At 39.6% G+C, this 57,671-nt stretch carries 52 protein-coding genes (1 of these 52 running past the window's edge); 35 read left to right on the forward strand and 17 right to left on the reverse strand.

From position 1 onward, the window contains the following. Positions 1–243: 243 nt before the first annotated feature. On the reverse strand, positions 244–1,257 hold the full coding sequence (locus C7972_RS18480; RefSeq protein ID WP_110357656.1) for a glutamine synthetase beta-grasp domain-containing protein: 1,014 nt from the start codon (positions 1,255–1,257) through the stop codon (positions 244–246). A 197-nt stretch (positions 1,258–1,454) separates the two neighbouring features. Between C7972_RS18480 and C7972_RS18485 the strand changes: the two genes are divergently transcribed. From C7972_RS18485 to C7972_RS18505, 4 genes are all read left to right on the forward strand, one after another. Further along, positions 1,455–3,641 carry a glutamine synthetase III gene (locus C7972_RS18485; protein WP_110357779.1) on the forward strand — a complete coding sequence of 729 codons (2,187 nt, stop codon included), beginning with the start codon at positions 1,455–1,457 and terminating at the stop codon, positions 3,639–3,641. 89 nt (positions 3,642–3,730) lie between these two features. Next, the gene (locus C7972_RS18490) at positions 3,731–4,909 is read left to right on the forward strand and encodes an AIR synthase related protein (protein WP_110357657.1); all 1,179 of its coding nucleotides are present in this window, start codon (positions 3,731–3,733) and stop codon (positions 4,907–4,909) included. Positions 4,910–4,959: 50 nt separating this feature from the next. Then, positions 4,960–5,400 carry a ubiquinol-cytochrome c reductase iron-sulfur subunit gene (locus C7972_RS18495; protein WP_110357658.1) on the forward strand — a complete coding sequence of 147 codons (441 nt, stop codon included), beginning with the start codon at positions 4,960–4,962 and terminating at the stop codon, positions 5,398–5,400. Between the two features lie 350 nt (positions 5,401–5,750). Then, positions 5,751–6,641, forward strand: coding sequence for an FAD:protein FMN transferase (locus C7972_RS18505; RefSeq protein ID WP_110357780.1), 891 nt, complete (start codon positions 5,751–5,753; stop codon positions 6,639–6,641). On the opposite strand, the gene C7972_RS18510 is transcribed toward C7972_RS18505, so the two are convergent. After that, positions 6,630–7,292, reverse strand: a complete 663-nt coding sequence (locus C7972_RS18510) for an ATP-binding cassette domain-containing protein (protein ID WP_110357660.1) — start codon at positions 7,290–7,292, stop codon at positions 6,630–6,632. The two genes, C7972_RS18505 and C7972_RS18510, sit on opposite strands and share 12 nt — an antisense overlap. A gap of 387 nt (positions 7,293–7,679) precedes the next feature. Here C7972_RS18510 and prfA point away from each other — a divergent pair, with 387 nt between their 5' ends. The 3 genes from prfA (at position 7,680) to C7972_RS18530 (ending at position 10,750) form a co-directional block, all read left to right on the forward strand. Further along, positions 7,680–8,756: a peptide chain release factor 1 gene (gene prfA, locus C7972_RS18515; RefSeq protein WP_110357661.1), complete on the forward strand. Its 1,077-nt coding sequence runs from the start codon at positions 7,680–7,682 to the stop codon at positions 8,754–8,756. Positions 8,757–8,761: 5 nt separating this feature from the next. Continuing rightward, entirely contained in the window at positions 8,762–9,589 is an 828-nt protein-coding gene (gene pyrF, locus C7972_RS18520) for an orotidine-5'-phosphate decarboxylase (protein WP_110357662.1), read from the forward strand. 381 nt (positions 9,590–9,970) lie between these two features. Then, positions 9,971–10,750 carry an alpha/beta fold hydrolase gene (locus tag C7972_RS18530; RefSeq protein WP_110357664.1) on the forward strand — a complete coding sequence of 260 codons (780 nt, stop codon included), beginning with the start codon at positions 9,971–9,973 and terminating at the stop codon, positions 10,748–10,750. A 477-nt stretch (positions 10,751–11,227) separates the two neighbouring features. Here C7972_RS18530 and C7972_RS18535 read toward each other — a convergent pair whose 3' ends face one another. Both C7972_RS18535 and purU read right to left on the reverse strand, forming a co-directional pair. After that, a complete protein-coding gene (locus C7972_RS18535; protein ID WP_110357665.1) occupies positions 11,228–11,929 on the reverse strand; it encodes a DUF4197 domain-containing protein in 702 nt (233 codons plus the stop codon). 56 nt (positions 11,930–11,985) lie between these two features. Next, positions 11,986–12,837 (reverse strand): formyltetrahydrofolate deformylase, encoded by an 852-nt coding sequence (gene purU / locus C7972_RS18540; RefSeq protein WP_110357666.1) that lies wholly within the window; start codon positions 12,835–12,837, stop codon positions 11,986–11,988. 244 nt (positions 12,838–13,081) lie between these two features. Here purU and C7972_RS18545 point away from each other — a divergent pair, with 244 nt between their 5' ends. Continuing rightward, positions 13,082–16,537: a methylmalonyl-CoA mutase family protein gene (locus C7972_RS18545; protein WP_110357667.1), complete on the forward strand. Its 3,456-nt coding sequence runs from the start codon at positions 13,082–13,084 to the stop codon at positions 16,535–16,537. A gap of 89 nt (positions 16,538–16,626) precedes the next feature. Here C7972_RS18545 and C7972_RS18550 read toward each other — a convergent pair whose 3' ends face one another. Further along, positions 16,627–16,959, reverse strand: a complete 333-nt coding sequence (locus tag C7972_RS18550) for a hypothetical protein (RefSeq protein WP_258364893.1) — start codon at positions 16,957–16,959, stop codon at positions 16,627–16,629. A gap of 178 nt (positions 16,960–17,137) precedes the next feature. On the opposite strand from C7972_RS18550, the gene C7972_RS18555 reads away from it, so the two are divergent. The 3 genes from C7972_RS18555 (at position 17,138) to C7972_RS18565 (ending at position 20,178) form a co-directional block, all read left to right on the forward strand. Next, positions 17,138–17,590 carry an Lrp/AsnC family transcriptional regulator gene (locus C7972_RS18555; protein ID WP_110357669.1) on the forward strand — a complete coding sequence of 151 codons (453 nt, stop codon included), beginning with the start codon at positions 17,138–17,140 and terminating at the stop codon, positions 17,588–17,590. 208 nt (positions 17,591–17,798) lie between these two features. Beyond that, positions 17,799–19,211, forward strand: coding sequence for an alpha/beta hydrolase (locus tag C7972_RS18560; RefSeq protein WP_110357670.1), 1,413 nt, complete (start codon positions 17,799–17,801; stop codon positions 19,209–19,211). A 325-nt stretch (positions 19,212–19,536) separates the two neighbouring features. Beyond that, entirely contained in the window at positions 19,537–20,178 is a 642-nt protein-coding gene (locus C7972_RS18565) for a DUF1684 domain-containing protein (protein WP_110357781.1), read from the forward strand. Positions 20,179–20,231: 53 nt separating this feature from the next. Here C7972_RS18565 and C7972_RS18570 read toward each other — a convergent pair whose 3' ends face one another. From C7972_RS18570 to crcB, 4 genes are all read right to left on the reverse strand, one after another. Next, positions 20,232–21,299 carry an outer membrane beta-barrel protein gene (locus C7972_RS18570; RefSeq protein WP_110357671.1) on the reverse strand — a complete coding sequence of 356 codons (1,068 nt, stop codon included), beginning with the start codon at positions 21,297–21,299 and terminating at the stop codon, positions 20,232–20,234. A 117-nt stretch (positions 21,300–21,416) separates the two neighbouring features. Further along, positions 21,417–22,667: an ammonium transporter gene (locus C7972_RS18575; protein WP_110357672.1), complete on the reverse strand. Its 1,251-nt coding sequence runs from the start codon at positions 22,665–22,667 to the stop codon at positions 21,417–21,419. Positions 22,668–22,698: 31 nt separating this feature from the next. After that, a complete protein-coding gene (locus C7972_RS18580) occupies positions 22,699–23,037 on the reverse strand; it encodes a P-II family nitrogen regulator (protein ID WP_110357673.1) in 339 nt (112 codons plus the stop codon). A gap of 295 nt (positions 23,038–23,332) precedes the next feature. Beyond that, a complete protein-coding gene (gene crcB, locus C7972_RS18585) occupies positions 23,333–23,701 on the reverse strand; it encodes a fluoride efflux transporter CrcB (RefSeq protein WP_110357674.1) in 369 nt (122 codons plus the stop codon). Between the two features lie 662 nt (positions 23,702–24,363). Between crcB and C7972_RS18595 the strand changes: the two genes are divergently transcribed. Then, positions 24,364–24,753, forward strand: a complete 390-nt coding sequence (locus tag C7972_RS18595) for a nucleoside triphosphate pyrophosphohydrolase family protein (protein ID WP_110357676.1) — start codon at positions 24,364–24,366, stop codon at positions 24,751–24,753. Between the two features lie 87 nt (positions 24,754–24,840). Here C7972_RS18595 and C7972_RS18600 read toward each other — a convergent pair whose 3' ends face one another. Next, positions 24,841–25,914 carry a branched-chain amino acid aminotransferase gene (locus C7972_RS18600; RefSeq protein WP_110357677.1) on the reverse strand — a complete coding sequence of 358 codons (1,074 nt, stop codon included), beginning with the start codon at positions 25,912–25,914 and terminating at the stop codon, positions 24,841–24,843. Positions 25,915–26,487: 573 nt separating this feature from the next. Between C7972_RS18600 and mnmD the strand changes: the two genes are divergently transcribed. The 9 genes from mnmD to C7972_RS18645 all read left to right on the forward strand — a co-directional run bounded on the left by mnmD (position 26,488) and on the right by C7972_RS18645 (position 36,389). Beyond that, positions 26,488–27,153, forward strand: a complete 666-nt coding sequence (mnmD, locus tag C7972_RS18605; RefSeq protein WP_110357678.1) for a tRNA (5-methylaminomethyl-2-thiouridine)(34)-methyltransferase MnmD — start codon at positions 26,488–26,490, stop codon at positions 27,151–27,153. Between the two features lie 129 nt (positions 27,154–27,282). Next, complete coding sequence (locus C7972_RS18610) at positions 27,283–28,245, forward strand: TIGR01777 family oxidoreductase (RefSeq protein WP_110357679.1); 963 nt, start codon at positions 27,283–27,285, stop codon at positions 28,243–28,245. A 137-nt stretch (positions 28,246–28,382) separates the two neighbouring features. After that, positions 28,383–28,955, forward strand: a complete 573-nt coding sequence (locus C7972_RS18615; protein WP_110357680.1) for a nucleotide exchange factor GrpE — start codon at positions 28,383–28,385, stop codon at positions 28,953–28,955. A gap of 9 nt (positions 28,956–28,964) precedes the next feature. Beyond that, complete coding sequence (gene dnaJ / locus C7972_RS18620; RefSeq protein WP_110357681.1) at positions 28,965–30,089, forward strand: molecular chaperone DnaJ; 1,125 nt, start codon at positions 28,965–28,967, stop codon at positions 30,087–30,089. 1,092 nt (positions 30,090–31,181) lie between these two features. Further along, the gene (locus C7972_RS18625; protein ID WP_110357682.1) at positions 31,182–32,105 is read left to right on the forward strand and encodes an ABC transporter ATP-binding protein; all 924 of its coding nucleotides are present in this window, start codon (positions 31,182–31,184) and stop codon (positions 32,103–32,105) included. Positions 32,106–32,110: 5 nt separating this feature from the next. After that, positions 32,111–33,448: an ABC transporter permease gene (locus C7972_RS18630; RefSeq protein ID WP_110357683.1), complete on the forward strand. Its 1,338-nt coding sequence runs from the start codon at positions 32,111–32,113 to the stop codon at positions 33,446–33,448. 1 nt (position 33,449) lies between these two features. Further along, positions 33,450–34,346 (forward strand): mechanosensitive ion channel family protein, encoded by an 897-nt coding sequence (locus tag C7972_RS18635; RefSeq protein ID WP_110357684.1) that lies wholly within the window; start codon positions 33,450–33,452, stop codon positions 34,344–34,346. Then, entirely contained in the window at positions 34,336–35,214 is an 879-nt protein-coding gene (locus C7972_RS18640) for a DUF6268 family outer membrane beta-barrel protein (protein ID WP_110357685.1), read from the forward strand. The genes C7972_RS18635 and C7972_RS18640 overlap by 11 nt, the downstream gene beginning before the upstream one ends. An 11-nt stretch (positions 35,215–35,225) precedes the next feature. After that, positions 35,226–36,389, forward strand: a complete 1,164-nt coding sequence (locus C7972_RS18645) for a sigma-54 dependent transcriptional regulator (protein ID WP_110357686.1) — start codon at positions 35,226–35,228, stop codon at positions 36,387–36,389. A gap of 150 nt (positions 36,390–36,539) precedes the next feature. Here the strand turns inward: C7972_RS18645 and C7972_RS18650 are convergent, their stop codons facing one another. Continuing rightward, on the reverse strand, positions 36,540–37,229 hold the full coding sequence (locus C7972_RS18650; protein WP_110357687.1) for a hypothetical protein: 690 nt from the start codon (positions 37,227–37,229) through the stop codon (positions 36,540–36,542). Between the two features lie 399 nt (positions 37,230–37,628). Between C7972_RS18650 and C7972_RS18655 the strand changes: the two genes are divergently transcribed. From C7972_RS18655 to C7972_RS18665, 3 genes are all read left to right on the forward strand, one after another. Continuing rightward, a complete protein-coding gene (locus C7972_RS18655) occupies positions 37,629–38,507 on the forward strand; it encodes a PPK2 family polyphosphate kinase (protein WP_110357688.1) in 879 nt (292 codons plus the stop codon). Next, positions 38,504–39,877 carry a M28 family peptidase gene (locus C7972_RS18660; protein ID WP_110357689.1) on the forward strand — a complete coding sequence of 458 codons (1,374 nt, stop codon included), beginning with the start codon at positions 38,504–38,506 and terminating at the stop codon, positions 39,875–39,877. Before C7972_RS18655 ends, C7972_RS18660 begins: the two co-directional genes overlap by 4 nt. A 154-nt stretch (positions 39,878–40,031) precedes the next feature. Next, positions 40,032–40,964: a peptidylprolyl isomerase gene (locus C7972_RS18665; RefSeq protein ID WP_110357690.1), complete on the forward strand. Its 933-nt coding sequence runs from the start codon at positions 40,032–40,034 to the stop codon at positions 40,962–40,964. A gap of 471 nt (positions 40,965–41,435) precedes the next feature. Here the strand turns inward: C7972_RS18665 and C7972_RS18670 are convergent, their stop codons facing one another. Beyond that, positions 41,436–41,627 (reverse strand): cold-shock protein, encoded by a 192-nt coding sequence (locus tag C7972_RS18670; RefSeq protein WP_026812084.1) that lies wholly within the window; start codon positions 41,625–41,627, stop codon positions 41,436–41,438. 542 nt (positions 41,628–42,169) lie between these two features. Beyond that, positions 42,170–42,808, reverse strand: coding sequence for a peroxiredoxin (locus C7972_RS18675; RefSeq protein WP_110357691.1), 639 nt, complete (start codon positions 42,806–42,808; stop codon positions 42,170–42,172). A gap of 356 nt (positions 42,809–43,164) precedes the next feature. On the opposite strand from C7972_RS18675, the gene C7972_RS18685 reads away from it, so the two are divergent. Continuing rightward, positions 43,165–43,716, forward strand: a complete 552-nt coding sequence (locus tag C7972_RS18685; protein WP_110357693.1) for a YfiT family bacillithiol transferase — start codon at positions 43,165–43,167, stop codon at positions 43,714–43,716. 60 nt (positions 43,717–43,776) lie between these two features. On the opposite strand, the gene C7972_RS18690 is transcribed toward C7972_RS18685, so the two are convergent. Further along, on the reverse strand, positions 43,777–44,337 hold the full coding sequence (locus C7972_RS18690) for a thioredoxin family protein (protein ID WP_110357694.1): 561 nt from the start codon (positions 44,335–44,337) through the stop codon (positions 43,777–43,779). Positions 44,338–44,525: 188 nt separating this feature from the next. Between C7972_RS18690 and C7972_RS18695 the strand changes: the two genes are divergently transcribed. From C7972_RS18695 to C7972_RS18705, 3 genes are read left to right on the forward strand one after another with little or no spacing between them, the layout of a single operon-like run. Next, complete coding sequence (locus C7972_RS18695) at positions 44,526–44,864, forward strand: tRNA-binding protein (RefSeq protein ID WP_110357695.1); 339 nt, start codon at positions 44,526–44,528, stop codon at positions 44,862–44,864. 3 nt (positions 44,865–44,867) lie between these two features. After that, entirely contained in the window at positions 44,868–45,788 is a 921-nt protein-coding gene (locus C7972_RS18700; protein WP_110357696.1) for a bile acid:sodium symporter family protein, read from the forward strand. A 38-nt stretch (positions 45,789–45,826) separates the two neighbouring features. Continuing rightward, complete coding sequence (locus tag C7972_RS18705) at positions 45,827–46,831, forward strand: lysophospholipid acyltransferase family protein (protein WP_258364894.1); 1,005 nt, start codon at positions 45,827–45,829, stop codon at positions 46,829–46,831. A 65-nt stretch (positions 46,832–46,896) separates the two neighbouring features. Here the strand turns inward: C7972_RS18705 and C7972_RS18710 are convergent, their stop codons facing one another. Continuing rightward, positions 46,897–47,268 carry a PUR family DNA/RNA-binding protein gene (locus C7972_RS18710; RefSeq protein ID WP_110357698.1) on the reverse strand — a complete coding sequence of 124 codons (372 nt, stop codon included), beginning with the start codon at positions 47,266–47,268 and terminating at the stop codon, positions 46,897–46,899. Positions 47,269–47,348: 80 nt separating this feature from the next. Then, positions 47,349–49,103: an ABC transporter ATP-binding protein gene (locus C7972_RS18715; protein WP_110357699.1), complete on the reverse strand. Its 1,755-nt coding sequence runs from the start codon at positions 49,101–49,103 to the stop codon at positions 47,349–47,351. 180 nt (positions 49,104–49,283) lie between these two features. Here C7972_RS18715 and nusB point away from each other — a divergent pair, with 180 nt between their 5' ends. From nusB to C7972_RS18755, 7 genes are all read left to right on the forward strand, one after another. Next, positions 49,284–50,231, forward strand: coding sequence for a transcription antitermination factor NusB (gene nusB, locus C7972_RS18720; RefSeq protein WP_110357700.1), 948 nt, complete (start codon positions 49,284–49,286; stop codon positions 50,229–50,231). A 133-nt stretch (positions 50,232–50,364) separates the two neighbouring features. Then, on the forward strand, positions 50,365–50,838 hold the full coding sequence (locus tag C7972_RS18725) for a DUF1573 domain-containing protein (RefSeq protein ID WP_110357701.1): 474 nt from the start codon (positions 50,365–50,367) through the stop codon (positions 50,836–50,838). 12 nt (positions 50,839–50,850) lie between these two features. Continuing rightward, a complete protein-coding gene (gene yajC / locus C7972_RS18730; protein WP_110357702.1) occupies positions 50,851–51,138 on the forward strand; it encodes a preprotein translocase subunit YajC in 288 nt (95 codons plus the stop codon). A 96-nt stretch (positions 51,139–51,234) separates the two neighbouring features. Continuing rightward, entirely contained in the window at positions 51,235–52,554 is a 1,320-nt protein-coding gene (locus C7972_RS18735; RefSeq protein WP_110357703.1) for a Gfo/Idh/MocA family protein, read from the forward strand. Positions 52,555–52,867: 313 nt separating this feature from the next. Continuing rightward, positions 52,868–54,655, forward strand: coding sequence for an FAD-dependent oxidoreductase (locus tag C7972_RS18745; RefSeq protein WP_110357705.1), 1,788 nt, complete (start codon positions 52,868–52,870; stop codon positions 54,653–54,655). Between the two features lie 64 nt (positions 54,656–54,719). Then, positions 54,720–55,835 (forward strand): hypothetical protein, encoded by a 1,116-nt coding sequence (locus C7972_RS18750; protein ID WP_110357706.1) that lies wholly within the window; start codon positions 54,720–54,722, stop codon positions 55,833–55,835. Positions 55,836–55,895: 60 nt separating this feature from the next. Continuing rightward, complete coding sequence (locus C7972_RS18755; protein ID WP_110357707.1) at positions 55,896–57,335, forward strand: carbon starvation protein A; 1,440 nt, start codon at positions 55,896–55,898, stop codon at positions 57,333–57,335. A 47-nt stretch (positions 57,336–57,382) separates the two neighbouring features. Here the strand turns inward: C7972_RS18755 and C7972_RS18760 are convergent, their stop codons facing one another. Then, positions 57,383–57,671, reverse strand: the 3' portion of a protein-coding gene (locus tag C7972_RS18760; protein ID WP_110357782.1) for a DUF1624 domain-containing protein. 893 nt of this gene lie beyond the right edge of the window; only the last 289 of its 1,182 coding nucleotides appear in the window; its start codon lies beyond the right edge, outside the window; the stop codon is at positions 57,383–57,385.

The following is a 57,671-nucleotide window of genomic DNA, read 5'->3' on the forward strand; positions in this document are numbered from 1 at the left end:
CTAAATTGCTCCTATTAATTAAAACTGTTGCTCAAAAAAACACGACTGATCAAATTAATCCCTTTTTTCATAAACACAACAATTGTTCCTGATCCTGGTTGAACCCCATGGTTACTGTGATTATGGGTTGGAAAATGCGCAGTGTAGCCCAGGGATGACACAAAATAGAACACATAAAAAAACCGCCCCTCTTTTTCAAAAGGAACGGTCGGTAAAAATAATCAACAATTATTTTTATACTCTTTATATTTTGGCGGATTTAACCGTTTTAACGATTCTACCTGCTATTTTGTACGGATCACCGTTGGATGCCGGTCTTCTGTCTTCCAGCCAACCTTTCCAGCCTTTTTGAACTGTAATGATCGGAATTCTGATAGAGGCGCCCCTATCGGAAATACCATAGCTAAAGTCGTGGATAGAAGCTGTTTCGTGTTTTCCAGTCAAACGCTGATCGTTGAACTCACCGTAAACGGCAATGTGTTCTTTGACAACCGGACGGAAGGCTTCACATATTTTTTCGTAAACTTCCCTGGAACCACAAGTTCTCAAGGTAGTGTTGGAGAAATTTGCATGCATACCTGATCCGTTCCAATCGGTATCTCCAAGAGGTTTAGGATGGTATTCAATATAGTAACCGTGTTTCTCGGTTAATCTGTCAAGTAGATATCTTGCAATCCAAATTTCGTCACCTGCTTTTTTGGCACCTTTGGCAAATAATTGAAATTCCCATTGTCCGCATGCAACTTCTTGATTGATGCCTTCAAAGTTTAGACCGGCTGCTATACATGCGTCTGCATGTTCCTCAACCAAATCACGCCCATGGGTATTTAGACCACCAACGGAACAGTAGTACATACCCTGTGGTTTAGGGTATCCGCCTCTAGGGAATCCTAAAGGAAGTTCTGTTTTGGTGTCCATTATAAAATATTCTTGCTCAAATCCAAACCAGAAATCATTGTCTTCGTCCTCAATAGTGGCCCTAGCGTTGGATACGTGTGGGGTACCGTCCGCATTCATGACCTCGGTCATAACCAAGTAGCCATTAATACGATGTGGATCAGGATAAATTGCTACGGGCTTTAGCACACAGTCTGAAGATCCTCCTTCGGCCTGGCGGGTTGAACTTCCATCAAAAGACCAGATTGGGCAATCTTCCAGTTTGCCACTGAAATCTTCCTCAACCTTGGTTTTGCTCCTCATGTTTTGAGTGGGCTCGTACCCATCCAACCAAATGTATTCTAATTTAGACTTGCTCATAATATGTATTGTTGATTTTTATTATTAACGCAGACAAAAATAATAATTTCCATCATATATGCCATTTTTTAGTGGGTTAAATGACAATAATGTTTATATTTTTCTTGAGACCCCTATTTTTTTAGGGGTAAATTATTAAATATGTATTTTATGTGAATTATTTTAATGAATTGTTATTTTTGTCAAAAAATCAATTTATGTCAAATCAAAGATTTAAGGCCATAGCAAGCAGTCATACCAGGATTGAAATGGATGTGGAGGAAACCGGTAGACGTTCGGAATATTTTGGGATAAATGTGTTTAATGAGGAGCGTATGCTACAATACCTGACCAAGGATGCCTATGACAGGGTGAAGGCAGCTGTGGTGTCCGGAGCTAAAATAGACAGAAAAGTTGCGGACCAGGTGGCGGAAGGGATGAAGACCTGGGCAATTTCCATGGGGGCAACACATTACACCCATTGGTTTCAACCACTTACAGGAACCACAGCAGAGAAGCACGATGCTTTTTTTGATTTTTCGCCGGAGGGAAGGGTAATGGAAAAGTTTGGTGGCAGCCAGTTGGTTCAACAAGAGTCGGATGCGTCCAGTTTTCCCAATGGAGGAATAAGGAATACTTTTGAGGCAAGGGGCTACACTGCTTGGGATCCCACCTCACCGGCATTCCTGTACGGCACCACTCTTTGTATACCTACGGTGTTCGTGGCCTATACAGGCGAGGCTTTGGATAATAAAGCCCCGCTATTAAGGGCATTGAACGCCATGGACGAGGCCGCGACCTCAGTGGCAAAATTCTTTGATAAAAATGTAAGCAAGGTATATGCCACTTTGGGCTGGGAGCAGGAGTATTTCTTAATAGACAAGTCTTTGGCCTATTCACGGCCCGATATAAGTTTGGCGGGCCGTACATTAATAGGACAATCCGCGGCCAAAGGCCAACAATTGGATGATCATTATTTTGGGGTTATTCCAAATCGGGTGTTGAACTTCATGAAAGATTTGGAAATGGAGTGCACCAAATTGGGGATTCCGGTAAAGACCAGGCACAATGAAGTTGCCCCTAATCAATTTGAGTTGGCCCCTATCTTCGAAGAAACAAACCTGGCCGTAGATCACAATCTGTTGCTGATGGATGTCATGGAAAAGATTGCGGACAAACACCATTTTAAAGTGCTTTTCCATGAAAAGCCGTTCAAGGATATAAACGGATCAGGGAAACATAATAATTGGTCGTTGTGCACGGATACTGGGGTAAATTTACTCAGCCCGGGATCCACCCCCATGAAAAACCTACAGTTTTTAACTTTTTTCGTGAATACCATAAAGGCAGTGGATAATTATGAGGAATTATTGCGTTCGTCCATTGCTTCTGCCGGAAATGACCATAGGTTGGGTGCCAATGAAGCGCCTCCGGCTATCTTGTCCATCTTTATAGGGGAACAATTGAATGAGGTTTTAAATGAATTGGAAGGGGTTACCAAAGGGAAATTGTCACCAGAGGAAAAGACGGAACTAAAATTGAATGTGGTAGGTAAGATTCCTGAAATTTTATTGGATAATACGGATCGCAACCGCACCTCGCCTTTTGCATTTACTGGCAATAAGTTTGAAATGAGAGGCGTAGGTTCCAAGACGAATTGTGCCAAACCAATGACGGTACTAAATACCATTGTGGCCAAGCAACTTATGGCCTTCAAAAAGGAGGTAGATCAATTGGTCGATAAGAAAGGGCTTAAAAAGGATGAAGCTATTTTTAATGTCCTTCGTGAATACATCAAAACCTCCAAAAGAATTAGGTTCGAGGGAGATGGCTATAGTGAAGCTTGGGAAAATGAGGCCAAATTACGTGGCTTGAGCAATAACAAGAACACACCCAAGGCGCTACAGGTGCTTACCTCCGAAGAAAGTTTGGCATTGTTCAAGTCTATGAACGTTATGAGCGAAACCGAGGTAAGGGTTCGGCAAGAGGTGGAATTGGAAGAATATATCCTACATATTCAAATAGAGGGGCGGGTCTTTAATGAGTTGGCTTATGGCTATATTATACCTGCCGCCGTGGAATACCAGAATAAATTGATAAAAAACGTGGTGGGCTTAAAGGAAATTTATGGAGCCGCTTACAAAAAAATGTCTGAAAGCCAGTTGGATATTGTAGAAAGGATCTCCGAGCATATTCAGGCTATAAAAATGAAGACCGATGCTATGGTAGACGAAAGAAAGTTAGCCAACAATATGACCGATATAAACAAAAAGGCCATTGCTTATTGTGATAGTGTACGGCCCTATTTTGATGAAATACGTTACCATTGTGATAAATTGGAGCAATTGGTAGGCGATCAACAGTGGCCTCTGACCAAGTACAGGGAACTTTTGTTTATTAAATAATTGGACATTTGGAAATTATTGAATTAAAAGCCCACAATTAGTGGGCTTTTTTTTATGGATTCTCCTATTTTTGTCGCAAACTTTTATTCATGAGCTCATCCAACAGCAAAAGATACGATCAAAGAGGGGTTTCTGCTTCCAAGGAAGACGTGCACAAAGCCATAAAAAACATTGATAAGGGATTGTTTCCCATGGCTTTTTGCAAAATTGTCCCTGATTACCTTACCAATGATGATGAGTACTGTTTGGTGATGCACGCCGATGGTGCCGGAACCAAATCCTCCTTGGCCTATATGTATTGGAAAGAGACCGGCGATGTTTCGGTCTGGAAGGGAATTGCCCAAGATGCCTTGATCATGAATGTGGATGATCTAATTTGCGTGGGGGCTACGGATAATATTATGTTGTCCTCTACCATAGGGAGAAACAAGAACTTAATTCCGGGCGAGGTCATCTCAGCTATTATCAACGGGACGGAAGAGTTGATAGAGGATCTGGAAAAACACGGAATTACAATAAGATCTACTGGTGGGGAAACGGCAGATGTAGGGGATTTGGTGCGTACCATTATCGTTGATTCCACAGTGACAGCAAGATTAAAAAGAAATAAGGTTATAAATAATGCCAATATTGAAGCAGGCGATGTAATAATTGGACTATCCTCTGCTGGGCAGGCGAGCTACGAAAAGGAATATAACGGGGGCATGGGGAGTAATGGGCTTACCTCTGCCAGACATGATGTTTTTGCAAAATACTTGGCGCAAAAATATCCGGAAAGCTACGATGCGGCCGTGCCCGAGGATTTGGTTTATTCCGGGAATGTGCGGTTGACCGATGAGGTCCCGGATTCCCCCTTGGATGCAGGAAAATTAGTGTTGTCCCCGACCCGGACCTATGCTCCAATTGTAAAAAAAATTCTAGGTAAATACACCGCTAAGGATATTCATGGAATGGTACACTGTAGCGGAGGTGCGCAGACCAAAATTCTTCATTTTGTAGATAAGCTCCATATTATTAAGGATAATCTATTCCCTGTTCCACCATTGTTCAAATTAATTCAAGAACAATCGGGCACCGATTGGAAGGAGATGTATCAGGTTTTTAATTGTGGGCATAGGTTGGAATTGTATGTTGATCCCTCCATCGCCGAGGACCTCATTGGAATTTCGGAAAGCTTTGGGGTTTCAGCCCAAATTGTGGGGAAAGTGGAAGCAAATTCTGTTAAAAAGCTCACAATTAAAAGTGAGTACGGTACCTTTGTGTATTAAGGTATACGAATACCCTTTTTCCTACGTTGTTTTTATAAAGAAATTATGATATGGAAAGAAAGCAGTTTTTGAGGACTTTAGGCACAGGTGCGGCATTTGCACTTACTTTTCCCTGCTTGCATGGTTGTTCCAAAGATAATGACAATGGCGATATTGTGGAAGTCCCTGACAGCGTAGACTTCACCATTGATTTGAATTCTTCCGAGGGAGCAAAATTGGCAAATAACGGTAGCTTTATTTTAAAAAAATTGGTAGTGGTCGTTAAAGATCTGGATGGTAACTTTGTGGCCGCTAGCCAGGTTTGTAGTCATGAGTCCTATGATCAAGTTCGTTTTACGACAAGTAATGGCGGTATTTTCCACTGCGATGTACACGGATCGCGATTTGAATTGGATGGCACACCATTGAATCAAGTAGACAGTGTTCCGGCCAAGCCCCTAAAAATATTCAAAACAGAGTTAAACGGGCAGATTCTTCGTGTTTTTGAATAACCAAATCCGATTTTTAACCTACTTGCATGTATGGGATTTTACTTAAAATCGTTCTTCGGACCCTTATTTTCTGTTTTCGGAACTTGTCCTGTTTTATTTGTTCGCATTGGGAGGTGGCTTGGAATTCCGGTGCCAAGCAATACCGCAATGGTCAGTGTATTTTATTGTACAATAAGTAGAACTTGGGCCTATGATGGCCATATATTTACTTTAGGCAATAAGGGAAAAAGTTTAATATCTAATGTTGTTCCAGGGTGAGGATTATATTTTTCCTTTTAGTTTGTTGCAAGTTGCTTGTGGGCCATGCCCAGGAGCCTAAGTACGTTACCGTACAACGATCGGTGCACTTAATGGGCGATAAATTTGATATTACCGTCGTGGCAGACAATGAGGAAATAGGCTATATAAATATAGAGGAGGCCGTATCGGAAATTAAAAGGATAGAAAAAATGATATCTTCCTGGGACGAGGAATCAGAAACTTCATTGATCAATAAAAATGCAGGAATTAAGCCGGTAAAGGTAAGTGTTGAGTTATATAAGCTAATAGAAAGAGCCAATCAGATTTCTGAAATAACCAACGGGGCTTTCGATATTACCTTTGCGGGAATGGATAATATCTGGAAGTTTGATGGTTCCATGAAATTCAAGCCTACAAAGGACGAAATTATACATTCGGTAAGCAAGGTGGGGTATAAAAAGATTATCCTGAACGAGGTGGATCACACCGTCTTCCTACGCTTGAAAGGCATGAAGATAGGTTTCGGAGGTATAGCAAAGGGCTACGCTGCAGATATGGCCAAAGAACTGTTGGTAGGGAAGCAGGTACGCGCAGGTGTCATCAACGCTTCCGGTGATCTAACCACATGGGGTACCAAGGCTACAGGGGAAAAGTGGTTGATCGGGATTGCAAATCCCTTGAGCAAGGATAAAATATTTTCGTGGCTGCCCGTTCTGGAATCTTCCGTAGCTACTTCCGAGAGTTATGATAAATATATCACTTTTGATGGCAGGAAATATTCCCATATTCTTGATCCCAGAACAGGAAACCCAATTTCAGGGATAAATAGTGTGTCGGTGTTTTCAAAAACCGCAGAATTTTCCGATGCCCTGGCTACGGCTATATTTGTACTTGGGGTAGATTCTGGAATGTCATTGATAAATCAATTAAAGGGGACCGAGGCAATTATAGTGGACGGTAATAACAAAATGCACAAAAGCAGCGGTATCCTATTCAATTGAGCCTTGGTTAACATAGCCTTCCCTTTTAAGTTCTTCCATGTCTTCTATGTTTTTGGAACAACCATTTTTAAGAAGATAGACCGTATCACTTACAGCCAAAATGTCATTGTAAAAATGATCGGTCAGGATAATAATACTCCTTTTCTTTACTTGGTTGATCAGGGCTGTGAATTTCTCCACATATATTGGTGCAATAAATGAAAAGGGTTCGTCCAGAAGTATAATTTCCTTGTTGGACATAAGTACTAAGTAAGTTTCAACAACTCTAATTTCCCCACTGGATAAATCCTTTATCCTTTTCTTTTTATATTCTTTAAAACTTTGGAAAAGGTTCATGAACTGCTCCCATGAAACATTGAATAGCTCAAATGCCCGGTGAATGCTTAAATGCTTAGGTAAAAGTGGATGTTGGGGCAAGTAAGCTATTCTCCCTGTTCTGTACAAAGGTCTGGGCAGGCACTTTCCATTGCAACGGATGTTCTTGTATTTAGGTTTTAGATCCCCAAATAAAATTCTCAGCAAGGAAGTTTTGCCACTGCCATTTCTTCCGAGGATCCCGGTAACTTTTCCGTGTTCGGATTTTATATAAATGCCGTACAGGACTTTTTTGCCATCAAACTCCAAATCAACGCTGTCTATTTCCAAGGTCAAAATAAACGGACGATGTTGATGAATAATAGGGTTATGAAGCTGTCCAAGAGAAATGAAATTAAGATAAGGACTGTTTTGGACAGGCCAAAATTGTGATAAAACGTTAAACGTCTTCGCAATCCTATGTCAAAAAACGTCATGAAGACCCCTATATGGAATATTATCTTGGAAATCAGGATCATGGTATTTAAGTGGGAAATCTTAAAAAATATACTCCCGCTAAAAAGCATAAAAACCGTAATTAAAAAGGATATCCAAAGGTATGGCTTGGCAAAGAGGAAACTCAATTGAAAGGTTCTAAAATTGAATATTGAATTCATCTATTAAATAGGATATGCTTAAATGTACAAAATTATCGTAAATTCGCAGTCCAAGTGTAGTTTGTATATGATAGATAAATTAAACATAGTAAAGCAGCGTTTTGATGAGGTTTCGGACCTTATAATCCAGCCTGGTATTATCGCCGATCAGAAGCGTTATGTGGCGCTAAATAAGGAGTATAAAGATTTAAAACAACTAGTGGACAAGAGGGATCTTTATTTGGAGTATACCAATAATATATCCGAGGCAGAGGAAATTCTAGCCGATGGCAGTGATGCTGAAATGGTAGATATGGCCAGAATGCAGTTGGAGGAGGCCAAGGAAAAATTGCCAAAATTGGAGGAGGAGATTAAATTGATGCTGATTCCTAAAGATCCGGAAGATTCCAAAAACGTGGTGGTAGAGGTAAGAGCGGGTACTGGAGGGGATGAAGCCAGTATTTTTGCTGGAGACCTTTTTAGAATGTACACCAAATATTGCGAGTCCAAAGGGTGGAAAACGAACGTAATAGACCTAAGTGAAGGTACTAGTGGCGGATACAAGGAAATTCAGTTCGAGGTAACGGGCGAGGATGTTTATGGGACCCTTAAATTTGAAGCTGGGGTTCATAGGGTACAACGAGTTCCACAGACCGAAACCCAAGGAAGGGTACATACCAGTGCCGCTACGGTAATGGTGCTACCGGAGGCAGAGGATTTTGATGTGCAGATAGACCCTAAGGAGGTACGAATAGATTTTTTCTGTTCTTCAGGTCCAGGTGGTCAATCCGTTAACACAACCTATTCCGCAGTACGTTTAACCCACCTTCCAACAGGTTTGGTGGCACAGTGCCAGGACCAGAAATCCCAGCATAAAAACAAGGAAAAAGCATTTAAGGTTCTGCGGTCGCGTTTATATGATATGGAATTGGCAAAGAAACAGGAGGAAGATGCCGCCAAGAGAAATTCGCAAGTAAGTAGTGGGGATCGTTCTGCTAAAATTAGAACCTATAATTACCCACAGGGTAGGGTAACGGATCATAGGATCGGATTAACGCTTTACGACTTGCAAAATATTATTAATGGCGATATTCAACGTATTATAGACGAATTAAGTTTGGTTGAGAATACAGAGAAATTAAAGGAAGCCTCTGAGATATTTTAATTTCTATGACCACTGAATTTCTAGTTGAGCAGATTCGAAAAAAAGAATCCTTTCTTTGTATTGGATTGGACACAGATTTGGATAAGGTGCCAAAGCACTTATTAGGGGAGGAAGATCCTATATTTGCCTTTAACAAGGCAATAATTGATGCTACACACCATTTATGTGTTGCTTACAAGCCCAACATCGCATTTTATGAGGCTTATGGGATAAAGGGATGGCAGGCTTTGGAAAAAACCATTCACTATTTAAATGTCAATTACCCTGAAATATTCACTATTGCAGATGCCAAACGTGGCGATATAGGTAATACCTCCACCCGTTACGCCAAAGCCTTTTTTGAAGATTTGGGGTTCCATTCGGTAACCATAGCCCCCTATATGGGAAGGGATTCCGTGGAGCCATTTTTAGCTTTTAAGGATAGGCATACCATTTTACTGGCATTAACTTCCAATGTGGGTGCATTTGATTTTCAAACAAAAATGGTGGAAGGAAAGGAGCTGTACAAACAGGTGCTGGAGATTTCAAAAACCTATGAAAATTCGGAAAACTTAATGTACGTGGTTGGAGCAACAAAGGCTACTTTTCTAACGGAAATAAGAAATATAGTTCCAAACAGTTTTCTTCTTGTACCGGGAGTAGGGGCACAAGGAGGTAGTTTGGCCGAAGTTTGTAAATATGGAATGAGCGATAACATAGGTCTTTTGGTAAATTCATCCAGGGGAATTATTTATGCATCGGACCAAGAAAATTTTGCACAGGCTTCTGCCGATAAAGCAAAGGAATTACAGCAGGAAATGAGTCTGGAGCTTAAGGACCGCCAGATTATCTAATGTGCCAGGGTTTGAATGATTTTTTGGATTTTTGTAGCTTTCAATTCAAAAAATTCGGCAAGTTTTGAATCGGAATACTTTGTGCTGCTAGCCTTGTCCATAAAGTTTTGGTATTGGGATTCCAAAAGGCTAATTTCATTTGAACCGTTGTTCATTGGGGAGACAGAGCCAACTTTGCAATATTGATTTTCCATATATTTTTTTTTCTTACAAATATAACTAGAAACAAGGTTTACGGAGGGTTGGCCGAAAGGGCATTTGACTAATAATCAGGTAATTTGTCTAATTTTTCAGATGGGTGCCATGTTGGAAAGTGTTTATTGATTTAATTAACCCTATCAAGTGTATTGGAATTAACACTACATTTATAAAAAACGAAAATTGATCAGTTATAATATACATAGCCATAAAACCTCTACCAAATGGGTGACTTTTGTGCATGGTGCCGGAGGTAGCTCCACTATATGGTATAAACAGCTTAGGGAATTTAAAAAGCATTTTAATGTGCTTCTGTTGGATCTAAGGGGACATGGAAATTCTAAGGTACATCTAAAGGATGCGTTCAAGAATAAATATACATTTGACAATATAACCGAGGATATTCTGGAGGTTATCAATTTTGAAAAGATTGAAAAATCTCATTTTATTGGAATTTCCCTTGGCACAATTTTAATTCGAAACTTAGCGGAGAAACATCCCCATCGGGTGGAGAGCATGATCATGGGAGGGGCCATCATGAAATTGAACCTGAGGTCGCAAATACTGATGAGACTTGGGGTTATTTTAAAATCCATAGTCCCTTATTTATGGTTGTACAAATTTTTTGCCTTTGTAATTATGCCCAATAAGAACCACAAGGAATCGCGTTTACTTTTTGTTCGCGAGGCGAAAAAATTGTACCAAAAAGAATTTATTCGTTGGTTTAAATTGACCTCGGAGATTAATCCCTTGCTTCAATTCTTTAGAACGGTGGATATAAAAATCCCTACACTTTACGTCATGGGAGCAGAGGACTATTTGTTCTTGCCTACTATTAAGCAAATTGTGTTGGATCATAAAAGTGCAGAACTAATAGTGGTACAAAACTGTGGACATGTAGTGAACGTGGAGCAGCCCCGGTTTTTTAATGATACCGTCATAAAATATCTTTTGGTAAAATAATTTAAGTATTTTCTAGAGGAGAATAACTGCGATTGGGTATAACATTATCACTGGATCCAATTAAAAGTTTAATTCAGTGGAACATGGGGTAAAAAGTAACAAATGTCTTGTCCGGGGATAAGCCGTAGATAAGCCATAGATAAGCCGTATATGAAAATAGGGAAAAACAGGCTGGATCCACCCCTTTTTGGTGCGCTAAAATACCTTTTATTAAGCTATTTTTTCCATAACAATATTTGCATAAACACAACAATTGTTCCTGATCCGTAAACAGCTTACATCGTAAACAAAAAAAACCGGTGCTCCCACCGGTTTTAAACTAACTAACTCAAAAAAATACTAACTCAAATTCTTTATGTATAACGGATAACTGTATTGTGTTATTATAGGTAAATTAAAGGTTGTAATATGTACTTGTTTAAATACAACGCTAGCTAATTGGATATATTGTGTAAAATGTCCATAATTTCTTCATTTTTAATCCTGTAGGGCAAATACTTTTTTCAGCACATCCGTAGTTCTTGAGGAAACCTTGTTTCTAATTTCTTTTTCTTCAACTGCAATCATCGTAAATACGCCGTTCAGGGCTTCCTGCGTAACATAATCCGTAAGGTCCGGATTTACATTGTTCGTAAGGGGAATGTTGTTGTACCTGGTAATTAGATTGCTCCAGATCTTATCTGCCCCCACTTTTTCAAAGGAGTTTTTAATCACAGGGTTAAATTTATTGTAGAGTTCTGTCTGGGTAGCATTGGTCAGGTAGGTGGTTGCAGCATTGTCCGATCCCAAAAGTATGTTTTTGGCATCGTTAAAGGTCATTCCCTTTATCGCATTCACAAAAATGGGTGTCGCTTCCCCTACGGCATCCTCTGCCGCCCTGTTCAGTATTTTCAAGCCTTCATCAGCTAGGCTGGAAAGGCCTATATCCCTTAGGGTTTTATCTACTTTCTGTAATTCCTCTGGGAGCATAATTTTCACCAGTTCATTTCTGAAAAAACCATCGGTCTGGGTAAGCTTACTTACTTGTTTGTCGATTCCCATATTAAGGGCTTCCTTTAGTCCATTTGCAATTTCGTCATTGCCAATGGAAGTTCCTTGGGGTAATTGATTTACCACTTGTTGTAATTCCGCACATCCAATAAATTGGAAAAGGATTACGGCTAATAAGATTTTTTTCATTTTAAAATTTTAGAGTTATATCTATAACTAATGATGTAGGGATTTAGTGCCTATGGTTAGGAGAAAATTACGGTTTTGTTGTTGTAGACCATTGTCTTCCTTCTAATATGAAGTTTAACGGCCCTTGATAGTACAATTTTTTCCAAATCCCTTCCCTTGGTTATAAAGTCCTTGATGCTATGCGCATGGGTCACAGTGGTAACATCCTGTTCTATAATAGGCCCGGCATCGAGTTCTTCGGTTACGTAATGACTGGTGGCACCAATAATTTTAACCCCCCTCTCAAAGGCAGCATGATATGGCTTTGCACCTGCAAAGGCAGGAAGAAAGGAATGGTGTATGTTGATAATCTTATTGGGATAGTTATCTATAACCTTGCTGGTTACAATTTGCATATACCTTGCCAGTACAATAAAATCTATTTGATATTCTTTCAAAAGTGCCAATTGCCTATTTTCGGCCTCGCTTTTGGTGCTTTTTGTTACAGGGACATGAAAAAAGGGAATGTCGAATTGTTTGGCCACATATTCCAAATCACTGTGGTTGCTTAGGATGAAGGGTATCTCAACTTCCAGTTCACCAGAATTGTACCTGCTTAATAAATCGTATAAACAATGATTGTATTTGGAAACAAAAAGGGCCATTTTAGGTTTTACGGATCCCAAATACAAACTCCATTCCATTTGGTGTGGCAGGGCCAGTTCTTTTTCAAATTCTTCTTTCAAATTTTTCACGGCAGGAATGTTTTTTTCAAAATCGCTTTCCAATCTCATAAAAAACACACCGGCTTCCTTGTCCACATGCTGATCAATATAGATAATATTGCCCCCTTTTCTATGGATAAATCCCGTTACCGAACTGATAATCCCTGACTGATCGGGACAATTAATGAGGATAGTTGTCTTCAAAGTTTAACTGTTTTAGGTCGCAAAATTAGGATTTTAGGAATGAAGTACTCTTGTTGAGCCTTATTTTTATAAAATTCTAATTTTTAGGCTATATTTTTTATCATTTTGTTAAATTGCACCTGTATAATGGTCCTTTTTTTGGTTATTAAAAAGTGAGCGCCTAGCTAATTCAATTTCCTCCATAACGGTTTTAGGAGCGATTGTGAATTTAGTTGTTTTATAACCGGAAATTAATATTGTTGCTATGATTCACAAATCGCCATATAATCCTAAAAATAAAGTTCGTATAGTGACGGCTGCCGCCCTATTTGATGGTCACGATGCGGCCATTAATATGATGCGTCGCATTATTCAGGCCACAGGTGTGGAAGTAATTCATTTGGGCCATGACAGGAGTGTATCCGAAGTAGTGGATTGTGCCATACAGGAGGATGCAAATGCCATTGCCATAACTTCATACCAGGGAGGGCATATGGAGTACTTCAAATACATGCAAGATCTTTTACGGGAAAAGGGAGCGGACCACATTAAGATTTTTGGCGGTGGTGGTGGGGTGATTCTTCCAGCTGAGATTAAAGAATTAATGGATTATGGCATAACCAGAATATACTCCCCGGATGATGGTAGGACGATGGGGTTACAGGGAATGATAAACGATTTGGTTAGACAAAGTGATTTTCCCGTTCCTTGCTTCGCAATTCCAGAGGGCAGGTCAATGGCTCAATTGATAAAGGAAAGGAATGTAAATGCCATAGCCAGGCTTATTACCTGGGCCGAAAATGGGCATGAGGATTTTCCGAAGGATTTTTCAGGTTGGGCAGTATCTGAAACTACTGTGCCCGTACTTGGTGTTACTGGGACCGGCGGTGCTGGAAAATCAAGCTTACTGGATGAGCTGGTAAGAAGGTTTCTGTTGGATTTTCCAGATAAAACCATCGGAATAATTTCTGTTGATCCGTCCAAAAAGAAAACCGGTGGCGCCTTGCTGGGAGATCGAATTCGCATGAACGCCATTAATGATTCCAGGGTCTATATGAGATCACTAGCTACCCGGCAGTCTAATTTGGCATTGTCCAAACACGTGGATGAGGTGGTTCAAATCCTTAAGGTGGCAGGCTTCAGTTTAATTATTTTGGAGACTTCGGGTATAGGACAATCGGATACGGAGATTATTGAACACAGCGACGTTTCCTTATATGTTATGACCCCCGAATATGGGGCCGCCACCCAGTTGGAGAAAATAGATATGTTGGATTTTGCCGATATCGTAGCAATTAATAAGTTCGATAAAAGAGGGGCTCTGGACGCCTTAAGGGATGTGAAAAAGCAATATGTCCGCAATCATGGACTTTGGGAGGTTGATCATGACGAGTTACCTATTTTTGGGACAATAGCCTCACAATTTAATGAGCCCGGGATGAATCGCTTGTATATATCAGTAATGGGTAAATTGGCTTTGACAACCGGAACAAACCTGAATTCCCAAACCCAATTGGGAAAGGATGATGAAGGGAAAGTTTATATAATTCCCCCTTCGCGCATACGTTATTTGTCCGAAATAGCCGAAAACAATAGGGGCTATGATAAAAAGGTGCTTCATCAAGCCGAGTTGGCCCAAAAGTTATTTGGTATTTTTAAGACCGTAGAGGCCATTTCCAGAGTGGATAAGATAGATTTCAAAACATTTCTCGTAAAAGAAGGGTTAAATAAAGAAGCAATTTTGGATTTGTCCCTTCCGGAGGATAAAAAGCAATTATTGATGCTTTTGTTCAAAGAGTTTGATGTAATTAAAATGGATTTGGAATCCCAGAATTGGGATTTGATCCTAAATTGGGAAAAAAAGGTGGAACAGTATAAAGCCCCGGCCTTTATCTTTAAAGTGAGGGGGAAAGAGGTAAAAGTGGAAACCCATACGAAATCTCTGGCCCAAACCAATATTCCAAAGGTGGCACTTCCAAAATACAAGGCATGGGGCGATATTCTGGGTTGGATTCTCCAGGAAAATGTACCAGGTGAATTTCCTTATACGGCCGGACTCTATCCTTTTAAACGGACAGAGGAAGATCCTGCAAGAATGTTTGCCGGGGAAGGAGGTCCCGAACGCACCAACAGGCGTTTTCATTATGTTAGTTTGGGATTGCCGGCCAAGCGATTGTCCACAGCATTTGATTCGGTAACCCTGTATGGTCAAGATCCCGATCTTAGACCTGATATATATGGTAAAATTGGCAACGCAGGGGTTTCAATCTGCTGTTTGGACGATGCTAAAAAGCTGTATTCCGGATTTGATCTATGCAGTCCCACTACCTCGGTTAGTATGACCATCAACGGTCCTGCGCCCATGTTGTTGGGTTATTTTTTGAATGCCGCCATAGATCAGAACTGTGAGAAGTATATTTTGGAAAACGGGCTCGAAAAGGAGGTGGCTTCCAAAATCACTGTTTTATACGAGGAGAAGGGTATTGCTAGGCCTATATACAGCGGGGAATTACCTGAGGGACATAGCGGTTTGGGATTAATGCTATTGGGTATTACGGGAGACCAGGTCTTGCCCAAGAATATATATTCCGATATTAAAAGGAAGACCCTTAACACGGTAAGAGGCACGGTGCAAGCCGATATTTTAAAGGAGGATCAGGCACAAAATACCTGTATTTTTTCAACGGAATTTGCCTTGAAATTAATGGGGGATGTTCAGGAATACTTTATTCGGCACTCAGTCCGTAATTTTTATTCTGTATCCATTTCAGGGTATCATATTGCCGAGGCGGGGGCCAACCCAATTACCCAATTGGCCTTTACACTGTCTAACGGTTTTACTTATGTGGAGTATTATTTAAGTAGGGGGATGGATATCAATAAATTTGGTCCCAACCTGTCCTTCTTCTTTTCAAATGGCATAGACCCGGAATATGCCGTGATAGGAAGGGTGGCCCGCAGGATATGGTCCAAGGCAATGAGCTTAAAGTATGGAGCTGGACCCCGGGCACAGATGTTAAAGTACCATATCCAAACTTCTGGACGTAGCCTACATGCCCAAGAAATAGATTTTAATGATATCCGCACTACGTTGCAGGCGCTCTATGCTATCTATGACAATTGTAATTCCTTACATACCAATGCCTATGATGAGGCAATAACCACCCCAACGGAGGAGTCCGTACGCAGGGCCATGGCCATTCAGCTGATCATTAACAAGGAATTGGGTTTAACGAAGAACGAAAATCCTATGCAGGGTTCCTTTATCATTGAAGAATTAACGGATTTGGTGGAAGAGGCCGTGCTTTTGGAGTTCGATCGTATTACGGAAAGGGGAGGGGTACTGGGGGCCATGGAAACAATGTATCAAAGATCCAAAATTCAGGAGGAGAGTTTACATTACGAAACGCTAAAGCACAGCGGGGAATTTCCTATTATTGGAGTAAACACCTTTCTTAGTTCCAAAGGGTCACCAACAATATCGCCAGCGGAAGTTATCCGTGCTACAGAGTCTGAAAAACAGGCCCAAATTGGCACCTTGAAAAATTTACGTGTCATGATGGGGGCAACTGCGGAGACCCAGTTAAGGGAATTACAGGAAATAGCGGTTGGAAACGGTAATATTTTCGAGAAGTTAATAGAGGTCACCAAGTACTGTTCCTTGGGGCAGATTACGGAAGCTTTGTTTGCTGTTGGGGGGCGGTATAGGCGGAATATGTAATTGCAAGCATTGACCTTAAAATTTTTAAGGTTGGTCGCAAATATCAATGCGGGTGGATATAAGGTTCTAATGAATTGAAAATACAGGGATTAGCTGCGAATGGAACGTCTCCACACTTTGTACAACCTTCGGAAGCTTTTAATTTCGCTCCTCAAAAGATTTAAGTACTCCTTTTCCTTTACCCCGTCTTTTTCCAAACCGGTGCAATAAGAACTTATATTTCTTATGATAACGTTGATAAAGGTCGCACTTCTCATTCGGGCCGCATAACATTCCGAGCGTTCGGCAGCTTCAATTTGTTGCGGGATTAAGATGGAATCCGTCAAGAGGGAATCGACCATAATGTCCCTATGGCTGTTGGATTGGTATAACTTAAGCAAATCTTTGTTGTAAGATAGGTACGAAGCAATTTCCCTGCTCATCTTTAAAAGATCCAAGGATTTGCGATAAATCGGAATCGTACTTAAGTTTTTGTAAGGCATTTTTCTATAGCAACTTCTGTTATATAAAATTACGTCGAAATTAGCAAATTAGAGTTTATATAACAAAGTAAAATTGTATTTTAGCTATTGAAAGTTAATATTTTTAAACCATTTTACTTTGAATACAAAGATTGATGCCCTTAATTGGAAGATACTAAAATTGCTTCAGGAAAATGCCAGGGAATCTTTTGCCAATATTGGCAGGAAAGTAGGTCTAACACCACCTGCAGTTGCGGAGAGGGTGAAGAAAATGGAAGATATTGGGGTCATATCCGGTTACAAAGCTGTGGTGTCCCATTCACATACAGGATATCAATTAAAGGCTATTATTACCCTGCGTGCCTTTATGGGAAAGTTAAGGCCTTTTTTGGATATTGTAAACACCTATGAAGAAGTGGTTAATTGTTATCGGATTACAGGTAATGAAAATATTATAATGTTGGTGGTCCTAAAGGATCAATTTCATTTGGAAAAGTTTATAGACAAGCTTATACAATACGGGGAAACACGGACACATATTATTTTGTCCGATGTAGTATCCAACGCACCCATCAAAAAAAGAGAAGTGTAGCGGCAGCTGTATAGTAAGGAAATTAAAATTAAATGGGGTTGGCAGCTTTGGTGCTATGTTTTTATTATTTAACTTAATGTACTAAATGGTTTGGTTGGATAGTGTTGAGGGCGATTTTTGTCTGGATAACTGTTTCCTGTACCCCGGTTGTTTCGGAATGCCTGTGGTACTATTTTAATTTGGCTAGATATTTGATGATAATATTTCTATGAAAAAAATTATAGTATTTCTGTTTCTCGGGGTCGGTTGTCTAGGTTATGCACAACAGATAACCTTGAAAAAAGGCATTCCAATAGATTCAATTGCTGTTCGGGATTCCATCCCCGAAAGTTTTTCGCTTTATCTTCCTACCAGCTTTGAAATGGATAAAAATTGGCCTATCCTATTAATTTTTGACATGGAAGGTCGGGGAAAACGTGCAATTCGTATGTTTATGGAGTCGGCCGAAAAGGAAGGATATGTCCTGGCAGCTTCCAACAACGTGCACGATTCGTTGACCACTTCCCGTAATATTTTAACAACGGGGAGGATGCTCAATGATATTATAAAGATGTTGCCTATTCAAAAGGATAGAATCTATAGTTCTGGATTTGGTAGCGGTGCCAGATTTGCCTCTGTCCTACCAATTTTTTTAAAGGATATATCCGGGGTAATTTCTTGCGGTGCTGGATATCCCAATATAGAGTTATTGGACACGAACAATTTGTTTCATTTTATAGGAATAGTAGGAAAGGAAGATTTTGCATATCCGGAGATGTTGATAAGTAAATCGGTCTTAGGGCGGTTGAAATTTCCTAGTCAATTGCTGGTATTCAAAGGAGGGCACGAGTGGCCCAATACCGATTATCTTGAAAAGGCTTTGGAGATTTTTACATTGTCCGCAATGGCAAAGGGCCTAAAGGAGAAAGATGAAGCCTATGTTAATGATACTTATACAAAGAATTTAAGGGAAATTAATCTTTTGATTGGTTCCGGAAAATTAATTGAGGCGGATAATTTATTGGATGAAGTCATGTCCGTTTATAGGGTCTTGAAGGATACTGATTCTCTAAAAAAAATAAGGCGTGAGCTTAAGAAGGATAAACTTTTTAAAATTATGACGCGCAATGAGAACGCTACATTGTTGAAGGAATCATTTATTAAGGAGGATTATGTTTATTATTTGGAGGAAGATTTGGCCACCTACAATTACAACAATTTGGGTTGGTGGATATACCAAATGGGCGAGTTGAAGAAATATGATAATAGCAAAATTGAAGCCGAAAAAGAAATGGGGAAACGCCTTTTGGGTTATGTCAATGCGCTAATTGAGGACAATATGGATATAGTAAATTCCGGAAGTGAGGTAGATCAAGAAGTCCTGAGTCTTCTTTGGATGCTAAAGACCATTACAGACCCATCGGATTATGATTATTACCTTAAAATAATAGCGAATAGTGCTAGAATGGATGACTACGGAACCTCCCTGTTTTATTTGGAGGAATTATTGAAGCAAGGGTATACGGACAAAGCTGAATTATATAGTTTGGAAAATACCGCATTGCTCCGTATCACCCCGGAATTCAATGAAATTGTGGCTAAATACTTAAAAGATGCCCGTTACGAAATCATTGAAGAATAAATGACTTTCCAAGAGGCTGTTCCAACTTCTCGAAGATTATTGTTGCCCAGTATTGTGTTGCAATACTGATCAGATTTCGATTTCAGTGAAAGGGATAATGAATCGCTTATTTTTAAATTTATTTTTTTAATCCTTAAGGTCCGTCTTTTACAGGTTTGTTGAAACCGGATAGTTCAACGAATCCGTACACTAGAGAAGGTTGGTGGTTGCCGGCCCACTATTATGGGCCCATTTCCATTCGGGGGACGGTCCAAGGTAGGATTGGTTTTCATAATTCCTTTATTCTGAAAAATGGATGTTGTATTTTTATGCCAAAAGAAGGAAAATGAAGCAGTTATTTTTGGTTTTAATCTTATTGTCACTGGGCTGTAAGGAAAAAAGGTACCATGATCAGGAGCAAGACAATACGGTGGGACCTGTAACCGGAGCTTTGGAGGATATTATGCAATTCCAGAAAAAAATGAATATGGAATTCAAGGATCCTGAAACCTCTCCCTTGCCAGATAGGTATAGAAAGGATTTTACCACTTTGGATTTTTATGAGCCCGATACTACCTATAGGATTAAGGCAAAATTTACTAGAACCCCCGAGGCCTTACCTTTTATGATGCCGACCACTACGGAAAGACAGACAGAGGAGGTTGTATTTGGGATAATAACTTTTAGTCTACATGGACGTACCCATAAATTGGAGGTTTATCAAAACCAGGAATTAATGCATCAGGAAAAATATAGGGATTATTTGTTTTTGCCCTTTGCGGACCTTACCAATGGGGAGGAAACCTATGGTGGGGGTAGGTATTTAGACTTGACCATTCCAATGGGGGATACCATACTCTTGGATTTTAATAAGGCCTATAATCCGTACTGTGCTTACAATCCAAAGTATTCCTGTCCGTTGGTTCCCAAGCAGAATAGGCTGGATATTCCTATTGCGGCCGGGGTAAAGGAGTTTAAAAAGGGCTAAAAATATAAAAGCCCCGCATAGAGCGGGGCTATAAATAATAATCTCAATTTTGTTTAGAAAGAGTAAACGGCTGCTATTACAAATGAGGATAAACTCTTTTGTGGGGCCAAATCCGAATCTAGAAAGTTAAAAGAATCGTCTGAAGCGCTATCCAATCTTAATTCAGGCTTGATAATTAAATTACCAATTGTGGCACTACCTGTAAGCGTTACGGCAAAAACGCTGGAATCTTCAACTCCGGTTCCGATAGCACCATAGTCTCCTGTTTCTGTGAAATATTCACCTCTTAATCCCAAGGTGAAGTTATCCGAGGTAGCGTATTGTGGATAAAGGGCTACACCAGCAAATCCAATGTCGTCATTATCGTAAAGGGCTGCATTGATTCCCAAGAAAAACTCATCGGACAAATCGAAACCACCTGTGAAGTCAATTTCAAATGCCCCGTCATCGGCTAAGAAATTAAGGAATTGGCCACTGTATCCCAATTGAGCGCCGAAAGCGTATTTTTCGGTAGGATTCAATTCGGTCAAATCTGTTGGGTTCATGATTGCCAACATTAGGCTAAAGTCATCAGATAGTGTAAAGTCGGCCTTCAAACCGGTATGGGAGAAAGGACCATAAGAAAACAAATAGGATGTACTGTAGTTAAAATTGGCAACAGGAGATATTACTTCGTAACCCAAGAAGGTGTTGAAGTTACCAAATGTTAATTTAACCGATGGGCTTAAATTCCAATAAACATATAATTGATTTACAATGTTTCCAGTGGCTGAATATAAGGGAGAGGCAAAAATAGCATCTGTTCCTCTAGGGCCAAAAACAAGGTCGGCTACAAACCCAACATCTTCGCCTTCGTAAGCGGCAATCACATTGGCCATACCCAAAGCAAAGCCAGGTAAGTTGGCAAATGAAGATCCCGGTGCGGCATTAGGTAGACCGGAAGCATCGTCAAAACCGTTATCGCCATTTAAGTTGGTTCTGTAGTAGGCATCCACACTTCCGCTTAGGCTGAATTTCTTGGCTTCCTCTTCATCTTCTTGAGCGAAAGTTGCTGTTGAGGCAAAGGCAAATGCAAGTAATAGTAAATTTTTTACGTATTTTGTATAAATAATCGTTTTCATAATTCAATTGTTTATATCCTTGTTTAAGGATGTTTGCTAATTATTGAGTTGTTGTATTGAAAAAAGGTTATTAACGGAGCGTTCTGCAAAACGCTCCGTTACCTTTTGTTTTCTTTATTAGTGTTGGTTCATTCTGAAATCGGCATAGGCATCCATCCCGTGCTCGTGTAAATCCAGGCCTTCCAATTCTTCTTCTTTGGAAACTCTAATTCCAGAAGTCTTCTTGATGGCGAATAGAATAATAAAAGCTGTTAGGCAACAGAAAACGCCTGCTGCAGCTACACCAGTCAATTGATACAATAATTGTGTAAGACCGGCCTTGGTTCCAAAGATTCCTACTGCCAATGTACCCCAGATACCGCAGATTAAGTGAACGGCAACGGCTCCAACAGGATCGTCCAGTTTTAATCTGTCTACCAAAGCTACTCCCAATACAATAACTACACCGGCAATTAGTCCTATAATAATGGACTCTAAAGGGGACATTAAGTCGGCCCCGGCCGTAATTCCGACCAAGCCACCCAAGATACCGTTCAGCATCATGGTAAGGTCGTAGTTTTTGTAAAGCATCGTAGAGAAAATAAATGATCCGATGCCACCTGCTGCTGCTGCCAAACAAGTAGTGACCAATACAATGGAAGTTCCGGCTGGATCTGCGGATAATACAGATCCTCCGTTAAAGCCAAACCAGCCTAACCAAAGTATAAGAACTCCAGCTGCAGCCAATGGGATGTTATGTCCTGGAATTGCGTTTGGTTTTCCATCTTCGTCAAACTTACCAATCCTGGGCCCTAATATATATATGGCAATCAAAGCTGCCCATCCTCCAACGGAATGTACCAATGTAGATCCTGCGAAATCATGGAATCCTCCATCTTCACCACCTAGGGTGGAAAGGAATCCACCTCCCCATTGCCATGATCCAACAATTGGATAGACAAGGCCTACATAGATTATGGTGAAAATCATGAACCCGCCTAGTTTAATACGTTCGGCGACAGCTCCAGAAACTATGGTTGCAGCTGTTGCCGCAAACATGGCCTGAAAAAGAAAATCCGTCCAATAGGTATAACCTTCACTATAGGTAAGGTCCAAACTACCATCCGGCAAAATGGGGGCTTCAAGGCCGAATCCTGCAAAACCAAGATAACCGTTGAAATCACCTGGATACATAAGGTTGAATCCTCCTATATAATATAGGAGTAACCCTATACAAATGATAAATACATTCTTAAATAAAATGTTGATGGTGTTTTTTTGTCTGGTTAATCCGATTTCCAAAAGTGAAAACCCTAAATGCATGAAGAATACGAGAGCCGTACATATCATCATCCAAACGTTATTTGCTGTAAATAATCCTACGTCCATGTTGTTGTTGTTTGTTGGTTCTTAATTTTTTTTAGTTAATTCCTGCTTTTCCGCTTTCTTTTGTTCTGATGCGATAAGCTTCCAAAATTTCGGAAACGAAAATTTTACCGTCACCTACGTTACCGGAATACGCTGTTTCCAGGATGGTGTTAACGGTTGTTTCCAAGAAATCATCAGATATTACAATGGAAAGATACCTGCGTTGAATGTCGGATGTGCTGTAGGATATACCTCTATAGACATGCCCTTCTTTTTCATTTCCGACTCCTGTTACGTCCCAGTAACTAAAAAAGTTTACTCCAATTTGATGTAACGCTTTTTTTACGTCATCAAATTTTGACTTCCTAATAATTGCCTCGATTTTTTTCATAATTGATTTATTATTTATGAGACAAAAATATATATTAAATACATACCCCCCTATTTTTTTAGGGGTATATGAGTTAAAATTACATTTTACATAAAAATACCCCAAATATTTTGGGGGTATCGTTATTCGTAAAGATAATTATGCTGATTTGTTAAAACTTTTAACACTTGTTTTTGGAAAAAACTGAAAAAATCGCGGATTTTTGGGTGTTTTGCTATCGATAATGCAGAAAAATGGCTAAATCCACCTATATGAATAGATATGCCTATATATATGTGAAGTAATAAGATGGTGCCTATAATTTGGAAAACCAGAATCCGATGGCTATTGCAAGGATTCCGATTGTAAGGCTGGCAAGAGTGTAGATGGTAAAATTAATAAGGTCCCCGGTTTTTAATAAGGAGTGTTGTTCCAGTGCAAAAGTGGAAAAAGTAGTGAAGCCTCCACAAAAACCTGTTGTTAATAACAAGGTCTGATTTGAAGTAAGTAGGTTGTTCTTATAGGAGAGCCCAATAAGGAAGCCAATCAGTAAGCAACCAACGATGTTTACAATAAATGTACCTAGAAAAAAATTGTGAAAAGTTTTGTTGAAAGTTCTGCTCAATAAAAATCGCAGTCCACTTCCCAAGCCTCCACCTATAAAGACGAGTAGAAATTGTTTCATAGGTTCTTAATTTTTATCCCTTGATGAAGGTAAATAAAAATCAATGGATAGAGGTTCTTAAAAATTTGCATTGCGTAATCATAAATACTGCACAAAGATAGTATTTATGTAAAGATGCACATATTTCCTGTTGGGCTGCTTAAACTGCCTTTTTATATTTCGAGTTAATTAAATCTAGGGGGAAGATTACTGTGGTAGATTCTGAAATATTTTTTACGGATTTTTCCTTCTTTTTTGGACTGCTGTTAAAACTGACCAAAAAAAGCAATGCGTTTATACCGATAAGAACTAAGAAAATGCTGAAAAAAGTTACCATACAACTAAATGATTTAGTTACTTAACGCAAAATTACGTCTTTTCGTACATTAAACGCTCTAAAAGCCTAATTTGTTATTTATAGTAATTCTTTTTGTGGGGAAGTAAAATTAAATGTTAATTTTTAAGAAAGTATTTAATAAGGATCAAGATTACTATGAATAATGTGAAGAAAAGTCCTACCCATTTAACTCCTTTGTAATTTTTTTTATGTAATTTTTTGTCCTTTTGATAGGAAATAATGATAATTGCAACAAAGGCGACAAAAAAGAGACCAGCAAAAATTAATTGCCCCGTACTGAACATATTTTTATTTTTACGCAAATCTAACTTAAATAATTACAATAATGAAAAGTAAACTTAGTGCAGTGGAATTGTTTCATAATTCGTTTGGGTTGGGTGTTTCCAAAGAGGTCAGGGCAGATTTGGGCGAGGCCAAAAATTTACTTCGCTATAATTTGATGGACGAGGAAAATAAGGAATATCTGGAGGCTGCGAACAATAATGATCTGGTTGAAGTTGCGGATGCCCTCGGCGATATGTTATATATATTGTGTGGAACCATACTTGAACATGGTATGCAATATAAAATTGAGGAAGTTTTTGAGGAAATACAGCGAAGTAATATGAGTAAATTGGGGGAGGATGGCAAACCTATTTATAGGGAGGACGGAAAAGTGCTTAAAGGCCCCAATTACTTCAAGCCGAACATAGTGGATATTTTGGACAAAAAATAGTGTCCCGAATTCCGGTAGTATTAATGGATGAAAAAAGCCCTTCGACCATTTTGGTCGAAGGGCTATCTAAATGGTATACACTAATTATTATTTGATATCCACTTGGTATCTCCAGCCAAATTTATCCTCGGCCTTGTTATATTGTATATCTGTAATGCGCTTTTTTAATAAGGAGGCATAACTATCCTTTATTTCGGGTAGATCATAGTCCTTTCCCTGATAGCCAAAAGTAGCGATTGGAGAGATTACCGCAGCGGTACCGGCCCCGAACATCTCTTTAAGGTTACCGTTTTTTGAAGCTTCAACAACCTCTTTTACAGTAATTTTTCTAACCTTTACATTTATATTTTCATCCTTGGCAATATCTATGATACTTTTTCTGGTTATACCGTCCAAAATTCTATCACTTGTGGGACTGGTAATCAAGGTGTCATTTATCCTGACAAATATGTTCATGGCCCCGGCCTCCTCAATATATTCGTGGTTGTTGTCATCCGTCCAGATCACTTGATTATAGCCTTTTTCAACGGCCAATTGAGTAGGGTAAAACTGTCCGGCGTAATTCCCGCCGGCCTTTGCAAAACCTACACCACCATTGGCCGACCGTGAATATTTCTCCTCTATCAAAACCTTTACCTTCCCAGCAAAATACGAGGTAGATGGGGAGCAGGCAATAATAAATTTGTATTCTTCCGAGGGGGAAGCATGGAATCCGCACCCTGAAGCAAACACAAAGGGCCTAATGTACAGGGAGCTTCCTTCTGCGGTAGGAATCCATTTATGGTCCAATTTCAAAAGTGCTTTTAAGCCGTCCATAAAATAATCTTCCGGGAATTCCGGCATGGCAAGTCTTTTGGATGAAATGTTGATCCGTTTTTGGTTTTCCAAAGGACGAAATAGCCAAACATTTTGGTCATTGTCCTTATAAGCTTTCATTCCTTCAAAAACAGATTGTCCGTAATGAAAAATTTTAGCGGATGGGTCAAGGGTAATGGGTTGGTAAGGAACTATCTTTGGAACTTCCCAAGCCCCATTCTTATAATTACAGACCATCATATGGTCCGTAAAATATTTTCCAAACGATAAATTATTAAAATCTACTTTATCAATTTTCGAGTCCTTAACTTTCTCAACTATTATTGAATTTGAAACAGTTTGCATAGAATTCTAATTTAAAGCAATAAAATTAAGCAAATAACATTAGTAGTTCTTCTTTTTTCTGTCTAAAAATACCCAGTTTTGTAAAGTGTTATAAATTCTGAATATTTTAAAGAAATTTAACATTTTGATTGTGACTTTTATGGCGTTTTTAGCATGTTTAGCCTAAATTAGGCTGTTGTCACCAATCAAAGCAACCAAAAAAAAGGGCATAACCTTTATTTTGGTAATCAATTTTGTGATTCCGGCATCTTAAGCAGTGGGGAAATGCTTGGGAATATAATAAAATATCCGGGAAGGATATGCTTGTTTTCCGGTCTTTTGATGGAGGTTTGTAAGGCAAAAAGGGTGGTGGACGAAATTGGCATGGTTGGATTAAAGTGTTCTTTCTGTCACAGGAACTGCTGGGGTTAGAGGTAATTGTAAGTGGTTAGGCCTTTGTTGAAGTAAGGAGTGTTCTGGAAAAAAGACATTTTGCCCGTGGAGAAGAAAATCCAAAGAGGAAATTACAGACCTAATGAAGGTAACGAAAAAATATGCCCTTGAGGCAGATGGCGTATTGATAAAAAGAATAAATTGAAAAGAAAAATTATAACTACGGCCGACGGTTCCAAAACTATTCAGATCGAAGATTGGAACGAGCAATATCATTCCGTACACGGTGCTGTTCAAGAAGCCTATCATGTCTTCATCAAGAACGGCCTATCCCTATTCCATGACAGACAATTATCTATTATGGAAATTGGCTTCGGAACGGGATTGAATGCCCTTATAACATTATTGGAATCGGAGAAACAGGGTTTGGAGGTGGCCTATACTGGTGTTGAGGCCTATCCCGTACTTCCGGAAGAACTGGAGCAATTGGAATATACAGGGGCTTTGGATGCCGTGTATTTGGAACAGCATTTTTTTAAGATGCACCAAACTTCTTGGGAGGAAGCGCATTCTATATCGGCCAATTTTTCATTGTTAAAGCGGCAAATCGATTTTAGGCAAATTTCGGACATAGACCTATTCGACCTAATTTATTTTGATGCCTTTGGTGCCAGGGTACAGCCAGAACTTTGGACGGAGGAAGTATTTGCCATAATGTACAGGGCTTTGAAACAAAATGGAGTGCTGGTAACCTATTCTGCCAAGGGCAGTGTAAGGAGGGCCATGCAGGCAGTAGGTTTTGTCGTGGAACGCTTACCGGGCCCCCCTGGGAAAAGGGAAATGCTAAGAGCCTTAAAAGTTTCCTAATTAATATGGCGGTATTATGGTTTACTTAACACCTAAAGGGCTTGGACTGTTAAACCTACACTAAAGTGAATTATTTAGATCATAAAAACCCATATATTTATATCAAAGTCGATAGAAAGAAGCAAGGGTATGAAGGTTTTGATAACAGGTGCAACAGGTTTGGTGGGGCGTGAAATTGTAAATTTGTGCAAACAGAACAAAATCTCGGTAAATTACTTGACCACCAATAAGGATAAAATCGTTTCCCAGAAGGATTTTAATGGCTTTTACTGGAATCCGGAAAACAACGAAATAGACGCAAATTGCTTCAATGGGGTAACTACAATAATTAACCTTGCAGGATCCAGTATTTCCAAGAGATGGACACGAAACAATAAAAAAAAGATACTTAACAGTAGGGTAAAATCCCTGAGGACTTTATTGGGCGCTATTTCCAAAATTGGGGTCCATAGTATTAAAACAATTGTATCCGCTTCTGCGATAGGGATTTACCCCAATTCCCTTTCCCAATATTATAAGGAAGAGGTAGAAGAGGTGGATGACAGTTTCTTGGGAGAGGTGGTCTCTATTTGGGAGAAAGAAGTGGATGCATTTGAAAAATTGAATATTCAAACTGCCAAGATTAGGATAGGGTTGGTAATGTCCGATAAAGGAGGGGCATTGCCGGAAATGGCCAAACCTGTAAAATATTATGTGGGGGCTGCCATAGGTTCGGGCAACCAATGGCAATCTTGGATTCATCTTTACGATCTCGGACGAATATTTCTATATGTTATTTTAAAGGACCTAAGTGGAATTTATAATGCCGTGGCCCCCAATCCGGTGACCAATGTTAAGCTTACCAAAGAAATAGCAAGGGTTTTGCAAAGACCGTTGATCTTGCCCCATATTCCGAAAACTTTAATACGTTTGGGTTTAGGTGAAATGTCCTATTTGTTGTTTGCCAGCCAGCGAGTAAGCAGTAAAAAAATAGAGGATTCGGGTTTTGATTTTGCCTATCCCAATATTTGCAGGGCACTGGAGAATATTTATTTGGACAAGGGAGGGTACACGGCAAGGGATGCGCTCTATAAGAATGGGCTTATTCCGTAATCATGACAATTTTTTGAGTTCCGAACATCCGCCATTGGTGGATGTTTTTTTATAAAGTTTAATGACATTATGACATTTTTAAAGAATTGGCAGTACTTTTGCCATTTGAAATTCGGAAGTATATAAATGTATTATAAATGAGCAACGAAAATAAAACAGAAGAGATGGAAGATGATGTTCTGAACAATATAGAGAATCAAGATTCGGAACAGGACGGTTCATCTGCCGGGAGTGAGAACTTTGATAAAAAGGAAGGGCTAAGCCAGGAAGAGCAATTGCAGGAGGAACTTAATAAGGAAAAGGATAAATTTTTACGTCTTTTTGCGGAATTTGAAAATTATAAAAGACGTACCTCCAAGGAAAGAATGGATTTGTTTAAGACGGCGGGTCAAGAAGTAATTGTGTCATTATTACCAGTTATCGATGATTTTGATCGTGCTTTAAAGGAAATTTCCAAGTCGGAGGATCAGGAAATGTTCAAAGGGGTAGAATTAATAAGCAATAAATTTAAAGAAACTTTAAAAAATAAGGGTCTTCAGGAAATTGAAGTCAAGCAAGGTGATTCCTTTGATGCGGAAATTCACGACGCCATCACCCAAATTCCAGCCCCTAGTAAAAAATTGAAAGGAAAAGTAGTGGATGTAGTTGAAAAAGGTTTTAAACTGGGGGATAAAATCATACGCCATCCAAAAGTGGTTGTAGGAAATTAAAATTATTTTATGAAGGAGGATTATTATGACATCTTGGGCATTGGGAAAAATGCTACAGCGGCCGAAGTAAAGAAAGCTTATAGGAAAAAGGCAATCGAGTACCATCCCGACAAAAACCCAGGTGATGCCAAGGCAGAGGAAATGTTTAAAAAAGCGGCCGAAGCCTATGAAGTTTTAAGCGACCCCAATAAGAAAGCGCGGTACGACCAGTATGGCCACGCGGCCTTTGAAGGCGGTGGCGGATTTGGCGGCGGTGGCATGAATATGGATGACATTTTTAGCCAGTTCGGGGATATTTTCGGCGGCGCCTTTGGTGGTGGAGGTTTTAGTGGCTTTTCCGGATTTGGTGGCAGTGGCGGTCAAAGACGTGTTAAGGGAAGCAATTTAAGGATAAGGGTTAAGTTGACCCTAGAGGAAATTGCCAATGGTGTAGAAAAGAAGATTAAGGTAAGGCGAAAAATTCAGGCAGAAGGGGTAACCTATCAAACCTGTGGTACCTGTGGCGGTCGAGGACAGGTTACCAAAATAACCAATACAATTCTAGGGAGAATGCAGACTGCAGCTACCTGCAGCACCTGTGGGGGCAGTGGACAAATAATTGATAGGAAACCCAGTGATGCGGATGCCAATGGACTAAAAGTTTCAGAGGAAACCGTAAGTATCAATATTCCTGCTGGAGTAGAGGATGGAATGCAGTTAAAAGTGCCCAATAAAGGAAACGATGCACCTGGGAATGGAGTTCCTGGAGATTTATTGGTGGCGATTGAGACAGAAGAGCACGATACTTTAAAACGGGAAGGGGACAACCTTCATTATGATCTTTATATCAGTATTTCTGAAGCGGTTTTAGGTACCTCAAAAGAAATTGATGCCGTAGGTGGTAAGGTTAGGATAAAACTGGAAGCCGGGATACAGTCCGGTAAGATCTTACGATTACGAGGTAAAGGTATTACAAGCCTAAACGGCTATGGCAGTGGGGATTTATTGGTACATGTAAATGTTTGGACACCTAAGGAATTAAATAAGGAGCAAAAGGATTTTTTCGAACGCATGCAGAACAACGAAAATTTTGAACCAAGACCAGAGAAATCCGATAAATCTTTCTTTGAAAAGGTGAAGGATATGTTCTCCTAAACGAGGGATTACGGTTTTAAATAAAAAACGTATATTTGAGATAATATTGGGAAACCAATATTATTTTCTTTTTCATAGCAATTTTTTTTCCCATCCTTGATTCGTTGAGGGTGGGTTTTGTTTTTAGTGAAACCCCTTTTTTATAAGCCCGAGGGGCGTAATAAACACGATTGGTTGAACTAATCCCGCCCTTCGGCGGGATCTATTAGTTGGATGTCGGCAAGCACCAAAGGTGCGCAATAAACATGGTCGGTTGAACTAATCCCGCCCTTCGGCGGGATCTTAACGTTTTTGCGGGTGGGTTTTGTTAATGAAACCCCGTTTTTATAAGCACCAAAGGTGCGCAATAAACACGGTCGGTTGAATTAATCCCGCCTTTTGGCGGGATCTATTAGTTGGATGTCCGGCAAGCACCAAAGGTGCGCAATAAACACGGTCGGTTGAATTAATCCCGCCTTTTGGCGGGATCTATTAGTTGGATGTCCGCAAGCACCGAAGGTGCGCAATAAACACGGTCGGTTGAATTAATCCCGCCTTTTGGCGGGATCTATTAGTTGGATGTCGGCAAGCACCAAAGGTGCGCAATAAACATGGTCGGTTGAACTAATCCCGCCCTTCGGCGGGATCTTAACGTTTTTGCGGGTGGGTTTTGTTAATGAAACCCCGTTTTTATAAGCACCAAAGGTGCGCAATAAACACGGTCGGTTGAATTAATCCCGCCTTTTGGCGGGATCTATTAGTTGGATGTCGGCAAGCACCAAAGGTGCGCAATAAACACGGTCGGTTGAATTAATCCCGCCCTTCGGCGGGACCCTACCTTGTTCCAAGCTTGGCTTTATGGCAACCACATCTTCAAATTTCCCAAGATACTCAATAAACAAGTTGGGTAATAAATACCCCCTAAGTTAAGGACGTACGCTGCTTTATTAATTAGTTCTGTTTTCTTGTTTTTTGGAATCGATAATTTTAGAATTTTATATAGAACCCAGCCTTCGATAATAATCCAAGTTAAAATACGTAAAAAAGTATAATTTATAAATATCCGTCCTATCTCTTAAATAGCAATTATATATCTTTGGGGAAATTGCATGCATGAATAATATATTGGTCGCTAATGAGGTTTCAAAGCAGTTTGGGAGCCATATAGCTCTCAACAAAGTTTCATTGGAAATTCCCAAGAATAGTATCTATGGTTTGCTTGGACCCAATGGAGCTGGGAAAACCACATTAATACGGATTATTAATCAAATAATTTATCCGGATCAAGGGGCAATTTACTTTGATGGTGAGCCATTGCGGGACCAGCATATTTCTATGATTGGATATTTGCCGGAGGAAAGGGGGCTTTATAAAAGTATGAAGGTTGGGGAACAGGCCCTGTATCTGGCCCAGTTAAAAGGACTGTCCAAGTCCGATGCCAAAATCAGGTTGAAATATTGGTTTGATAGACTGGAGATCGGGGATTGGTGGAACAAGAAAATACAGGAGCTCTCTAAGGGCATGGCCCAAAAGATCCAATTTATTGTAACAGTTCTACATGAACCAAAGCTTTTGATCTTTGATGAACCCTTTAGCGGTTTTGATCCTATAAATGCCAACCTTATTAAGGATGAAATCCTTCAATTAAGGGATAAGGGCACCACCATAATTTTTTCAACGCACCGGATGGAATCCGTGGAGGAACTATGCGAATATATAGCCTTGGTGCACAAGTCCGAGAAAATATTGGATGGTAAGCTTAGCGATATTAAAAAGGCCTATAAAAATAATATTTATAAGGTTGGGCTAGGGGTACAGAGCGCCAACGGTCTCTTGGAGGATCTAAAGGATAAATTTGAGATTCTATCTTCGGAATATGTAGATGACGGATTGCAACTAAATTTTACAGTGCAACTGCCATCTGATAATACAGGTCACTTTCTGGCCCATTTATCGGGCAAGGCAAATGTCAACAATTTCATGGAGACAATTCCATCGGCAAACGACATATTTATTAGAACCGTTCAATCCAGATAGTACTTATGGGTAAGTTATCGCTCATCATAAAACGCGAATATTTAGCAAAGGTTAGAAATAAATCATTTGTGGTCATGACTTTCTTGAGTCCGATCCTCATGGTGGGAATGGTAGTTCTTATTGTTTATCTGACCAAGATCAACGATAGTGAAAAACGGACTATTGGAATATTAAACGAAAGCAATTATTTTTCCACCGACTTTCAGGGAACGGAAAGTACTTCGTTTATAAAATTTAAAGATATAGGCCTGGAGGCGGCGAAGGATTCCATTCAAAAAATGGGATTTTATGGCTTGTTGTACATTCCCAATGATAAGGACTTGGAACAAGTGGTAAGTAGGTCTTTTTTTTATAGTAAGGATGCTCCGGGATCTTCTATTTTAGATAACTTGGAAAATGTATTCGAAGATCGATTACGTATGCAGCGACTACAGGAATTAGGCGTCTCTGTATCGGATTTTGAAAGTGTTGACAATAATTTTGAAATCAATACCGCTACCTTTTCAGGGGAACAGAACCTAAAAGGCATAACCGAAATGAAAGCTTTTATAGGTGGGGCATTTGGGTACCTGATCATGATGTTCATTATTATATACGGTGGCTTTGTAATGCGCAGTGTGATAGAGGAAAAAACCACCAGGATAATAGAAGTTATTATTTCTTCCGTGAAACCTTTTCAACTTATGCTGGGGAAAATAATTGGAACTTCCTTGGCTGGTGTTACCCAGTTCGCTATCTGGATTATTTCGGCCTTTATCATGTTTGGTGTATTGATTCTTGTTTTCGACATTGATCCATCTGCCCTTAACTCCGAGGCTGGCAATGCCCCTGGTCTGATAGGAGGGGCTGCCTATGTGACAGCATCGGATTCTGCCATGCAATTGTACGCGAACGAACTTTTTAGGATTCCTTGGATAATGCTTATTTGCTTTTTTGTCATCTATTTTGTCCTGGGTTACCTAATATATAGTTCAATATATGCGGCCATAGGGGCTGCAGTGGACAACGAGACAGATACACAACAATTTATTTTTCCAATTATATTGCCATTAATGTTGGCCATTTATGTTGGTTTCTTCTCGGTCTTTAATAATCCCCATGGCCCAATTGCTGTAGGGTTCTCATTATTTCCCTTAACATCGCCAATTGTAATGCTCATGCGTCTACCGGGCGGTATAGGTGAAGGGGGGGTGCCAATATGGGAGGTTGTGGTTTCAATTCTATTATTAATTATCACTTTTATAGGTATTGTATGGTTGGCGGCCAAAATATATAGGGTAGGGATATTGATGTACGGAAAGAAGCCTTCCTATAGGGATTTGTTTAAATGGCTGAAATATTGATATGGAGGAATTAAAAGGTATAATAAAGGGATTGGAGGAATTCCTCAGCTACAAAATTTGGCCTGGTGATAAGGTGGAAATTACCACTGCTACCCTTTTGACCATCATTGTTACAATAATCCTGGTAACCTACGCCTTAAAACTGATTCATAAATTGATTACCTCAAAGTTACCCGAGGAGGATAGGAATAAGTTTGTCAGTATTTTTGGATTTTTAAGGTACCTCTTTTATATACTGGTAGTACTGATCGTTCTGCATACATCCGGGGTCAATCTCACTGTTTTGATGACCGCATCGGCGGCGCTGTTTGTTGGTTTGGGATTTGCCCTTCAATATTTGTTTCAGGACATTATTTCCGGTATTCTGATTATATTGGATCAGTCTTTGCGCGTAGGGGATATTGTGGAGGTAAACCAAAAGGTAGGTCAGGTTTTCGAAATTCGATTAAGGACTACAAGGGCGCTTACTAGGGATGATAAGGTAATCATAATTCCCAACCATCAATTTTTAACGGATAGTATTTATAATTATACCCAAAATCATAAAAGTACCAGGGAGAACGTTAAGGTTGGAGTGGCCTATGGAAGCGATGTTGCTTTGGTGACTAAAATTTTGGAAAATATTGCCAGTGAACAAAAAGGGGTCTTGAAAAATCCCAAGCCATTTGTACTTTTTGAAGATTTTGGGGATTCCGCTTTAATGTTTTCCATCAATTTTTTCATTAACGACAGTTATGGAGATCCAAAAATTAAAAGTGCTATGCGGTATATTATAGATGCTAAATTTAGGGAGTACAATATAAGTATCCCTTTTCCTCAAAGGGATGTTCATATGTTTCAATCCCGTCCAATTGAAACGATGCAAGTAGAAAAAAAGGATATTGGGAATGGGAATTAAGGGAAAGGGTAGGGAATTCATTTTGGGATTCTTTTTGTCGATGAATTTTTGTCTTGCCCAAACACCGGATGTTTTTAGGTTAGAATATATGTTGATGCCAAGAAATACGGCTGAAGCAAAATTATCCAGAATTAAACTGGTGGCCAACCTGCCCATTAAAGTAGGAAAAAATGACAATATTATTGTCGGGGGCGAATACAATCGCATTGCCTACGATCTAAACCGTAGAACGCCCTATGACGATGTAATCACGGAAACCTTTCATGTTGCCGATTTAAATATGGCCTATATATTGCAGTACAATAAGGACTGGCGCTTTGTAGGGGTGGTAACGCCACGTTTGTCGTCCACTTTGACCAATGATATTGGGCAGGGGGATGTCTCCGTTAACATGACCATAGGGGCCTTACGGGATAGGCCTAAAATTGAAAAACCAACGCGCTTGGTACTGGGAATAGCCTATAACTCAACTGTGGCCGTTAGAGTTCCCTTGCCCTTGGTCTATTTTGAAAAGCGGTTCCATCCCAATTGGGCATATGTGGTGGGGGCCCCCAAGAGTGGCATGAAATATTTTTTTAACGATAAACATATGCTGCAGACCGAGTTTATTTTGGATGGATATTACGTTAATTTGCAGAATACGGTAATCAGCTCGGATTCTGGTGTTGCCTCTTCCATTTCTACCTCGGTGGCTTTGTTTACATTGGGATACCAATATGCAGTGGCCAAAAATATTTTCTTTTATGGCTACGCGGGCCATACCTTGTTTCAGGCGGGGGTGTTGAGGGATGAAGAGCGAAATGATATCTTTACATTGAACGATGAACCTAGTTTCTATTTTAGAACAGGTTTTAGGATTGGAATTTAAAATACATAATTATGTCTAGAATACTTGTAATTGAAGATGAATCGGCCATTAGAAGGGTTTTGGTGAAAATCCTTTCGGAGGAAAATGAAAACTATAAAGTGGAGGAGGCCGAAGATGGGTTGATAGGGTTGGAAACAATTAAAAAAGATGATTTTGATCTTGTACTTTGTGATATAAAGATGCCCAAAATGGATGGGGTCGAGGTTTTGGAAGCAGCGAGAAAAATAAAGCCCGAAATTCCCTTCATTATGATTTCCGGGCACGGAGACCTGGATACGGCAGTGAATACCATGAGGCTCGGGGCCTTCGATTATATTTCAAAACCACCCGATCTAAACAGGTTGTTGACTACAGTGCGCAATGCCTTGGATAGAAAGGATTTGGTGGTGGAGAATAAAATTCTGAAGAAAAAAGTAAGCAAAAATTATGAAATGATTGGGGAAAGCAATGAAATCTCCGTCATTAAGGAAATGATAGAAAAAGTAGCCCCAACCGATGCCAGAGTCCTCATTACGGGTTCCAATGGTACAGGTAAGGAACTAGTGGCCCATTGGATCCATGAAAAAAGCGAGCGGAATGCCAATCCTCTGATTGAGGTCAACTGTGCAGCAATCCCTTCCGAATTAATTGAAAGCGAACTTTTTGGACATGTTAAGGGGGCTTTCACATCCGCTGTAAAGGACCGGGCCGGAAAGTTTGAGGCTGCAAATAAAGGAACCATTTTTTTGGATGAAATAGGGGACATGAGCCTTTCTGCCCAGGCAAAAGTTCTTAGGGCACTTCAGGAAAATAAAATAAGCAGGGTAGGATCGGATAAAGACATCAAAGTAGATGTTAGAGTAGTGGCCGCCACCAATAAGGACCTAAAAAAGGAAATTGAAAGCGGAAGGTTTCGCGAAGATCTATACCACAGATTAGCAGTAATTCTAATTAAGGTTCCTTCATTGAACGATAGAAGGGATGATATACCTTTACTCATAAAACACTTCTCAGAAAAAATAGCCTCAGAGCATGGTAGTACTCCCAAAACCTTTTCTGCAAAGGCCATTGCCTTGTTAAAAGGGTATGACTGGACTGGGAATATTAGGGAATTGAGAAATGTTGTAGAGCGGCTTATAATACTTGGGGGCAACGAAGTAACCGAGGAAGACGTAAAATCTTTTGCCAGTAAATAGAGCTATTAATTTAGTAAAGAAGGGCTATTTGGAACCTAAGTATGAAGGTAGAAATTAGGCCTCGATACCCAATAGGTTCTTTAGTGTTTCGGGAAAATGGGGGTAAAGGGAACTAGTTAAGGCTTATTTTAATTATCTCATTGCTCATCGTTAGTTCCTGCAGCCATTCAACTTTTTAAGGGCATTGGCGGCAATTTCTTTGGTTTTTAGGTTATAGTATTTTTTGCCTGCAGAAAGGTTGGATTTTAGAAGTTGCTGTTCACAATTATTGTACACGTTTTGCGCAAATGCAGTGGCTTCTTTGCAATCTACAGTTTCCACTACCTTGTCCAAAGATTCTTTGAACTTTTCCAAGGCAATATTCACTTTGATTTCAAGGGTATTTGTATCTACAGGTTTAAGTGATTCTTTTGCAGCTATGGAAGTTTTGGTATTCATAGCCAGAACATCGTTATTATATCTGCTATCATGGGAATCGTGTTCGTTTAAGGCTTCCATACTTCCCAAAGCATTGTCCAAGGCCTTTTTTAGGAGTATTTGTACACCAGGTATAGAGGAGGCCCTAGTGGCATTGGTCAAGTTAACGGAACTTTCGTGTATAAGTGCCATGGCATGCTCGCAGCCACAATCCTCTAATTGGGACTTGGATTTCACTATGGCGTTCAATGCTTTATAGGCAAAATATTTGGAGATGTTAATGTCGTCGGTGGCAATGGCCTTTTCAGTTTGTGATTGGATGTAACCAATATTGGAACCGGCATATTCACAGGCTTTGTTACTCTTAAAGGAAGAAAAAATAAACAGCGCCAAAGAACAAACAATTATAACGGAATGTCTCATAAAGTAGGTTTTAGTTTATTGTTATACTGGGAAATATAACCTTGTAAAGGTAAGCTTACCACTTTGTATTTAGATGATTTTTTCGATGAAGTACATCTTAAAACTATGTTTTTAGACCAACAGTGGCTTTTTATGGATATAAGGTTGTGTTTTTTTTGGATTCCCTTGTATATGAAGCATATAGATCCACTAGGGTGCCTAATTTTACTTCGGAATTAGGGTAATTTCTTATGAATATGCGTAAATTTTAAGCCAACATAAGGTGAATGTCCAATACTTGGGTAATTATGATCAATACCTATAACTTAACGCATTCTGGCCTTAACTTTTAGGTAGTCTGAAAAATTTCATATATTTTTTGTCTTTAATTGCTCAATACAGGAGCACTAAAACCAATTCATGAAGAACATAGAAGCAGCAACTTATAAGGTTGATAGGGAAATTAAATTGGCCGATTTAAATACAAGGGAAGATTTGGGGTCTTCGGATAAAAAATTAAGGAAAGCACTTGAAAGCGTTAGGATAGAATTAGGGGAGTTTCAGGATACCATGTATGCCCATGCCAAATACAGCGTTTTAATTTGTTTGCAGGGTACCGATACTGCCGGGAAGGATAGTTTGATTAGGGAAGTATTCAAGGATTTTAACGCCAGGGGGGTAGTGGTGCATAGTTTTAAAGTGCCAACAGAGCTGGAATTAAAGCACGACTATATTTGGCGACACTATATTGCCCTGCCGGCAAAGGGAAAATTTGGGGTTTTTAACCGTACACATTACGAAAATGTTTTGGTAACCAGGGTGCATCCGGAATACATATTGAATGAACATATTCCCGGAATCCATAGGGTAGAGGACATAGATCAAAGTTTTTGGGACAAACGTTTTGAACAAATAAATAATTTTGAACGTCATATAGCGGAAAACGGGACCATTATATTTAAATTTTTTCTGCATTTATCCAAGGAGGAGCAACGGCAGCGATTATTGAGAAGGTTGGAATTAAGGAAGAAAAACTGGAAGTTTTCCCCTGGCGATTTAAAGGAAAGACTTATTTGGGACCAATACCAAAAATGCTACGAGGAAGCACTTAACAAAACATCAAAACCGCATGCCCCCTGGTTCGTTGTTCCTTCCGACAATAAAAAAGCTGCCCGGTTAATAGTTGCTTCAATTTTGTATGAAGAGTTAAAAAAATACAAAGATATAAGGGAACCCGAACTCGATGATAAAATAAAAGCTAATTTAGAAGAATATAAAAAACAATTGGAAAACGAATGAGGTATTTATTGTTGGTATTTTTACTAATTGCACTACAGATCGAAGCACAGAACAATGATGAAAAACAAATTAAAGAAATATATAACACGGCCCTTACCAATGGCAATGGATATGCTTGGTTAAATTATTTGTCCAATCAGATTGGAGGAAGACTTTCGGGTTCTTTGCAAGCACAGAAGGCTGTGGATTACACAAAAAAAGTTCTCGATTCCATGGGACTGGACCGCGTTTGGCTTCAGCCGGTCAAAGTCCCAAAGTGGGTAAGGGGTACACCGGAATTTGCTTATATAGAGAGCGATCCCGGATTGACCAATAATGTCCCCATATGTGCTTTGGGAGGTTCTGTGGCCACTCCTTTTGGAGGAATAAAGGCAGGGGTGGTTGAGGTTATGGGTATTGAAGGGCTAAAAACGCTGGGGAAAGAAAAAATTCAGGGGAAGATAGTGTTTTTTAATAAACCTATGGACCCTGTAAATATTGACACCTTTCAGTCTTACGGAGGTTGTTCGGACCAACGATATTCAGGTGCCGCCGAAGCGGCCAAGTACGGTGCCGTAGGGGTAATTGTCAGGTCCTTAAACCTTCGGTTGGACGATTTTCCCCATACAGGTGCTATGAGCTATGGAAACACGCCCATAGAGAGTAGGATTCCAGCCGCGGCCATAAGTACAAATGGAGCCGAACTGCTAAGTGCCACCTTAAAACTAAATCCGGGCATAAATTTTTTCTTTAGACAAAATTGTAAAATATTGCCGGATGTGGAGTCTTATAATGTAATTGGGGAAATCAAAGGAAGTACCTATCCAAATGAAATTTTGTTGGTGGGAGGACATTTGGATTCATGGGATTTGGGAGACGGTTCACATGATGATGGTGCTGGATGTGTGCAGAGTATGGAAGTGTTAAGGTTGCTAAAGGTTACAGGATATAGACCTAAACGTACCATACGGGTGGTCCTTTTTATGAACGAGGAAAACGGACTTCGTGGCGGTACCACCTATGCGGAGCAGGCGTCCAAAAATAATGAGAAACATATTTTTGCCCTGGAAAGTGATTCCGGTGGTTTTACGCCCCGAGGTTTTTCATTTGATTGCAATCAGGCCAATTTTAAGCAGATAGAGGGTTGGAAAAGCTTGTTTGAACCCTATTTGGTGCACCAATTTATAAAAGGGTGGAGCGGAGCGGATATTGGACCATTGAAAAATGATGATATTGTTTTGGCAGGTTTAAAACCGGACAGTCAGCGGTATTTTGATCATCACCATTCGGCCAACGATACCTTTGCGCATGTAAATAAACGGGAATTGGAACTTGGAGCTGCCTCTATGGCCAGTTTAATCTATCTCTTTGACCAATATGGCATCAAGTAGTTCTTGGCACTGTTTAAGGGAGTGGAACTTGGGGAAAGGAAATTTATTATGAAGAATGCCTACAGGTAGATGAAATGGGATTATCCAATCCGCAGTGTTTTTTATAAACAGAAAACTTATCCTTACCTTTGCGGACTAATTAAAAAACAGTGATATGCAAGACGGAATTTACGCAAAATTCAATACTTCGAAAGGAGAAATACTGGTAAAGCTTACGCATGATAAAACCCCTGGAACCGTGGGTAACTTTGTAGCCTTGGCGGAGGGTAATCTAGAAAATAGTATCAAGGCTCAAGGTAAACCCTATTATGACGGATTGAAATTCCATAGGGTTATTCCGGATTTTATGATACAGGGAGGTTGTCCGCTAGGAACCGGTACTGGTGACGGGGGCTATAAATTTGATGATGAATTTCATCCAGATCTTACCCATGACGGACCTGGCGTACTTTCAATGGCCAATGCCGGACCTGGTACAAATGGCACTCAATTTTTTATTACCCATGTGGCCACTCCTTGGTTAGATAACAAGCATACCGTTTTTGGGCACGTAGTGAAAGGTCAGGATGTGGTGGATGCCATTAAACAGGGCGATAAAATAGAAAGTTTGACCATAGAGCGAATTGGGTCGGAAGCGGATAATTGGAATGCGGTAGAGGCTTTTAGGACTTTTGAGGGTTCTAGGGAAAAAAGACTTGCGGAGGAAAAGAAAAAAATAGCAGCTGAACTGGATAAAGTTGCAGCTGGATTTAACGAAACGGAAAGTGGACTTAGGTATAAAATTGTTCAAGAGGGAAAAGGAAGCAAGGCCGTAAGTGGAAAAAATGTTTCAGTACATTATGAAGGATCTTTGTTGAACGGCCAAGTTTTTGATTCTTCCTATAAAAGAAAGGAGCCAATTAGCTTTCAATTAGGTGTGGGCCAAGTTATTCCAGGATGGGATGAAGGTATTGGCCTATTGAAGGTTGGGGACAAGGCCAGGTTTGTAATTCCTTCCAATTTGGCATATGGAAGTGCTGGTGCCGGCGGGGTTATTCCACCCAATGCCACCCTTATATTTGATGTTGAATTAATGGGGATAGGATAAATTCCAATTTTCACATAAAAAAAAGACCCTAAGAAATTGGGGTCTTTTTTTTTACTAATGGTTCAGAATTGAGAGACGAAAAATGTTTTCGACCCTATTGTGTTTAAGTTGAAATTAAACCTTATATGGTAAATTCAAAATTGCTTTCTATCTTTTGGTCTTATTAAGGCTCAATACTAAAAGCGCTATGTTTATTACCAATAAGGAGAGAAGAATGGTGAAAAAAGTAGTCATGCTTAAGTTATTTTAATGGTGCGATTTTAGTGTTTTTAAGGAAGATGGTAAAATTGGGGAAAGGTTGCGTTAAAAATATAAATATTACTTTTAAACATGAAAAATCCTACAAAACAGTCTTTTAATGAAATACTTTTACTCCCTAAACAGCTTTGGTTTAAATTTCGATAAAGTCCAATAAAAAAGCCCATCCGCTAGGATGGGCTCTATTTTCTAAAAAAAATTGTACCGTAATTATTAAATCACTTTTACATTTACTGCGTTCAATCCTTTTTTACCTTGTTGTAATTCAAATTCTACAACATCACCTTCGCGAATTTCGTCGATTAAACCAGAAATGTGTACAAAGTGATCTTCGCTTGAGCCTTCTTCAGTGATAAATCCGAATCCTTTGGAATCATTGAAAAATTTTACTGTTCCTTTATTCATTATAAAAAATTAAAAAAATTAAATTAGCCGCCAAGATAAGGTTTTATTATTTAACTACATGATTTTTTGATAGTTATATTTATTTTGGAAGATTTTGACACGATTTTTAAAAAGTGAATAAACGGCTAATCAACTGTGCGTTAATGTCCTCGGTCTTAAACTTTTACTTTTTCATATCAGTTTTTATGTGTTCTGCACGTTTTTTTAATTCCTACAGGGAAAATGGATTTTTTTTGCGCGCTAAATGAATTTCTGGGAATGTTGGGGTACAGGTTAGGGAAGTTTGATTAAAAAGAAGAATAATAAGGCGTCAACACCTAATTAAATTTAATTTTTTGTTTCTCTTGGCCTGCAGAAGTAGCCGCATTTGAGAATGGTTTTGGTCAAATAGGTGTTGTGGACAGTAGTGGGTTGGATAACATTATCTCAATCACCTCAATAACAAAGGAGCTACAAGGAATTGCTGTTATTGGGAGCTAAAACAAAATAGAGTCTTCCCTAACAGGGAAGACTCTATTGATATTATAGTAGTCCTATCCAAATTATAGGTTCGGCTGTGGGGTCATTCTTAAATAGGGCTTAATTTCTTCCACACCTTTGGTGAATATTTTTTTGGCATCCTCTGTGTTTATGGATGGACTTACAACCACCCTATCCCCATTTTCCCAGTTGGCAGGAGTGGCTACTTTATGATATGCTGTTAATTGTAATGAATCTATTACCCTGAGCAATTCGTGAAAATTACGACCTGTGGATGCAGGATAGGTAATTATGAGTTTTACAGTTTTGTCCGGGGCTATAATGTAAACCGAACGCACAGTTAAACTGTCGTTTGCATTTGGATGAATCATGTCGTAAAGGGTAGAGACCTTTTTGTCCTCATCGGCAATAATTGGAAAATTAACAGTGGTATGCTGTGTCTCATTAATGTCTTTGATCCATTCCCCATGAGAGGCTACCCCATCAACACTCAGTGCCAGCATTTTTACGTTCCGTTTGTCAAATTCTCCTTTGAATTTAGCGGCCGTTCCAAGTTCGGTGGTACATACCGGGGTAAAATCCGCCGGGTGCGAAAACAAAATTCCCCATCCATCACCTAAATAATCATATAAATTGATCATTCCCATAGAACTATCTGCTGTAAAATCAGGGGCTAGGTCGCCCAATCGTATTGTTGCCATATTTTGGTGCTTTAGTTAAAAGTTTATTATCCTATAAAATTAGTAGATTATCTTGTAATCGACTTTTTTAAAAGGTTAAAAATGTATTAAAATTTAACGAAATAAAGTTGTTTTTTGAAATTTGTTTAGGTGGAATTTATTTTTTTTTAATCTTTTGGGATGCAATACGTACTGTATTCGATCGTATAAATAATGGTCTTTTTTTTGCAAAAAAAACATTTAGTTTAATTGGGTTTGTAAGCACCATTGCCAATCGCCCTTCGATCCCGTTCTATGAATGGGAAAACTTTGGTAGGGTTTAATATTAATTATTGGGATAGCTAATATTATTCATTATACTTCTTTAATTTTATACAATGGAAGAAAGAAGCTTGGAAGAATTGAAATACCCCATTGGCCATTTTGTATATACCGGGAAGGTCAATGATATAACCTTGTCCGATTGGATATCCGAATTGGAAGCATTGCCTACCCGTTTAGAGGATCTGGTGGTTCCACTGAACGACCAACAGTTGAATACTCGGTATCGGCCAGGTGGCTGGACCATCAGGCAGGTGGTCCATCATATGGCGGACAGCCATCATCATAGTTATACCAGATTTAAATGGGCACTGACCGAAGATAAACCTATTATTAAGGCGTACGAAGAGAAGGAGTGGAGCAACCTTTTTGATGCCAAGACGGCCCCAATAGTACTATCCATAAATTATCTTAAGGCACTACATGCAAAATTGGTATATCTCTTAAAAGGTTTGTCCAAGGAGGATTTGGAAAGGGTGTATATTCATCCCGATGGTAATGTTGCGGTTAGCCTTATGGAGAATATTGGAAAATACGCCTGGCACGGCAATCATCATTTGGCACACATAGAGGGCATCATAGACCGTAAGGGCTGGAATTGTCCCTAGTACTTTAAGCTAAAGGGCCATGGTCTTCCATGAAATTTAAAGTAAAAATGTATTGGGCAACTATTGTTTCTTCCACTTGATATTACAGCCCATACTCGGTTTTTGGTCAATATTTATTTTGTTTCCGGAAAGAAGGGCATCCATGGCCGATTTTAAGTCCACTCCGCTCACTGGGATACCATTTCCCGGGCGGGAGTTGTCAAACTGACCTCTATATACCAGCCTTAAATTGGCATCGAATAAATAGAAATCGGGCGTACAGGCGGCATCATATGCTTTGGCAACCTCTTGACTTTCATCGTACAGATAGGGAAAAGTATATTTCTGTTCTATACTGATCAGTTTCATTAAATGGGGAGCATCCTGAGGGTAATTTTCTACATCGTTGCTGGAAATTGCAATAAATGAAATATCTTTAGGTTGATATTCCATTGCTGTTTTGACGATTTCGGTATTCAAATGCTTAACAAAAGGGCAGTGGTTGCAGATAAACATGATTACGGTACCCTTGGCCCCTTTTAAGTCTTGAAGGCTTTTTTGTTGGTCCGAAGTGGTATCGAACAATTTAAAGTTGGGGGCTATTGTGCCTATGGGCAGCATATTACTGGGTGTATTGGCCATGACTTTAATGTTTAGAAAAAAGGTCTACTGCAAAGTTAAAAGAAAAGATAGACAATTGTATGCGGTTCCCACATTAGATATTTTGTGGTAAAAGAAATATTTATAAAGTTGAAACTTTTGGCATGTGCCAATAGATCCTAAGACGTGAAATTTTCCAGTGAAATTATTGAAAAACTTAGAATTGTTCTGTGAAAGAAACTATTACTTGGCCCGATTTCTCCAAAATAGATATGAGAGTGGGCACCATTATTGAAATTAAAGATTTTCCAGAGGCCAGGAAACCAGCCTATCAGTTACATGTCGATTTTGGCAAGACGATAGGGATTAGGAAAACATCGGCCCAAATAACCCAAAGGTACTCCAAAGATCAACTTTTGGGGAAGCAGATAATCGCCGTGGTTAATTTTCCTAAAAAACAAATTGCAAATTTTATGAGCGAATGTCTTATATTAGGGGCTGTTGACGGTTCCGATGTAATATTACTGCGTCCGGATGACGAGGTTGACAATGGACTTAAAATCTCATAATTCTTGGTAACTACCCCCCTGGATAAGATTCATATAGACTTTAACCAACAATCACTTTGGGTGCTTAACGTGGCTTTGGCCCTGGTAATGTTAGGGATAGCATTGGATATATCCATAGATGACTTTAGACGATTGCTTAGAAAGCCCAAGCCGCTTTTTGTTGGTGTTTTGAGCCAGTTTGTTTTGCTTCCTGCCGTAACTTTTATACTTGTTTTGCTATTGGAGCCCTTGCCCAGTATTGCTTTGGGAATGTTTATGGTAGCTGCTTGCCCAGGGGGTAATATTTCCAATTTTATTACACATTTGGCAAAGGGCAATACGGCCTTGTCCGTAAGTCTAACGGCTGTGGCCACTTTATTGGCTGTCCTTATGACCCCTTTAAACCTTCAATTATGGGGCTCCCTATATGGCCCCACCGCATCAATACTTCAAGAAGTTGCCATTGCTCCTTTTTCAATGGTAAAATTAGTGGCATTGCTTTTGGCATTACCCTTAATTTCGGGGATGGCGATAAACCATATCAGGCCCAAAATAGCATCTAAAATAGCAGAAGTTTTAAAGGTACTTTCGTTGGTGTTTTTTGTGATTCTTATTTTTATTGCCTTATATGACAACAGGGACGTTTTTATGGAATATGTATTATATGTATTCTGGATAGTGGTCCTGCACAATCTTTTGGCTTTTGTAACCGGCTATTCGGTGGCTAAATTTTTTGGTCTTTCCCAAATGGATAAGCGAACCATTGGTATAGAAACCGGGATTCAGAATTCAGGCCTGGGACTGCTGTTGATATTTACTTTTTTTGATGGAATGGGGGGAATGGCCCTTCTGGCCGCGTTTTGGGGAATATGGCATTTGATATCGGGTTTGGCCATAGCAAGCTTTTGGGGGTATTTTCCAATTGATAAAGAAGAACTTGTTTGAGAAGGATAGGTTATTGTATTATATGGGTTTGGATTCGTTTGGCATTTACATTCTATTTTTCTGGAATAAAAGTTAAAGGTTTGCAGAATGTGCCTTTGGGAAAACCTGTTATGTTTGTATCGAATCATCAAAATGCCTTGCTCGATGCTCTATTGATAGCGACCCATTGTAATCGGAAACCTTATTTTTTAACTAGGTCCGACGTGTTTAAGGGAACCTTGTTGAAGGTGTTTTTCGAATTTTTACAGATGATTCCGGTGTATAGGATCAGGGACGGTAAGGATTCATTGGCGGGAAATAACGCCATTTTTGAACGCTGCTCTGAGCTACTGCAAAGGGGAGAGGCCTTACTTATTTTTCCGGAAGGCAACCACTCCCTAAAACGTCGGGTCCGTCCTCTAAGCAAAGGGTTTACCCGTATTTTGTTTCTGGCTTTGGAAAATAATCCAACTGTGGATATCACTGTTGTCCCAATTGGAGTGAATTATGCCAAGGCCGCAAAATTTCCCGATAAGGCAGCACTGTATTATGGCGAAGGGATAAGGGTCCAGGAATTTTTTAACAAAGAGGATTTGGCAGGATCGGCCAGCCGACTGAAGCAGGAAGTGTTTCATCATTTAAAAAGACTTACCACACATATTGAAGAGGAGTCCAGGTATGAGGAGATAGTGCATAAACTGGATAGGGCTAGGGTGGATTATCTGGATCCTGTGGACATTAACCTAATTTTGGAAACGGGGGTATTTCCAGAGTATAAAAAAAGAGAAAAAGAAGTACCTCAGAAGTACATTTTTAAGTGGGCATTTTTTATGTTGAACTTTCCAATGATCATTTTATGGTCCAAGCTCATTAAACCAAAAGTTAGCGAACCGGAATTTTTGAGCACAACCAGATTTATGTTTGCCTTATTGTATTACCCCTTGTTTTATCTTCTGCTCATGGGAGTAATGCTAATATTCTTCAATTGGCAGGCTACCTTAATGATCTGCTCGGCCCATTTTATCCTTGGCAGTATACTTGTTAAATTGTGGCGGGAAGACTAAATCATGGTAAAAGAAATGGCCCCTAATTACAGGGGCCATTAAATTTTTGTATAAGAATAAGAAGATTAAATATCGTCAAAGCTTACATCTGTAAAACTATCTGTAGAGCTAATAGATCCATTTTCTTCGGAATCTTCCTTTTTAAAATCTTTCTGGTGACGTTCGGAAATAACCTCTGTACCTTTTTCATCGATAATGTAATCCATCATCTCGTCCAAATTCTCCTTAAAGGCGGTAAAGTCTTCTTTGTATAAATAAATCTTGTGTTTTTTATAATGAAAAGAACCATCGTCATGGGTGAACTTTTTGCTTTCGGTAACAGTTAAATAATAATCTCCTGCCTTGGTGCTTCTAACATCGAAAAAATAAGTTCTTCTTCCTGCTCTTAAAACTTTAGAATAAATTTCTTCTTGGTCCATTAAATCTTTATCGCTCATTTCGTCTAGTGTATAGTTAATTTTTCATAGGTATATATCTGTCAAAAGTGGAAAAAAAAACCTAATATAACAACATTTTTCTATTTTTCTTTCTCAGAAAGTTGATGCATATAGAGCTCTTTGTAGTATCCTTCAACAGAATTTAATTCTTCATGTGTACCTTCCTGTATTAATTTTCCATCCTCCAGAACTATAATTTTATCTGCGTTTTTGGCCGAGGAAACCCTATGGCTTACAATGAGTGTGGTCTTATTTTTGGATTCTTTTTTCAGTTGGTTCAGAATTTCTTCTTCCGTTTCGGTATCAACTGCCGAAAGACAATCATCAAACAGGTAGATAGGTGGGTCCTTAAGGAGTGCCCTTGCAATGGAGACACGCTGTTTTTGTCCCCCACTTAAGGTAATGCCCCTTTCTCCCAAAATAGTCTCGTACTGTTTGTTGAAGCCCATTATGTTTTCATGTACTACCGCTTTCTTGGCCACGGCAATAATTTCCTCATCCGTTGAATTTTCTTTTCCAAACTTAATATTGTTTTTTATGGTGTCGGAAAATAGAAAAGCATCCTGTGGTACGGCGCCTATGGATTGTCGTAGGCTTTGTAGGTTTAATTCCTTAATGGGGACATCATCTATCAGAATTTCTCCGGAGTCAATGTCGTACAAACGGGCAATTAAATCTAAAATGGTCGATTTTCCTGATCCTGTTTTTCCCAATATAGCTACTGTCTCGCCCTGGTTTATTGTAAAGGATATGTTGTTCAGGGCCATAATGTTGGTGTCCTCGTAGGTAAACGTTACGTTTTTAAACTCAATCTTTCCTTTTATGGGAGTTTCCTCCTTAACGGTACTAACTATGTTGGGTTCTTCCTGCAAAAATTGATTGATCCGTTTTTGTGATGCTTCCGCCCGCTGCACTATGGAGGTAACCCAGCCCACGACCGCTACAGGCCAGGTAAGCATGTTTACATACAAGATAAACTCTGCAATGATACCAATTGACGCTATTTCCCCGTCTATATATTGTTTGCCGCCCACGTAGATGACAAATATATTGCTGATTCCGATCAAAAGGATCATCAGCGGGAAAAACCAAGCATTGACCTTGGCAAGATCCATACTTTTGTTTTTTCCGTCCAGGGCCAAATTTTTCAATTCGGCATTTACCTTAGGTTCCAGGGCATAGGCTTTTATAACCGAAATTCCTGAAAAGGATTCTTGGGTAAAGGTAGACAGGGTTGATAAAAACTCTTGCACAATTGTACTCCGCTTGTGAATTATTTTACTGATCTGATAGATCAATACAGAAAGAATCGGCAATGGCAACAGAGCATAGAGGGCCAGTACTGGTGCCTTTATGAACATTAGTGGAACCAGACAAACAAAAAGTGTTAGCGTTTGAATTCCGTACATAATGGCCGGACCTCCATACAATCGTACCTGGTTTACATCCTCGCTTATCCTGTTCATTAAATCCCCGGTCCTATTTTTTTTATAAAAATTGAGACTCAATAGTTGGTAATGGTCAAATACCTCATTCTTTAAGTCGTACTCAATGTACCTGGAGACATTAATAATGGTCTGTCTCATCAGAAATGTAAAGAAACCGGACAGCAATGCAGCTCCAACAATTATCAGGATGTATTCCCATAGCATTTCCTTGGCATCCGCCTTCAGAATTTCATTACCTACATAGCCTTCAACAACTTCAATGGATTTTTTTACATAGGAAGGCATAACCAATTGAAAAATTCGAGCTATCATGGTAATGATAATACCAATAAGGAGCTTAAATCGGTACTTCCTAAAATATTTATTTAAATGTTGAAGTTCTTTCATTGGCTATGAAACAGAAATTGCAGGATTTTGGATTACAATTGGGCAAAGATAGTTTTTTGGTTCTAAACCAAATGTTATAAAACACATAAGATAATACCCAAAAAGGTAGTTAGGATTAAAAAATATAATCCTATTTTTGTACCCGAATAATTTTTTATATTTTACTAAAGTTCTTTAAAAATGCTTACAAGAAGGCACATAAGGGTTAAAGTTATGCAATGTATTTATGCATTGACACAGTCGAAGGATGATTCCCTGGAAAAACAAGAGAAATTTTTGAAAGTAAGCATAGAGAACATGTACACACTTTACCTGTTAATGCTGAGCCTTTTTATAGAATTGCATGAAAGGGCAGAGAGTCAGCTTAGCCTATCCTCCAAAAAATATCTAAAAAACAACTCCGATTCCTATCCCGACAAGGAAAAATTCCTAAAAAATAAACTTCTGCTTCAAATTGCGGGGAACAAGACACTGAAGGATGAATTGTCCAAAAGAAAATTGAACAATTGGTATTTGAACGAAGAGTACATCAGGATAATTTACAACGAGGTTATGGAGAGCGATATATATGCCAAATATATGTCCAATGCCGAAAGTACTTACGAAGAGGACAAAAGGCTTATCATTGATTTGTTCCGGGATATAATTGCGCCCAACGAAAAGATTTACGATTATTTTGAAGATGACAAATTAACCTGGGTGGATGATATTCCCATTGTAAACACTTTTCTATTAAAGCAGTTTAAAAAAGTAAGGGAAAGTACTGTTCCTTCTTATTTTTTACCACCTCTTTTTAAGGATGGGGACGATATGGCATATGCCAATATGCTTTTGAGAAAAACCCTGTTGAACAATTCCAAACTGGAACAGGAGATCGAGGGTAAAACCCCTAATTGGGACAAGGATCGAATTGCGGATATTGATGCCATACTTTTGAAAATGGCAATTTGCGAACTCCTCAATTTTCCATCGATACCGGAACGGGTTACGATAAATGAATTTTTAGAAATCGCAAAGGAGTATTCCACACCTAAAAGTAGTATATTCATCAACGGTATATTGGATAAGCTGGTGAGGGAGTATAAAGAGGACGGGAAACTAAAAAAAGTTGGTAGGGGTTTGTTATAAACAAATATTCCTTAATTTTGCGCAAATAAAAAATTAGTAAAGATGAAATGAGCCATGGTAATTCTTCAAATTCACTGAGATGATTTATGGCGATTTGCATCTGACCTCTTAAGAAATAATTAAATTTAAACCGATGAAGAGAATATTTTTAACCGTAAGTATTATTTCTGTTCTTGTCCTTTCTTCCTGTAAGGAAAAGGCCTCCAGTAAAATTGAAGCTTCCAATGTAGAAGTTGCTGCCGAAAGGGATGCAGCTGCCAAGAGTCTTCCTGTGATGGAGTTCGATAAAGTAGAGCACGATTTTGGATCAATAGATCAAAACGCTCCCCAGGAAACTATTTTTACATTTACAAATACGGGCGACGCCCCATTGATAATTACCGATGCCAAAAGTAGCTGTGGTTGTACCATTCCCGAATATCCAAAAAATACGCCAATAGCACCAGGTGAAAAAGGGGAGTTGTTGGTGAAGTTTAACGGTTCAGGACAAAATCAGGTAACCAAGACCATTACTGTTACCGCCAACACCAGTAAAGGAAGTGAAACACTTCGAATAAAGGCATTTGTAACTCCAAAAGGTGCAGGTCCTGTAGGTCCTGTTAAATAAGTAAATAAAATTATGTTAGAACAATATCCATATCTTCCCCTAATATTAATGTTTGTAGTGGTGTATTTTTTTATGATCGCACCGCAAAGAAAACGTCAAAAACAAGAGAAGAAATTTACCGAAGAATTAAAAAAAGGAGATAAAGTGGTTACCAAGAGCGGTATGCACGGAAAAGTAGTAGATTTAAACGATAATGATTTTACTTGTGTTATAGAAACTATGGCCGGGAAAATAAAATTTGACCGTACCGCTATCTCCATGGAGATGAGTAAAAAAGTAAACGCACCCGAAAAGAAGTAATTTTTTTCTGAATAATTTAAAAAGCACCAACCTAAAGTTGGTGCTTTTTTTGTTGTAAAAATTTGTACATTAAGGACTTATTAAATCTATAAATTCATGATTCAGAACAGAAGAAAATTTATAAAAAAGAGTTCCCTAATAGCCATGGGGACGGGAGCGGCATTTTTATTTCCTATGGATCTATTGGCCTCCGTTAGAAGAAATATTAGTCCAAACGACAAAATCGGGGTGGGATTGATCGGTTGCAACGGCATGGGATTTAGCGATTTAAGTTCTATGCTTAAAATGAGTGAGATTGAGGTGGTAGCCCTCTGTGATGTGGATGATAGTGTGTTAAAAAAGAGAACGTCCGATTTGGAAAAGGCGGGAATAAAAAAACCAAAATTATATAAGGACTATCGGAAATTATTGGAGGATAAAGATGTGGATGTAGTGATTATTGGTACTCCAGATCATTGGCATTGCCTACAACTTTCCGATGCCGTAAAGGCTGGCAAGGATGTGTATTGCGAAAAACCCTTGGCCAACTCAATAGAGGAATGTAATCTCATGTTAGGTTCAGTACAGGCCAGTGATCGAATGGTGCAAATAGGGCAATGGCAAAGGAGTCAGCCCCATTTTGTGGATGCAATAGACTTTGTACATTCCGGGAAATTGGGAGAAATTCGTTTGGCAAAAGCCTGGGCTTATCAGGGTTGGATGGGATCTATCCCTGTTTTACCGGATACGGCCGTTCCTGAAGGAGTGGATTATAATATGTGGTTGGGTCCCGCTCCCCTAAAGGCGTTTAATGCCAACAGGTTTCATTTTAATTTTAGGTGGTACTGGGATTATGCAGGAGGATTAATGACAGATTGGGGAGTACACCTTATGGATTATGCCTTGTATGGAATGAAGGCCAGCACACCAAAATCGGTGATGGCCCTAGGGGGTAAGTTTGCCTATCCAGATGATGCATCGGAAACACCGGATACCTTGCAGACCGTTTATGAGTATGATGGTTTTTCAATTTTGTGGGAACACGCCACTGGGATAGATAATGGTAATTACGGGCGCAATCACGGTATAGCGTTTATTGGTAATAATGGCACCCTAGTTTTGGATCGCGGTGGATGGGAGGTAATTGCCGAAAAGGATAAGATGCAAAGTATACCCTTACAAAAAAATCAAGGGAACGGATTGGATAAACACACTGTGAATTTCATTGAAGCGGTGAAATCCAGGGATGCTTCCAAATTAAATGCTCCGTTAATAGTGGGGTATGATGCGGCTTTGGTGTGCCATATGGGAAATATAGCCTTTAAAACCGGTAACAGAATCTATTGGGACAATTATTCGGGCCAATTTTCGGACGATGCTTCCAATGCCTTGGTAAATGCCCATTACCACAATGGTTGGGAGTTGCCAAAAGGATAATAAAATGATGAAGAATTGGATGCTTTTGCTAGAAATTGCCATTGGGTTTTAACGTGCCAACTGGCATTGTTTTGAAATATTTGCCGTATTGGATGTGAATTGAAATAATTTCTTCTCTTTGTATACCCAACAATTTTAGGAAAATCCACCATAAGTCTGGATTGGGATTATGGTCTATATACAATGTAAGGCAACCGAGAAAATGGGGTATGAATAAAATTTTCTATAAATTGCCTTGGGAATGGAACATAAATTTAAAGAGCTATTTCCTCTTTGCAAGCCGTGGTTTTTAAAAACAATTAAATAATTTTCTATGAAATACTTATTGCTGATTTTGTGCTTCCTAAATATATCTTTAACAATATCCCAGGAATTGTTGCTGGAAGCGGAAAGTTTTGACGATAAAGGGGGGTGGGTCGTTGACCCCCAGTTCATAGAACAAATGGGATCTTCCTATCTTCAGGCCCATGGCATGGGGGTGCCTGTGGAAAATGCGCAAACCCAGGTAAATTTTAAAAATAAAGGCGAATATAAGGTTTGGGTACGCACCAAGAACTGGGTGCCGGGAGAATGGGAGGCCCCGGGGAAATTCCAAATAAAGGTAAATGGCCTGGTGTTGGAAAACACATTGGGTCTGCGTTCGGGATGGGGCTGGGAATATGCCGGCGCTGTTCAGATAACGGATAAAAAGAATACTTTGGAGCTTGTAGACCTCACCGGTTTCAACGGGCGTTGCGATGCCGTCTATTTTACTACTTCTAACGTTGAACCGCCTTCATCCTCGAAAAAGTTGGCTACTTGGAGAAAAACGGTAGTTATGGAACCTTTGGCACCCAAAGTTACCAAGAAATATGATCTGGTTGTTGTAGGTGGGGGAATTGCTGGCTGTGCAGCGGCCATAGCGGCTGCCGAGCAAGGGCTTCAGGTGGCGTTGATTCATGACCGGCCCGTTTTGGGTGGTAATGCCAGTAGTGAAATCAGGGTACACACCCTGGGTATATATGGTAATTTTGAACGAATCCTGAAAAAGTTGGATACGGAACATTATCCCAATGGCTCTCCCGAAGCACATATAGACCAGATAAAAAGGGATAACAATGTAAAAAGTTATGATAACATTTCCCTCTTTTTAAATTGGAGGGCCTATGATGCCAAGGCTGTTGAAAATAAAATTAATTATGTGGATGCACGCCAAACGGCCACAGGGGAACGTTTACGTTTTGAGGCCCCACTTTTTGTGGATTCCACAGGAGATGGTTGGATAGGTTTTTGGGCGGGTGCCGAATTTTCTTATGGACGTGAAAGTGTTGATGAGTATGGGGAGGAATGGAAAGAGCATGGGGAACTATGGAGTCCGAAACAGCCGGACAATGCTGTAATGGGCTCTTCTGTACTTTGGCGATCCTTTGAAGCGGACCAAGTGGAAGATTTTCCCGAGGTGCCTTGGGCCATGCCTGTGGCCAGGGACTATGCAAAGGTCAAAGGGGAATGGCAGTGGGAGTTTAGTCGTAATGATCTTCATCAAATTGACGATGCCGAGGAAATCCGGGATCATATGCTTAGGGCTATATACGGTTCTTTCGGGAATGCGAAAAAACTTCCTGAAAATGCCAATCGAAAATTGGAATGGGTATCCTATCTAGTTGGTAAGCGGGAATCGCGCAGATTGGTCGGGGATTATATTTTTACTTTGAACGATGCAAAATCCGGCCGCACTTTCCCCGATGGGGTGGTGGAGGAGACCAGGGAGGTGGATGTTCATTATCAGACGGTATTGGAGGATGAGAAAAACCCCGACTTTATTTCTGAGGCACTTTTCTATGAGACCCCAAAATATTATATCCCTTACCGAAGTCTGTATTCAAAAAATATTGATAATTTATTTATGGCCGGAAGAAATTTTAGCACCTCCCATATTGGATTGGGGGGGCCACGGGTAATGAGAACCACAGGACAAATGGGCGCAGCTGTGGGCTTTGCCGCTTCACTTTGTAAAAAGTACGATGTAAACCCTAGGGATATTTATACGGGCTATTTGGAAGAATATATGGATCTTATTGAAAATCAAAAGTATACCCCTATTCCAGAATCCAAGAAGTAATGGGTTTATCTGAAAACAATCTATAAAAAACGACTTGATCCATGTTGGCGGTAAGTAAATTATCATGAAAATAATAATTGTCACATTACTATTTTGCGGATTGGGATTGGTATGGACCCCAAAAAAGGGGATGGTCAAAACAATTGAATACCAACATAAAATGTTGACAAAAAAGCCGGAGTTTTTTGCCTTGCAATGGCAGGAAGGCATGGCGTTAAAAAAGAAGTCAACCCCATTTTTTATTGAGGTTGAGACTTTGGGCAATCAGAATGTTGATATCCTTGTTAACGAGCAGAATAGACCGGTACTCTATACCGCTGATGTTTGTACTCCCGTCTGCGCAGATGGCGAATGCAGGTTAATGTACCTTACACTTTATTGGGATTTATTGGGGGCCTATGCGGGTTATGACAAGGTAGAAGGTCAGGTATTGACAAAACATGATCATGAGGAATTCTTGGAACAGGATTATGAAAAATTGCACCGGCTATTGTTGGATGACAATTCTATTTTGAAAAGGAAGAAAATTGATGAGCTGGTTTCAAAACCTAAAGAGCCGCTACAGGACGGAGTGGATGCCATAGCGGGTGCCACTATTGAGGAGGTGAAGGAATCGGTGGTAGACGGGGCACTCTATTCCTGTTACGTAGCCTGGAATATAGCGCACGGACCCATTAAAGGGGAACTACGGGATTATACCATAGCCAACTTTGATAAAGAAATGAAAGGCTATATGCTTCAAAGCAATGAACAGGATTATCAAATGTACGCATTAGGGACTTTAAATGAAGCAGAGTATTTGGATCATAGGGACCGGATAATACAAATTTTCAAGGAGGGTATTCCCTTGATCCGTTCCTATATTGTACAAAATCTTCCTAAATTGTTCTGGGAAAGCGATAGCTTACAAATGCCCTTTTGGGAAAGTTTTGCTACTGTGGATATCAATAGTAGAAGTTTATTGTTAAATCATATTCAGCAGGCTCCGGTTGAGGTTGCGGTCTTATTGGGAGGCAATTTGGAAATCATGACCAAAAATCAGTTGAAATTGTATCTGTCGGCCATTGAAAATGAGGTAATGACCAATCCTGATATCAACGCGCAGCTTTTACGTTTTGCCGGGTCGGGCACCCATACATACGCCTATGTAGTAGCCGAATTTTTGGAAGAATTGGAATAGAAGGGATGCGGGCATAATAGGCTTGCAACAATTTTAGAAAGTAAACAAAATATAATTTAGATGATATCATTCTTAGTATCCATTGGTGCCTTGGTCCTTGGTTATTTTACATACGGGAAATTAATGGAACGTATTTTTGGAGTGGATAAGGATAGGGAGACCCCGGCCGTTAGGCTTAGGGATGAGGTTGATTTTATGACATTGCCCACTTGGAAGGTCTTTCTGATCCAATTCCTGAATATAGCAGGATTAGGCCCCATCTTTGGAGCCATTGCAGGGGCCATGTTTGGACCAGCGGCCTTTTTATGGATTGTACTGGGAAGTATTTTTGCAGGAGCGGTACACGACTATTTTTCAGGAATGCTATCCATAAGGCATGATGGATTGAGCATTAGTGAAGTGGTGGGAATATACCTTGGTACCACCGCTAAACAATTTATGCGTTTTTTCTCGGTAGTATTATTGATATTTGTAGGGACCGTTTTTTTGGTGGGCCCCGCAAAAATAATCGACGGCATGACGGGGAATATCTGGAGCGTTTGGATTTGGGTGGCCATTATTTTGGTTTACTACATTCTTTCTACATTACTGCCCATAGATAAACTAATAAGTAAGCTATACCCCATATTTGGAGTGGCCATGCTGCTTATGGCCCTTGGGTTGCTTATTGCCCTATTTTTTGGGGATTATAATATTCCAGAATTGGTATCTGGTAATTTAAGAAATATGACCAATGACCCCGAAGCAACTCCCTTGTTTCCCATTCTCTTTATAACCATTGCCTGTGGTGCCATTTCCGGATTCCATGCTACCCAATCCCCTTTAATGGCCCGCTGTATGAAGAATGAAACTCTAGGGCGAAAGATATTTTACGGTACTATGGTCACAGAGGGAATCGTAGCCCTGATATGGGCCGCTGCTGCTATGACGTTTTTTGGAAATGTGGAAGGTTTAAACGGCGCTATGTTGGCCAATAACAACAATGCTGCTTGGGCCGCCAATGAGATATCGCTTAATATGCTTGGGCAAATTGGAGGAGTATTGGCCTTATTGGGAATTGTTGCCGCTCCCATAACCTCGGGAGACACCGCATTTAGGTCTGCACGCCTAATATTATCCGATATTTTCAAGTCCAACCAAAAAAAAATAATCAATAGGCTTCTAATTAGTTTACCGCTGTTTATTATTGCCTTTGCACTTACCCAGATCGACTTTGGAATTATTTGGCGTTATTTTGCATGGAGCAACCAAACCTTGGCCATGATCGTACTTTGGACCATAACTGCTTATCTGATCTATGAAAATAAGGCTTACTGGGTTACCCTATTGCCTGCAATTTTTATGACCATGGTATGTAGTACCTATATTTTAATTGCCCCTGAAGGCTTCCAACTACCTAATGAAATCTCCTATATTGGTGGTACATTAATAACACTGACCATTACTATAGCATTTTGGGTTTATACCTCCCAAAAGAAAAAAGTCTTTGTAGGGATATAAGGATTATATTCCATAAGCTTCTTTAACAGATGGGCCATAAGTCTTCCTTATAAATAACTCAACCACCATTTATCCCGATTATTGGATTTGTAGATCATATACTTTTTGCACAAGGGATAAAGGGCAAGTATTATTCCTATCCATACCAAATAAACAATCCATAGTGCATATCCATAAGTAGCCAGTTTTTCATTCATAAATACGTCGGCAGTTAATATCATGTCTTTCCAATTGCCGCCAAAAATTAGAATTCCGACTATAGCCACAACATGAATTACCAATACATGTAGAAAATAATAGAAAAAGGGAACCCTTCCAAAAACCATAAAGAAATTG

It is taken from the genome of Arenibacter sp. ARW7G5Y1 (assembly GCF_003201775.1).
Lineage (GTDB): Bacteria > Bacteroidota > Bacteroidia > Flavobacteriales > Flavobacteriaceae > Arenibacter.

Bases quoted from the DNA above. Each gene is read 5' to 3' on its own strand.
- C7972_RS18480 (WP_110357656.1), bottom strand. From the start codon at position 1,257: ATGAGCAAGTCTAAATTAGAATACATTTGGTTGGATGGGTACGAGCCC.
- C7972_RS18485 (WP_110357779.1), top strand. From the start codon at position 1,455: ATGTCAAATCAAAGATTTAAGGCCATAGCAAGCAGTCATACCAGGATT.
- C7972_RS18490 (WP_110357657.1), top strand. From the start codon at position 3,731: ATGAGCTCATCCAACAGCAAAAGATACGATCAAAGAGGGGTTTCTGCT.
- C7972_RS18495 (WP_110357658.1), top strand. From the start codon at position 4,960: ATGGAAAGAAAGCAGTTTTTGAGGACTTTAGGCACAGGTGCGGCATTT.
- C7972_RS18505 (WP_110357780.1), top strand. From the start codon at position 5,751: ATGGGCGATAAATTTGATATTACCGTCGTGGCAGACAATGAGGAAATA.
- prfA (WP_110357661.1), top strand. From the start codon at position 7,680: ATGATAGATAAATTAAACATAGTAAAGCAGCGTTTTGATGAGGTTTCG.
- pyrF (WP_110357662.1), top strand. From the start codon at position 8,762: ATGACCACTGAATTTCTAGTTGAGCAGATTCGAAAAAAAGAATCCTTT.
- C7972_RS18535 (WP_110357665.1), bottom strand. From the start codon at position 11,929: ATGAAAAAAATCTTATTAGCCGTAATCCTTTTCCAATTTATTGGATGT.
- C7972_RS18545 (WP_110357667.1), top strand. From the start codon at position 13,082: ATGATTCACAAATCGCCATATAATCCTAAAAATAAAGTTCGTATAGTG.
- C7972_RS18550 (WP_258364893.1), bottom strand. From the start codon at position 16,959: ATGAGCAGGGAAATTGCTTCGTACCTATCTTACAACAAAGATTTGCTT.
- C7972_RS18560 (WP_110357670.1), top strand. From the start codon at position 17,799: ATGAAAAAAATTATAGTATTTCTGTTTCTCGGGGTCGGTTGTCTAGGT.
- C7972_RS18565 (WP_110357781.1), top strand. From the start codon at position 19,537: ATGAAGCAGTTATTTTTGGTTTTAATCTTATTGTCACTGGGCTGTAAG.
- C7972_RS18570 (WP_110357671.1), bottom strand. From the start codon at position 21,299: ATGAAAACGATTATTTATACAAAATACGTAAAAAATTTACTATTACTT.
- C7972_RS18575 (WP_110357672.1), bottom strand. From the start codon at position 22,667: ATGGACGTAGGATTATTTACAGCAAATAACGTTTGGATGATGATATGT.
- C7972_RS18580 (WP_110357673.1), bottom strand. From the start codon at position 23,037: ATGAAAAAAATCGAGGCAATTATTAGGAAGTCAAAATTTGATGACGTA.
- crcB (WP_110357674.1), bottom strand. From the start codon at position 23,701: ATGAAACAATTTCTACTCGTCTTTATAGGTGGAGGCTTGGGAAGTGGA.
- C7972_RS18595 (WP_110357676.1), top strand. From the start codon at position 24,364: ATGAAAAGTAAACTTAGTGCAGTGGAATTGTTTCATAATTCGTTTGGG.
- C7972_RS18600 (WP_110357677.1), bottom strand. From the start codon at position 25,914: ATGCAAACTGTTTCAAATTCAATAATAGTTGAGAAAGTTAAGGACTCG.
- C7972_RS18610 (WP_110357679.1), top strand. From the start codon at position 27,283: ATGAAGGTTTTGATAACAGGTGCAACAGGTTTGGTGGGGCGTGAAATT.
- C7972_RS18615 (WP_110357680.1), top strand. From the start codon at position 28,383: ATGAGCAACGAAAATAAAACAGAAGAGATGGAAGATGATGTTCTGAAC.
- dnaJ (WP_110357681.1), top strand. From the start codon at position 28,965: ATGAAGGAGGATTATTATGACATCTTGGGCATTGGGAAAAATGCTACA.
- C7972_RS18625 (WP_110357682.1), top strand. From the start codon at position 31,182: ATGAATAATATATTGGTCGCTAATGAGGTTTCAAAGCAGTTTGGGAGC.
- C7972_RS18630 (WP_110357683.1), top strand. From the start codon at position 32,111: ATGGGTAAGTTATCGCTCATCATAAAACGCGAATATTTAGCAAAGGTT.
- C7972_RS18635 (WP_110357684.1), top strand. From the start codon at position 33,450: ATGGAGGAATTAAAAGGTATAATAAAGGGATTGGAGGAATTCCTCAGC.
- C7972_RS18640 (WP_110357685.1), top strand. From the start codon at position 34,336: ATGGGAATTAAGGGAAAGGGTAGGGAATTCATTTTGGGATTCTTTTTG.
- C7972_RS18645 (WP_110357686.1), top strand. From the start codon at position 35,226: ATGTCTAGAATACTTGTAATTGAAGATGAATCGGCCATTAGAAGGGTT.
- C7972_RS18650 (WP_110357687.1), bottom strand. From the start codon at position 37,229: ATGAGACATTCCGTTATAATTGTTTGTTCTTTGGCGCTGTTTATTTTT.
- C7972_RS18655 (WP_110357688.1), top strand. From the start codon at position 37,629: ATGAAGAACATAGAAGCAGCAACTTATAAGGTTGATAGGGAAATTAAA.
- C7972_RS18660 (WP_110357689.1), top strand. From the start codon at position 38,504: ATGAGGTATTTATTGTTGGTATTTTTACTAATTGCACTACAGATCGAA.
- C7972_RS18665 (WP_110357690.1), top strand. From the start codon at position 40,032: ATGCAAGACGGAATTTACGCAAAATTCAATACTTCGAAAGGAGAAATA.
- C7972_RS18670 (WP_026812084.1), bottom strand. From the start codon at position 41,627: ATGAATAAAGGAACAGTAAAATTTTTCAATGATTCCAAAGGATTCGGA.
- C7972_RS18675 (WP_110357691.1), bottom strand. From the start codon at position 42,808: ATGGCAACAATACGATTGGGCGACCTAGCCCCTGATTTTACAGCAGAT.
- C7972_RS18685 (WP_110357693.1), top strand. From the start codon at position 43,165: ATGGAAGAAAGAAGCTTGGAAGAATTGAAATACCCCATTGGCCATTTT.
- C7972_RS18690 (WP_110357694.1), bottom strand. From the start codon at position 44,337: ATGGCCAATACACCCAGTAATATGCTGCCCATAGGCACAATAGCCCCC.
- C7972_RS18710 (WP_110357698.1), bottom strand. From the start codon at position 47,268: ATGAGCGATAAAGATTTAATGGACCAAGAAGAAATTTATTCTAAAGTT.
- C7972_RS18715 (WP_110357699.1), bottom strand. From the start codon at position 49,103: ATGAAAGAACTTCAACATTTAAATAAATATTTTAGGAAGTACCGATTT.
- nusB (WP_110357700.1), top strand. From the start codon at position 49,284: ATGCTTACAAGAAGGCACATAAGGGTTAAAGTTATGCAATGTATTTAT.
- C7972_RS18725 (WP_110357701.1), top strand. From the start codon at position 50,365: ATGAAGAGAATATTTTTAACCGTAAGTATTATTTCTGTTCTTGTCCTT.
- yajC (WP_110357702.1), top strand. From the start codon at position 50,851: ATGTTAGAACAATATCCATATCTTCCCCTAATATTAATGTTTGTAGTG.
- C7972_RS18735 (WP_110357703.1), top strand. From the start codon at position 51,235: ATGATTCAGAACAGAAGAAAATTTATAAAAAAGAGTTCCCTAATAGCC.
- C7972_RS18745 (WP_110357705.1), top strand. From the start codon at position 52,868: ATGAAATACTTATTGCTGATTTTGTGCTTCCTAAATATATCTTTAACA.
- C7972_RS18750 (WP_110357706.1), top strand. From the start codon at position 54,720: ATGAAAATAATAATTGTCACATTACTATTTTGCGGATTGGGATTGGTA.
- C7972_RS18755 (WP_110357707.1), top strand. From the start codon at position 55,896: ATGATATCATTCTTAGTATCCATTGGTGCCTTGGTCCTTGGTTATTTT.